Source organism: Moraxella cuniculi DSM 21768, assembly GCF_900156515.1.
GTDB classification, from domain to species: domain Bacteria; phylum Pseudomonadota; class Gammaproteobacteria; order Pseudomonadales; family Moraxellaceae; genus Moraxella; species Moraxella cuniculi.
On record NZ_FTNU01000001.1, the window covers coordinates 229,617 to 287,287 of the forward strand.

The following is a 57,671-nucleotide window of genomic DNA, read 5'->3' on the forward strand; positions in this document are numbered from 1 at the left end:
CTGAGCAAAAAAACAACTGGGCGGTACAAGTGCCTTATATGATGGGGTTGATCGGTACTCGCTCGGTGGATAAGCAGATTTTGGGCATTCATGATATCAAAAAACTCAATGCCAAACGCATAATCAATGGTGTAACAGCAGTCAGTGCGTTGGATTTGATGCGTGAAAATAAAGCTCGTGGCGTGGAGAATCCACAGGCATTGATTGATGTTTTTGAGAAGCACAAGCAAGACTTAGGCTTTGGTTTATTGCTCAAAAAATATACAGATGACATGAGCAAAATCACTCCAGAAATGCTCTCAAAAGCGGTTGATGACAGTGTGCCTCGTGTAACGCCGATGTTTTGGTCGTTCCGTATGATGGTCGGCATGGGTGTGCTGATGCTGATTTTGTACACTTTGTGCTTATTTTTCACCTTAAAGGGCAATTTTATGCAGAAAAAATGGCTCTTAAGATTTGCCCTGTTCATGATACCTGCACCATGGATCGCCATCGAGGCTGGCTGGTTTGTGGCTGAATATGGTCGCCAGCCATGGACGGTGTATGGTGTTTTGCCAACCTATCTATCCGTTTCTAATATTGATGTCAAAAATGTCTTGTGGTCTTTGGCTGGGTTTGTGATTTTTTATGTCATCTTGGCGATTGTCGAAATGTATCTGATGGTCAAGTATGTGCGTATCGGCCCTGCAAGTCTCGGCACGGGCAAGTATTTTGGCGAAAAAACCTCGCCGCATTTGATTAACCCAGCAAACAAAACAGAGGTATAGCCATGTTATTTGATTATGAAACACTTAAGCTGATTTGGTGGCTGTTGGTCGGTGTGTTGTTGATAGGCTTTGCCATCATGGACGGTCATGATATCGGCGTGTGTACACTGTTGCCCTTTGTTGGTCAGGACGATACCGAGCGGCGTGTGATTGTCAATACCATAGGCCCGCACTGGGAAGGTAATCAGGTGTGGTTTATTACCGCAGGTGGGGCGATTTTTGCGGCACTGCCTTTGGTGTATGCGACAGCGTTTAGCGGTTTTTATTGGGCGTTGATTGCAGCGTTATGGGCGTTATTTTTCCGCCCAGTTGGCTTTAAGTATCGCAGCATGATAAAAAATAAGGCATGGCGTCAGACTTGGGATTGGTTATTGTTGGCAGGGTCGGCAGTGCCAGCGGTGATTTTTGGTGTGGCGTTTGGCAATTTATTGCTTGGCGTGCCGTTTGCTTTTGATACGCATCTGGTTTCTACTTATACAGGCTCATTTTTTGAGTTATTGTCGCCATTTGCCTTGTTGTGTGGTTTGGTGAGTTTGAGTATGCTTATTATGCATGGCGGTGTGTATTTGGTACATCGTACGGTTGATGGCATTCATCAGCGTGCCAAGCGACTGGCTACATGGGCGGCAGTTTTGACCGTCGCATTATTCGTCTTGGCGGGATTTTGGGTGCAGGGCTTGGACGGCTATGTCATTGTTGGCAATGTTGATACCAATGCTGTGATTGACCCATTGGCAAAGCAGGTGCGTGTGCAAAAAGGTGCATGGCTGAATAATTATTACAATTATCCTGCACTATGGCTATTGCCTGCACTGGGTGTGTTTATGCCATTGTTTACGATGATGTGCTTAAAACTTAAGCGTAGTTTATTGGCATTTGTCAGCTCGGCTGTGGCATTGCTTGGTATTATTGCGACAGCAGGTGTGGCATTGTTCCCATTTTATATGCCATCATCATCAGACCCAAAATCTAGCCTGACGGTGTGGGACGCAACCTCAAGCCAGCTTACCTTGACCATCATGCTGTTTGTGGTGATTTTTTTGTTGCCAATCGTTGTGGCATATACCAGCTGGGGCTATGCCATCATGCGTGGCAAAGTTACCAAAGCCTATATCAAACAAAACGAAAAAACTCTGTACTAATGAACAACTGGAGGGGATTATGTGGTATTTTGCGTGGATTTTGGGGTTGGGCTTTGCAGTATTGCTTGCGATTTTGAGTGCGGTTTGGGTGGAGTTTGAGGACAGTCGTAATGATGCCTTTGCCAAAAAATCCACACAAGACGAGCCTTAAACACCAGCCATCTTGCATTTGTAAGGTGGCTTTGTTGTGCTTTGATTGTTAGCATAAACACAGCACCCAAGGCAAGTTTGCCAATCTTTGCGTGCAATGACTAATAGATGGATTGTTGATTGCAAAAATTGTGTAATATCTATGTGCTAAAATAAACCATTTTGGCAAAATTGGGCGATTGGTCGCGTGGCTTTTTGGCAGTGCAGTAGGTAAATTTGGGTTTGTTATGTCTGTATCAAAAAATTGGCTAAAATCATTCTTGCTTATCGGCGTGCTTGGTGGCGCGGTGGTTTATCCATCACCATCGCTGGCGACGGATTTGTCATCATTATTTGGCAAAATAAAAAATGAGCCAAAATTTCTGCCCGTTACCGAAGCCTTTAATGTGCAGGCTGTACAGCTTGATGATGAGCTGGTACTGACATTTCGCGTGCGTTCTGGTTATTATTTGTACAAACAGCGTTTATCGCTTGACTTGCCACCACAAATCACCGCTGGTGAATGGACTTTTGACAAAGAGCCAATCATCATTGACGACCCAAATTTTGGTACAGTGCCAGTTTTTGATGGCGATGTTGTAGCACGCATAAAATTAACCAGCACGGCAGCGGTGGATAATCAATCAATCGGTATCCGCTGGCAGGGTTGTGCCAAAGCAGGACTGTGTTATCCGCCAGAATTGATTGCCTTGCCTGTCAGTCTGCCAGCAAGTGATGCACCAACGCGAGCGAAGCAGCCCGCCTTGCCATCAAAGACACAAAGCCAATCAACCATCACCTCACCCAATCAGCCCACGCCACCTGTCGTGAGCATACCGCCAGCTGCCGACAATCTGGGCGATAATCAATCTGCAAATAATCAGCTTGACGACCAAACTGCTGTGCAGGACAGTCAGACGGCAAAATACCCGCTCAATCATCGCCTGCCTGATAACAGTAGTAGTGATGATAAGTCGCCCTTGCTGATGATTGCCTTGTTGTTTTTGGCAGGGCTGTTACTGGCATTTACGCCGTGTATTTATCCGATGTTGCCGATTGTCGCCAATATTGTTGCTAGGCAGCACGCCAAAGCCAATGCAAAATACGGCTTTATCTTGTCTTTATCCTACGCTTTTGGCGTGGCAAGTGCTTATGGCATTTTGGGGGTGTTAATTGCATGGTTTGGACAAGCCCTCGGTATTGGCTCTTGGCTACAACGCACCGAAGTGCTGATTGTTGCGGTGATGTTGTTTGTTATTTTTGCATTGATGATGTTTGGTTGGCTGCAATTTCGCCTGCCTGCCAGTATTGCCAATAAACTAACCAACAATGCTCGCTGGGCGGACAGATGGCTTGGCACAGTCGGCGGCAGTTATTTGTCAGGTTTGCTGTCGGCATTGGTGGTGTCGCCTTGTGTGTCGGCACCGATGGCAGGGGCATTGACGATGGTGGCTGCCAATGGCAATCTGCTTTTTGGTTTTGTGGCATTATTCGCCCTAGGTTTTGGGTTGTCGATACCGCTGATTATTGTTGGCTCGCTGCAGGGCAAATGGCTACCAAAGGCAGGTGCGTGGATGCAGCATATTCGCACGCTGGGTGGGTTTTTGTTGCTTGGCGTGGCGTTATTTTTGACCGAACGCTTGTTGGTATCGCCATCAATGTTGCTGCTATGGGCGATATGGTTTGTTGCCTTGGCGATTTGGCTTGCGATTGCTCTTGGTTCATGGCTGCGATTGTTGGCGGTTGTTCCTATGGCTTGGGCGGGATTGCTGATTTATGGTGCAACGCTGGGTGCGATAGATGCGTGGCGACCTTGGCAAAAGCCAGTGCAGACAGCGGTTGCCAATCAAGATATCAGGGTGTACGATTTGGCAGAGCTTGATAAAATTTTGGCAAGCCATGACAAAGTTCTGGTGGATGTTACCGCTGATTGGTGCGTGCAATGTCGCGTGATGGAGCGAACTTTGTTTACCAATCGTCCTGATGAGCTTGCCAGCTATCAAGTGGTCAAACTTGACATTACCAAAACCAATGAACAAAGCCAAGCGATTTTGGCACGCTATCAGTTGTTTGGCCCGCCTGCACTCATTATTTATAAGCAAGGCACCTTGCAAGAAATTTTACTTGGCACAACACAGTCAGAGGTCTTTAAAGCCACTTTGGCAAAATATTAAACTGCAACTGGTCGGTTTTGATAAGCATGGTACGCCAAGTGAAGTTGTTTGTAGTTTTGCTAATCACTTGGTGTATTTATGCTGTGCAACAGAACCTTGCAATATTTATCAAAGATGAGCATGAACAAAGACAAACTTGATGCCAAAGCGTGGCTTTTGGGGTTATTTACCACGACATTATGGGGCATGAATTTTTTGGTGATAGATTTGGGCTTGCGTCAGCTTGACCCATTTTTATTGACCTTTTTGCGTTTCTTTTTTTGTGCCGTGCCTTTGGTATTTTTTATCAAAAAGCCACAAGGCATCTCTTGGGCGGTGCTGTTTTTGTATGGCAGTTTATTTGCTTGTGGTCTGTGGTGGGTGGTGAATTTTGCTATTCATCAGGGCTTATCGGTGGGGCTGTCGGCGTTATTTTTACAGTTCAGTGCGTTTTTTACCATCATATTGGGCGTAATGTTGTTTAAAGAGCGTATCAATCGCATTCAAATTAGTGGCATGATGCTCGCCTTTTTTGGGCTTGTCTTTTTGATTTATCATAAAAATACCGCAAGTACGCTACAGGGCATTGGGCTAATTTTGTTGGCAGCGTTGGCGTGGGCGGTGTGTAATAGCATCATCAAACGCTACAAGCCAAGCGATATGATTGCTTTTATTGTGTGGTCAAGCCTTTGTTCCTTGCCTGCTTTGTTTGTGATGACGCTGTGGGTGAAGGGGGTGGATTTATTCATCAATCTGCCCAGCCAAATGAATGCCGAAGCATGGTTCTCGGTGTTGTTTCAGGCTTATATTACGACAATTGTCGGCTATATGATTTGGAATAATTTGATGCGACAATATCCTGTATCGCAGGTGGCACCGCTGTCTTTGATTGTGCCGATTGTCGGTGCGGTGTCATCATACTTACTGCTTAATGAGCCGATGGATATGATAAAAGTTACTGCAATCATCATCGTGCTTTTAGGCTTGGGTATTTTTATGAATGCTAATAAAATAAAACAAAAATCAGCTGGCTTATCTTAAAAATTACCAAAACAAAGCTGGGTCGGTACACGCAATTTGCATCTGTATAAAATCACACAATTGTATCTTAAAGGCAAGCGATTGCAAAATGGACTTGATTATTGAATAAAAAACAGGCATGATAATCTTACCGAGCAAATTTGTTCACTGAATCGCTCGGTGCTTTTCACTTAAAGACAAAGGAGTTGTTTATGCGTTATGCAAACCCAAATACCGAAGGCAGTAAAGTTTCATTCAAGCCTGCATACGATAATTTCATTGGTGGCGAGTGGGTTGCACCTGCTGATGGCGAGTATTTTGATGATATTTCGCCCGTTGATGGCAAGGCATTTGCCAAAGTCGCCAGATCAAACGACAAAGATCTCAAACTTGCCCTAGATGCAGCACACGCTGCCAAAGAATCATGGGGCAAAACCTCGCCCACAGAGCGATCTAATATTTTGTTAAAAATCGCCGACCGCCTAGAGGAGAATTTGGAGCTTTTGGCGGTGGCTGAAACATGGGAAAATGGCAAGCCTATCCGTGAAACACTGGCCGCTGATATTCCGCTTGCCATTGATCATTTCCGCTATTTTGCTGGCTGTATCCGAGCCCAAGAAGGCGGCATTTCACCAATTGACGAAGATACCGTTGCTTATCATTTTCATGAGCCAATTGGCGTGGTTGGGCAGATTATTCCGTGGAATTTCCCCATCTTGATGGCGGCATGGAAAATCGCACCAGCACTGGCAGCGGGCAACTGTATTGTGCTAAAACCTGCCGAGCAAACGCCTGTGAGTATCATGGTGCTTATTGAACTGATTGAGGATTTGTTGCCAAAAGGCGTGCTAAATGTCATCAATGGCTTTGGCGCAGAAGTAGGGCAGGCGTTGGCAACCAGTCCACGCATTGACAAGGTTGCATTCACAGGCTCAACCGAAGTTGGGCAAAAAATCATGCAATTTGCTTCCGAAAACATCATTCCTGTAACACTGGAATTGGGCGGCAAATCACCCAATATTTTCTTTGCTGATGTGATGGACAAAGATGATGAATTCTTGGATAAGGCATTGGAGGGTTTTACAATGTTTGCCCTAAACCAAGGCGAGGTCTGCACTTGTCCATCTCGTGCTTTGGTGCATGAGAGCATCGCCGAAGCCTTCTTGAAAAAGGCGGTTGAGCGTGTACGCACAATCAAAACAGGACACCCTTTAGATACCGAGACCATGATTGGAGCACAGGCATCAAAAGAGCAGCAAGATAAAATCTTGGGCTGTATTGCCAAGGGTAAATCCGAAGGAGCGGCCGTCTTGACAGGTGGTGAGGCACGCAGTGAGGTGGACGGTGGTTTTTATATTGAACCAACCATATTCAAGGGCGAAAATAGCATGGAAATTTTCCAAGAGGAAATTTTTGGCCCTGTGCTTGCTGTTACAACCTTCAAGGATTTTGACGAAGCCATCAGCATTGCCAACGATACCATGTATGGCTTGGGTGCAGGCGTGTGGAGCCGTGATGGCACAACCGCTTATCGTGCTGGACGAGCGATAAAGGCGGGCCGTGTCTGGACAAACTGCTACCACATTTATCCTGCCCATGCGGCATTTGGTGGCTACAAAAAATCAGGCATTGGGCGAGAAACGCACAAGATGATGCTCAACCATTATCAGCAAACCAAAAATCTGCTGGTAAGTTACTCGCCAAAAGCAATGGGCTTTTTCTAAGCTGTGATTGACTTATAATGATAAAAACTTGGCTTGTATTGAGCCAAGTTTTTTGTTTTGATATACAACCTGCTGTGATGTTTGATAAACAAATGGCTTGAGCGGTGTTTTGGGTTTTAATCTGTCGTGGATAAAGTGGGCTTATAAGAGCGGCTGCTCAAGGCTTAAAAATGGGATAAATATTTTTATTTTTCTTAATAATTCATATCAATAATTGTCATTATCCACTGGATTGGTGATTGGATTTTGGTGTGATAATTACCATAAAAAACCCTGCAAAAATGCAGGGTTTTGGCTGTGTGAGCTTAGTCTTTTTTGTTGATACGATTTTCCCAGAAAGTGGCATTTTTGATGCCAAGTTTGACAGGGTCAAAAGTATAATTGCTCACACCAGCTTTTTTCTGGGCTTCATAATCTTTCAGTGCCAAGATGGCAGGTTTTGCCATAAAGAAGATGAGCAAGATACCAATAATGTTCAGCCAAGCCGTCAGACCAACGCCAATATCGCCAATGTTCCAGATATAACCTGCTGAATTAACCGCACCATAGGCAACAGCAAACATCAGCACGATTTTGATGGCAAATAACGCACCTGTGGTTTTCATTGAGCGAGTCAAATACGCCACATTGGTTTCGGCAATGTAGTAATACGCCATGATGGTGGTAAATGAGAAGAAAAATACCGCAATCGCCACAAAAATACTACCAAAACTGCCAAACACGCTAGAAACGGCCATTTGGGTGAAAGCAGGTGTTGAAATCATCGCAGAGCTAACATCGATGTTTTGGACAATCCAAGAACCCTCAGGCAGTGTGCCTTGGATATTGTACATGCCAGTCATCAAAATCATAAAGGCGGTTGCCGAGCAGACGAACAAAGTGTCAATATATACAGAAAATGCTTGCACGATGCCTTGTTGGGCAGGGTGCTGTACTTCTGCGGCTGCGGCATGGTGAGGGCCTGTACCTTGACCTGCTTCGTTAGAATATACACCACGCTTGATACCCCAGCCGATGGCTGCACCAAAGCCTGCTTGAGCGGTGAAGGCATCACCAACAATTAGGCTGATGACCTCAGGTAATTTGTTGATATTAAACAAAATAATCAATACCGCCATGATGATATAGCCAAGTGCCATAAATGGTACGACAAATTCAGCCACGCGTGCGATGCGTTTGATACCGCCAAAGATAATCAGACCTAGAATTGATACAACCACAAGGGTAACAATCAGGGCATTCATGCCAACTTCGCCAAAGACGGTATTAACCATCTCACCTGGGCCTGTCAGACCAACGATGGCATTGACAACGCCATTGGCTTGTACGCCCGGCAAGAACAATCCGCAAGAAATGATGAACGATAGGGCGACCAAAATGCCATAGAATTTCCCAAAAGCACCACCAAAAAACTTATCAAAATAATAAGCAGGGCCACCACGATATTGTCCGCGGTCATTTTCTTTGTAGATTTGACCAAGTGTGGACTCAACATAGGCGGTTGAAGCACCCAAAAATGCCACAATCCACATCCAAAATACCGCACCGGGACCACCAAAACCAATCGCTGCTGCAACCCCTGCGATATTGCCCATACCGACACGCCCAGCAACCGCAACGGTCAGTGCCTGAAATGAGCTGATACCCTCTGGTGATTCATTGCGAGCAAACAGCAAGCGAATCATTTCTTTAAAATGACGCACCTGCATCAATCGTGTCAAAATACTATAAAATAAGCCTGCTGCCAAGCACAAATAAATCAGTGCAGGACTCCAAATAACGCCATTGATGGCATCAATCATTTGTTCCATAGTGTAAATTCCTTTACCATACCCCAAAGGGTTTACTGTATAAACATCATCGCCGCTCTTTTGGCGATGGCGATGAGTTGCTTTGCTCAAATCGGATACAAAATTGCTACAACCATTGGCATCCGAGCAATATATCCACTTGATAGTTGCAATTTGCCACAAAATTTCTCTAAAATCTAGCAAAAAATGCAATTTTTCGTAAAATTTTATGAATTTTGCCAGATTTTGTTGATTTTTTGATTTTCAGAAGCCAAATAAAGCCTAATTTTGGCTAATTTGACAAGCCCAAAGGTGATTTGCTTGTGAATTTTGTCTAAATTTGGTAAGTGTTGATTGAAAAATCCAAGCAAAGGCGGTATGTTATGGCATGATAAGCCAAGGCTTTGATTATTTATTGTTTTGTGATGTATTGGCAGGTTTTGCATTAACCGTTATTAACCTGCGTTTTGGGAGTGATTATGAAATTTGATAGCAAAAAGCATTTGATTTTGCCAGCTTTGTTGGCGACAACTTTGACAATGTCAGGCTGTGGGTACAACACTTTGCAAGCCCAAGATGAGCAGACGGCTGCCGCTTGGTCAGAGGTGGTGAACCAGTACCAACGCCGTGCTGATTTGGTGCCTAATTTGGTGCAAGTGGTTGAGCGTTATGCTTCGCATGAGCAGGCAGTGTTTGGTGAGGTTGCCGAAGCCAGAGCCAAAGTGGGCAGTGTGCAACTGACTCCAGAGCTGCTTAATGACCCACAAGCCATGCAGCAGTATCAGCAAGCACAAGGGCAGATGACCTCTGCATTGTCTCGCTTGATGATGGTCTCGGAGCGTTATCCAGAGCTAAAAGCAGATGCTTTGTTCCAAGATTTGCAAGCCCAATTAGAAGGAACAGAAAACCGCATCACTGTGGCACGCAATCGCTACATTGAGGAAGTTCGCAGTTATAACACAACCGTGCGACAATTTCCAACCAACTTGACCGCCAAAGTATTTGGTATGCAGCCTAAGCCGAACTTCACTGTTGATAATGAGGCGGCTATTGCAACCGCACCGCAGGTAAATTTTGGTGGCAACAATACAAGCAATGATGGTAAATAATCATATATGCTAAATTTGCTAACAAAAAATGCAACAGCCATGACAGATGATAATGTGGCTACCCATTGGCTTATCAAGGGGTGCTTGTGGCTGCTTATTATCTGGGTGCTGACGGTGCAGTTTGGGCTACAGGCTTTGGCAAATACCGAAAGCTCATACGCATCAGTCCAAGAAGATGAGCTTGCTGCCTTGGTGCTGGCCACCAAGCAAGGTGAACAAGATTCGGTGCTGGGTGAACTTGAGCAATCGGTCGGTGAGTTTGTTAATCAACAAGACAGTTCCGCCAATCCGCCAGAGCCTAAGCAGACAAAAACATCGCAGGCAGCTGCCGTTACGCATGATAAACTTATCCTAAACAGCCCTGTGGTTGATGCTGCTGGCATTTTAAGTGCTGACGAAAAGCAGCAACTTAGCTTGCAATTGCAAAAAATCTATCAAGATGGTTTGGCACAGGCGGCATTGGTAATTGTGCCAACGACCAATGGCATGAGTATTTTTGATTATGCAATGGCGGTGGCAAATCGCTGGCAACTGGGGCGTGCTGATACAGATGATGGCTTGCTGATTGCTGTAGCAATCAATGATAGAAATTTGTATATCTTAACAGGCTATGGACTGGAGGGTGTGCTGCCTGACGCTGCCGTCAAACGCATTATTCGTGAGCAAATTACCCCAAACTTTAAGCAATCGGCATATGCACAAGGTTTGTCAGCAGCCATCGCAAAGATTGACGAGCGTTTGCGTAGCGATCCTGAGACATTGGCACGAGCTGATGCTGCTGCAAGCAATGCAGCCGATGAGGCTGTCGGCATTGATATTATTGGCTTGTTTATCATTGCCTTGGTGCTTGGGTCATTTTTGCGAGTGATATTGGGACGACTCATTGGGTCGTTATTGGGTGCTGTTGGTTTTGCTACTGTTGCTGTCATTGGTGGTGCTAATTTAATCATCGCTGTTGCTGCTGCTTTTGTGCTGCTGATATTATTGTTATTACAAGGCGTCATACCGCTTGGCATGGGCAATCATCGCTCGGGTGGCTTTGGCGGTGGTTTTGGTGGCGGCGGATTTGGCAGTGGTGGCAGTTTCGGCGGTTTCGGCGGAGGCGGTGGTAGCTTTGGCGGTGGCGGTGCAGGAGGGTCTTGGTAATGCAGCTTATTCAATCAACAAAAAGTGTGGCACGGCTGTGTCGTCAGTTAATCCATGTGCCACCACTGCACAATCGCTGGCTAACTGCCGAAACCAAACAACAACTCAGCCAAAGCATTGCAACAGCCGAGCTTGGGCATCGTGGCGAGATTTATTTGATTGTTGAAAATCATCTGCCCATTGCCACCGCCTATCATCAGGATTGTCGCGAGCGTGCCTTGCACTTATTTGCCACGCATAGGGTTTGGGATACCGAGCAAAACACGGGCGTGCTGATTTATTTGAATTTATGTGAGCATGATCTTGAGATTATTGCTGATCGTGGCATTGACCAAAAGGCACATGATGACTGCTGGCAGCAACTATGCCAGCAGACGCTTGATTTGTTCAAACAGGGGCAAATGCAAGCAGGGTTGGCTCGGCTGATTGAGCAAATTGGTAATTTGTTGCGAAAGCATTATCCAGACGATGATACAGCTGGCAATGAATTGCCCAATCAAGTGGTGTATTTGCGTTAGATCCAAGGGTTAAAAACAGGCTAAAAGCCACACGGCTTGTCTGAACTGGCTTGCTGTTTGGTTTGGTAGGATAGATAAGGTCAGTGTTGGCATTGGCTGGCGGTATGATCAATTGACTTAAGCAAACCACTGTTTTGCCAAAAAATTATAAATTTCTCTTGTTTTTTTGCACAAAATTTTGTATAATTTCGGCTCATTTTATATCCTTGTCGTGTTCGTCATCAAGTGCTGTCAAAGGGATAGCCACGACACACAGGTTTTTGTGGAGAACTAAGATGTACGCAGTAATCAAAAGTGGCGGTAAGCAACACCGTGTCAGCGTTGGCGAGACTTTGAAAGTTGAGCTACTAAAAGCCAATGTCGGCGATACGCTAAAAATCGAAGATGTGCTGATGGTGGTTAATGGTGCTGATATTAAAATCGGTGAGCCACTCGTTGCTGGTGCCAGTGTAGAAGCTGAAGTGGTTAGCCATGGTCGTGGCAAAAAGGTGCGTATCGTTAAGCATCGTCGCCGCAAGCACTATCACAAAGAGCAAGGCCATCGCCAATGGTTCACTGAACTAAATATCAAAGCCATTAACGCTTAATTCACTTTTATATTTTGATACCATTGTGGTATTCTTACAGGAGATATTCTCATGGCACATAAAAAAGCCGCAGGTTCTACTCGTAACGGTCGTGATTCTAACCCAAAAATGCTTGGCGTAAAAGTATTTGGCGGTCAAGATGTTGTTGCTGGTAATATCATCGTGCGTCAGCGTGGCACCGAATTCCATGCAGGCGAGGGTGTTGGCATGGGTCGTGATCACACGCTATTTGCCTTGACCGAAGGTGTGGTGAAGTTTGAAACCAAAGGTCAGTTTAACCGTCGCTATGTTTCTGTTTTGGCAAAATAATTTTTGCTGACAGTCTTACAGCCAAAGACTCATCGTGTATTCATGATGGGTCTTTTTGAGTTTAATAAATCTTAAGAATATTATGATTGATAATGTTTTGCTGGCTTTTTTGATTACTTGTGCTGCAGGCTTGGCAACTGTGCTGGGCAGCGTGCTGGTATTTTTCCAAAAAAGCCCAAGCCCTAGGGTATTGGCTTTTGGACTTGCCTTTGCTGCAGGTGCGATGGTATTTGTCTCTTTGACAGAGATTTTTTCTAAGGCGGTGCAGAGCTTTACCACAGGTGGGCATTTGGGCTTTGTGTGGGCGACGGCGGCATTTTTGGCAGGTTTGCTCGCGATTTTGGCACTGGATCATCTGATTCCCAATCCGCACGAAACGCTTGATGTTAACGACCCAAGATTTCAGGATCAAAATCAAAGCTACCTAAAACGCATTGGCTTGATGTCAGCTTTTGCCATCACTGCACACAATTTCCCCGAGGGCTTGGCAACTTTTTTTGCAACGCTAGACAGTCCTACCATCGGGGCACCGCTGGCATTTGCCATCGCTGTGCATAACATTCCTGAGGGTATATCAATCGCCGCACCGATTTATTTTGCCACACAAAACAAACGGCTGACAGTGGTCGCCTGCTTGATTTCGGGTTTGGCAGAGCCACTGGGTGCGGTGATGGGATATTTTATTTTGCGTCCATTTTTATCGCCAGATATTTTTGGTTGGGTGTTTGGCATGATTGCAGGCACGATGGTATTTTTGGCGATGGACGAACTATTGCCTGCAGCCAAGCGGTATTCTGCTGGGCATGAGACAGTCTATGGCTTGGTGGGTGGCATGGCGGTGATTTCCATCAGCTTAGCACTGTTTAGTATGCAGCAATGAACCAAAAAAAGCTCCATCATACATGGAGCTTTTGTTGATTTATTTTTGAATCCATTGGCGGATTTTTTCGCGTTCTTCTTCGCTGGCATTTAGCCACAGTTGCATAAAGCCATCAAGATTGTCTTTGTTTGCTGTATTGGTTGTTTTTGGTGGTTGATTGATGGCAGCAATGGCTTGTTGGTTGCTATTTACTGCTTGATTATCACGACCAAACATATTGCCAATAGCACCTGTGATGCCTGAAAGCAGTCCTGTGCGGCTCTGAGTAGTGCTTTCTTGGGCGATGATGCTGCCATTATGAGCGATTGCCAAGGTTGGGGCTTTGGCATATTCTTTGGCAGCGTTATAATTATTTGGCTGATTTGGCATAATGAGCTGATATTGTTGATTGTCCGCCAAATCTGCCGAAATGGTGATGTTGTCAGATTTTAGGTAGTCGTGGTCGCTGTTGCTGATGTCAAACAGTCTGTCATAGCGTGCGGTGATGACATGACGACCAGCTTCTAGGCTAAAAGTTTTTTGCAAAGGTTGCAAAAGTCCGTGTCGGATTTCTTGTCCATTAATGGCGGTAACTTTGATATTATCATCAACCTGAAGTTCTACTTTGGCGATGGCGATATTGCTGGCTAGGGCGATGCCCAATGCACTGGCGATGGTGATTTTTTTCATAATAATCCTTGTTGTGGTTGGTAAATAAAATATCGATTGTCAATATTCTGTAGTAACTACATTGTCGGCAATCTCAAGCATAAAAGTCTCACGCAGGATAATTTCTTTGGCCTCGTTGATGGTTTTTTTGGGGATTTGTACGCGTGATAATTTGGTAAATAAAGGCTTGATAAATTCCAAAACGCTGATGATGCCACCTGCATTATGAGGGCCTTCGATAACCAAATATTCAAAAATTTCTGCTGGCAGTCTCCAGTTTTTCTTTTTTAAGATGGTATTTATCAAGATGCGACGATCTTCGACATCGTTGTTATCAGGCAAGGTAAGCATGGGTGCCAGCGATAGGCGAGTCTGCAGGTCTAACAAGCTGATTTGTAATTCACGAGCTGGCATGGTGGCAAAATACAGAATCTGCTTGCGGTGTTCACGAATGCGGTTGATGAGATGAAACAAGCCCTCTTGCCACTCTTGCTTGTGGCGTACCAATTGCAAATCATCAATAATAATCAAATCAAACAGCTCAAGACCAACAAGAGATTCGGCATGGGGATCTTGTTCTATGATTTCGCTTAAGTTTAGGTTGATGACCATCTTACCTGTATGTCGTGTGTATTCATTGTAGATGGCGTTTGCCAAATGCGTTTTGCCAAAACCGCGATCGCCAACAATAAATAATTCGTGCAGTTTGCCATCGCGTAGTTTGGTGATGGCCTCCAAAATTGGACGAAAACTTGCGGACCGAAAATCGTCCAAAGTGATCTCTGGGCGAAGATCAAGGTTGATAAGGTCAAAATTACTTGCAGAATCTTGTAGCGTTTTGCTCACGATTATTGCCCCAATTGTACGATAAATTATTCAAACATCACTGTTTGTGCCGTTGTTATTGTTGATTGAATTTTGTCTGTGCTGACAGTTTCTTGGGTATTGTGTTGCTTATATATAGCACATATTGTATATTCCAATCAATAACTTTGTCAAATTTTATCGGTTTGTTGTGTTTTTGGGTGAAATATCATTCATCTTCCCACAGTGGTAACTGCCTTTGACCCTTGTGCCATTCACTGCCCAAATAAGCCTCATAGGCATAGTGAAATAGCACATTAATCACTGCCGAAACAGGCAGGGCGATAAGCATACCAACAAAGCCGAACAATGAAGCACCTGCCAGCACCGCAAAAATCACCCACAAAGGCGACAGACCGATTTTATCCCCCAAAAGCAGTGGTTGTAAAATATAACCCTCAACCGCTTGCCCAACCATAAATGCAGCAAAAATCAACCCCAAATAAACCCAGTCAAGCCCAAACTGGAATACCCCAGCAATCAACGCTGCAATGATGCCGATACCAAAGCCCAAATACGGCACAAAACTGGCAATACCTGCCATAATGCCGATAATCAGCCCCAGCTGCAGGCCAATCAATTGTAGTTGAATGGCATAAATCGCCCCCAGTAGCAACATGACCAGCAACTGACCTTTGGCGAAATTCATCAAAGCACGGTCGCAATCTTTGGCGATGCTAACAACTTTTTTGGTATAAGGTTTGGGTATGGCAATCCGCCAAGTTTCCAACCGTTTATCCCAGCCGAGCAAAAAATAAAAGGTCAAAATCGGCACCATAACCGCCAAGCCAATGTTATTAGCAGCAGACATACCAGAGGTGAAAATTTGTTTGATGATGCCTTGTGCGTCCGAAACTTGATAATTGTTTTGCAAATAGGCAATCGCCGAATTGGAAATCAAGTCAATATCCAGCGGCAGAAGTTGGTTGTCGGTATGCTGAGCAATCCACGCACGACCAGTGTCATTATACCAGCTGATAATCTGCGGCAGGGATTCCCACAGAAGCTGCAACTGAGCCCACAGCATTGGCACAAGCCAAATAATCAACGCCGCCGCGACAACGATACAGCTGATATACACCACCGAAATTGCCAAAATTCTCGGCATGACAATTGATAATTTGCTGACCGTGGGATTTAAAAAATAAGCCAAAATAAATGCAGCAACAAAGGGGGCGATGACACCCTTCATTAAAAACAACGCATAAACAAATATGCACAGTGCCACCAAAATAAATAAGCGGCGAAAAAATGGGTCAATTTTGTGTGGATACATGGCAGTGGCTAAAAATGGCAAATAAATATCTATTGTAGGCGATTTTTGTTGAATTTGCACCTGATTTTGTGTATTTTTTCTGTGCATTTGCTGACATGGGAAATTCGGGCAGCTTTGGTGAAATAATTTAGCCAATGATGATTTTTTCGCTGAAAATTTGGTATAATTAAGCAATTGATTGTGTATTTATGATTGATGATTTGACGATTAAATACTTTTTATTTTTCAAGATTGATAAGGGCAAAGCATGACCGAACAAACTTCATTAAGCTATAAAGATGCAGGTGTGGATATCGATGCAGGTGAAGCATTGGTTACACGCATTAAGTCAGTTGCCAAGGCAACCAGTCGTCCAGAGGTACTGGGCGGATTGGGTGGTTTTGGGGCATTGTGCCGCATTCCAACAGGATATAAATCACCGCTTTTGGTGTCGGGTACAGATGGGGTTGGTACAAAATTAAAATTGGCATTGCAGCTAAATCGCCATGAGACCATTGGACAAGATTTGGTGGCAATGTGTGTCAATGATTTACTGGTCTGTGGTGCCGAGCCGTTGTTTTTCTTGGATTATTATGCTACAGGCAAACTTGATGTTGATACGGCAGCAACGGTCATTGCAGGCATTGGCGATGGCTGTAAATTGGCAAATTGTGCCTTGATTGGTGGCGAAACTGCCGAAATGCCAGGCATGTATCAAGACGAAGATTATGATTTGGCAGGTTTTTGTGTTGGTGTTGTTGAAGAATCTGAAGTCATCACAGGCGAACATGTGCAAAAGGGCGATGTGCTGCTTGCTTTGGCATCAAGCGGTGCCCATTCCAACGGCTATTCACTGATTCGTAAAGTACTTGAGCATACTGGGGTTGATGTGGCAACTTATCAGCTTGACGGTAAGTCGTTGGCAGATGTGCTGATGGCACCAACTCGCATTTATGTCAAATCGGTCAATGCCTTACAAAAAACCTTGGGCAATGCCAACATTCATGCGATGGCACATATCACAGGTGGTGGCTTGACGGAGAATTTGCCACGAGTATTGCCTGAGCAATTGGCAGCTCAAATTGACACAAAGAGCTGGCAGTTGCTAAGTGTATTCCAGTGGCTACAACAAGGCGGCAATATTGAGACTGCCGAGATGTATCGCACCTTCAACTGTGGCGTGGGTTTTGTTTTGGTTGTGCCTGCCGACAAAGCACAATTGGCACAGCAGGAACTTGCCAAGCACGGAGAGCAGGTCTGGCAGATTGGAGAGATTGTTGAGAGAGATAGCCAAGCTGTGGTGTATGTCTAATGCCAAATCAATCTCGCTTAAAAATTGCCGTTTTGGTTTCTGGCAGTGGCTCAAATTTGCAGGTAATGATTGATGCCATGCAAAATGGTTCGTTGCCCATTGAAATTGTCGGTGTCATCAGCAATCGTGAAGATGCTTATGCCGTCGTGCGTGCCAAGACGGCTGGCATCCATGTCAGTGTGTTATCGCACACCACAAGCGGTAAACGCATGAGTATCGCCACTTTTGAAAAACATGCCTTGGAGCAGCTAAACACATGGCAACCTGATTTGGTGGTACTTGCAGGGTTTATGCGTGTGCTGTCGGCTGAATTTATCCATGCAGTACCATGTCCGATGATTAACCTGCACCCATCGCTCCTGCCAGATTATAAGGGATTAGATACGCATCATCGTGTGCTCCGAGCAGGTGAGGCTTATCATGGTTGTAGCGTGCATTTGGTTGTCCCTGAGCTAGATGCAGGGCAGGTGCTGACACAGGCTTGGTTGGCAATTTGCAGTGATGAAACAGCGGAGAGCTTGGCGTTGCGTGTTCAGAAGCTAGAGCATCAACTTGTACCGTTTACGCTGGAGCTAATCATCAAAGGCGTGCTAAATCTAGCCACAATCCAAGCAGGGCAGACAGAGGGCTTTGTGCCATTGCCGTATCGTTTATGGTTGGATTGATAATCTTTGGCTTTGCTAATAAAACACCATCAAGCTTCAGGTCTGATGGTGTTTTAATTTGTTGATAATTTGCACGCCTTGATTGGGTTTGGCATAGGCTGGGGGTTTGTGTGGTTGAAAAATTGTTCCGCGATAAATGAGCATTTGGCAAATACAGCAGCAAGCATGGCGATAAAATCGTACTTAATTTGGTCGATTATGTGAATCTTTGATGACTTGGCTGCTTTGCCCATTGTGTCAAGTTTCAAAGATGGTGCATTATCCGCACCAAATTAGGCTGATAAACTTCCGTGAGTAATGCGTTTTATAGATAAGCAAAAGCCCTTAGTTATAACTAAGGGCTTCTTAATATGGCTCCCCAACCTGGGCTCGAACCAGGGACACACGGATTAACAGTCCGATGCTCTACCGACTGAGCTATTGGGGAATGTCGGTATCTTTCGGCTTATTGCCTCAAGATGTGGCATATTATAGCAGGTTATTTTTGCTTGTCAAGCATTTTTTATAAAAAAATCTAAATTTTTATAAAAATACCAAAGTACCGCTACAAAGGGGAACCATGAACCGTGAAGTTCAGGGCGGATAAGAGTCATACTTATTACGGCTTCCTGATTCATCGGACGATGCAGGCCTGCTCAACAAAGTATGTAACCCAAATCCTAAGATAAGATTATCGGCTCAGGAAATACGCTTTGCTGGCGAGTACTCCAGTGTTGTGTAGTATAGCAAATTTGGGAAAATTTTCAATAGAAAAAATGCCAAAAAATTCAGTAACTGATTGAATTTTCGGCAAAAATATTTTATTTTCTATAATAGGAATGGATTAAGAGCAGGCATAAAAATACCCATCATAATGCTGATGGGTATTAAGTAAAATTGCAAAATTATTTGATTTTTGCTTCTTTAAATAGCACATGCTGGCGAATTTTTGGGTCAAATTTTTTGATTTCCATTTTGCCAGGCATGGTGCGTTTGTTTTTGGTGGTGGTGTAAAAATAACCAGTACCAGCGGTAGAAACGAGTTTAATTTTATCTCTCATGATTGTATCCTTCTAAAACGATGTAATGTGTCAAATCTTAGATTTTTTGACCTTGTGCGCGTAGATCAGCAAGCACTTTGTCAATGCCATGCTTGTCAATGATACGCATACCTTTAGAAGAAACACGAAGACGCACAAAACGGTTTTCAGATTCTACCCAAAAACGATGGTTGTGTAGGTTTGGCAGAAAACGACGACGAGTTTTGTTGTTTGCGTGTGATACATTATTACCCACTTGTGGGCGTTTTCCAGTCACTTGACAGACTCGAGACATGGTGAACTCCTAATCTTGGTGGCACGGATATTGAGCGGTATCGGGTGTGCCAGTTGCTGCTAGGTGCTATTAATGCGGTATGGACACAGCACAGATAAGCAGAACTTATTCATGGTTAGGCCACTTATTTCTTACCGTTAAAGGCGACGACAATCAAGAAGTAGCAAAAAATTAAAGCCAAAATTATACATGAAAGAATTAAATTTGGCAAGAATTTTATCAGATGAACTGCATTTGGCGGTGCATCTGATGATGTATTACGCTTTTGGTGTCAGGGCATTTTTGGGCATGCCAATTCCTTGCCAACCGTAGTGTAGAAAATTGCGGATATTGGCATGATCACTGCCTTCAGGATTTGCCAAGACGGCACGATAATGCTCGGCAAAAAGCGATAGGGTATCAAGCTGATTTAGCCCATGTAATTTGGCAAGGCTAAAGACTTTGGCACTGCCTTCATTGGTGCCAGCGGCGTTATTTAACTCGCCATTGCTAAAGCTGATTGGCGTGTAGTGATAATTTGTTTCAATAAAAGTTATCACATCGGCAAAGTTGAGGCGTTGATCGGCAACACCTGCCAAAATGCGTGAAATATCAGTCATTTGCATGAACCATCTAGTTTTTGATTATCGGTTGAAATAGTCATCATCATCAAAAGAAGGGGGTGCAAAATTACCACCTTGCTCCAAATGACTCATGTGCATTTGCATAGAGCGTTCGTGTTGAATGCGTTGATAGATTTCTTCGCGATGTACAGCGATATCTTTTGGGGCATTCACACCCAAACGAACTTGATTGCCCTTGACGCCCAAAACGGTAACGCTGACCTCATCGCCAATCATCAAGGTTTCGCCGACACGACGGGTTAAAATTAGCATAAGTTACTCCTTATTATGTGCCAATATGCGTTGTTGTTAGCCCGATGAGTCCATCTATTATGAGAGCATACTGGCGAGGTGATTGGGCAATGCCCAAAAAAAATCTGCTCAATACAATATTATAAATCGCATTGAGCAGATTGTCAGCTGATTTTGCACAGACTTTGTTATTTTTTGTTTAACAAAATATATCAAGTGGCACCATCATCAGCTGATTGTGTAATTTATCTTAAAATTATTAAGGATAAAATTACAAGCCAGCCACTTTGCTTTCGCCATCTTGGCGATCCAGTCCAAAGGCAGTGTGTAGCTCTTTGACAGCTTTTTCAAGATGCTGCTCTTGGATTAATACCGATACTTTGATTTCGCTGGTTGAAATCATTTGCAGGTTGATGTTGTTGCTTGCCAAGGTATCAAACATTTTACTGGCAACCCCTGCGTGCGAACGCATACCCACGCCAACGATGGAGACCTTCACCACATCATCAGCACCCGAGATTTCGCTGGCACCGATATCATCTTTGACACGCTCGTTGAGAATTTTTAGGGCTTTTTCATAATCGCCACGCTGAACGGTGAAACTAAAGTCAGTCAAGCCATCAACAGAGGCATTTTGGATAATCATATCAATGTCAATGTTGGCAGAGCTGACAGGGCTTAAGATGGCTGAGGCAATACCAGGGCGATCGGGTACGCCACGCACGACAATTTTTGCTTCATCACGGTTGAATGCGATACCAGAAATTACCGCTCTTTCCATATCATCTCCTTCGTCAATTGTAATCAAAGTGCCAACATTTTGTTTAAAATTATCATCAAAAACGCCATCTGCATTGTCATCAAAACTTGACAAAACTCGCAGTGGCACTTGGTATTTGCCTGCAAATTCAACCGAGCGAATTTGTAGGACTTTTGAGCCAAGACTTGCCATCTCAATCATCTCCTCAAAGGTGATTTTGTCAAGTTTTTTGGCTTTTGAGGTAACGCGTGGGTCAGTGGTATAGACGCCATCAACATCGGTGTAGATTTGGCATTCATCAGCTTTTAGGGCGGCTGCCAAAGCAACGCCTGTGGTATCAGAGCCACCACGACCTAAGGTGGTTACATCACCATGCTCGTCAATGCCCTGAAATCCTGCAACAACAACAACACGACCAGCATTTAGCTCATGAAAGATGGCATCGGTATCGATGCTTTGAATGCGTGCTTTGGTATGCGTATCATCGGTACGAATGGCAACCTGACCGCCTGTCATCGATTTGGCTTGTATGCCGATGGCTTGTAATGCCATTGACAATAGCGAGATAGAAACCTGCTCACCTGTGCAGACCATTTGATCGTATTCACGAGGGTCTGGGTCATTGGTGATTTCACGAGCGAGGCCAATCAAGCGGTTGGTCTCACCGCTCATTGCCGAAACAACGACCACAACTTGATGACCGTTGTCATGCCAACGCTTGACACGAGCGGCGACATTTTTGATGCGGGTGATGTTACCCATCGAAGTCCCGCCGTATTTTTGAACAATTAATGCCATTTTGTTTCCTTAAATGAACCAATCACCCAAGATGATAAAAACCCCAACGATGAAGTTTGTAAAATAGATTGTCTAATTTTGCTGTTATGCTACAAAATTTAACTCTTGCGTATTGTAGCCCATGCGTTTGATAAGGGCAAGCGTTTTTGTGGTCAAGGGTGTATCCATTGGCTGAAAAATCATAAAACAAATCAGCCAAGCGTCAATTATATCTTGTTATAATAGCTTGTCATGAAAGCCTTGTGCAAATTCGCTGTGTTTTTTAGTATCGCTATTAAAAAATTCAAAGCCCAAGCATTTAATTTCTTGATATTCGCCAAAATGATTACAATCAAATTTAATTTGGCTAAGATTTTCCAAATTTATCAAGGCTTGCTCTTTCCAGTCGTCTTTTTGTAATAAATGTCCGCCTTTGGGTTCAAACAGGCATTGATAATACATTTGTTTATTTTGTACATCATTGATTATCATCATATAATCAGGGCTAAATCGCCGACCATCTTCTATATTAAATAGATAATAATCCAATTCATTACGAATTAAATAAATCTCGGCATTTTTATAAGTTTGCTTTAATTTATCAATTTGACTGGCGATAAATTTTACAAAGCGTTTTTCTTCACTTGTGCCATAATTTTCGCTATAAGCATACCAATCAGCGGTATTAACAGCGTATTGCAATTCTTCTTTGTCGTGGCTGGATTGAGCTTTTGCTCGTTCATCGGGTGCAATGAATGTTTTTTCGCCTTGTTCATTGATGGTTGGATACGCTACAAGATAAATGTTCTTTTGTTTTTGAAAAATGGCAGACAAAGGTTTTGGGGTAAATAAACTGCTACCTTTGACAATGGGCAGATATTTATCAATGGCTTTTCGCACCTCTGGCAAAATACTGCCAATCAGCATTTGTAGCTTTTCATGAGCGGACAAATCATCAATGTCTTTGCCTTGAACATGGCCATATTTGATATCATATTTAGGCAAATAAATATCAATCATCTCATCAATACTGCTTATACCCATGATATGTTTTTTTAGATTATTTAATCTAAAAAAACCGTTTTCTGCCAAAATCAATGCCTTATACAACAAATGCCTTGAAAAATATTTTGCACTGATTTTGATGGTTTTGTAGCTTAGGGTAGACAAGGCGGTGTTTTGCTCTTTGTCCGTCAATGTATGCGTATGCAATTTATAACTGCTGGCAATGATTTGTCTGTTAAAAGTCAAATCAATGTCGCTTTGTGTGTTTTTTGAGCGGAATTCTTGGCGATTGACCAGTACAAAGCCTTTTTGATAAGTTTGGCTTTCTAAAAATTTGGGTTTTAAATGAATGGTGCGTTTTTCTACGCCTTCACTGATAATTCCCTCGCCAAGCAAATCTTTTTGTAAATTTTCCAAAAATGTCCCTGTTTTGACAAAATGATAATAAAAGGTTTCTAGCATTCGCCCATTATCATTTGGGTTTTGGTCAAATTTACGCTTAAATGGGTCGGTGCCATACGCATTATCACCGCTAAATAAATCATCGCGGTGATAACTTTTTGGCAATTGATAAGGGTAAAGTCTGGCTCCACGCCCAATCAGCTGAATGTCTTGCAAAGAGACTTTTTTACTTTCTGAAATGTCAAAATGGACAATGTCATATAGGCTCAACACATCCCAACCTTCGTTTAGGGCATTAACCGAAAATATCGCCCGAATGGTGTTTTTAGGGCTGTCAAGCAAGGGCAAAAGCTCGGCTTTTTCTTTGGTTTTGCTGTTATAAATCATGGTGTTGTTTTCAGAAAATCGCTCTTTGATATGAGCAATAAAAGCACCGAGTCCTGTGGTGTCTTGGGTGGTAGCAAGGTTGGCTTTGGCGGATTTTAACCAATAAAACATTTGGGCAATCATCAAGGATTGGGTGTCAAACAAATCCTTTTTTTCTTCTGCCATGCGTTCTAAGTGCTTTAAATCTTCTGCCCTAAGCGAGCTGATGACTTTGTGAAAAAACGCTCTGTCCTCCTCGCTTTGGGCGATTTTGACAGATTTAATCAATACAACAGGATTGATAGCCACGCCCATTTCCCGCTCAGCAAGCAGACGGCGGTATTCGCTCAATACCACTGCATTGACAATCAGTAGGCGTTTTTGGTCGGCAATTTGGGTTTCGTTATTGTATAAAAACGCCACTTGCTTGCTATAGCCATCTTTGTTAAATGCCAAAAAGTCGTATTTATAGACCAGTTTATCTTTATATTTTTTATGAATGTTTTCATTTTTTAAATCCACTGTGGCGGTAAATTCCAGCAGTAAATTTTTAGGATTGGCGTGCAACACCGATTGCACGGCTGTTTCCCAGTTGTTTTCGTCCGCCACTTCGGTTTTTTTCTTGGTATTGACATTGAGCCTGTGAGCCTCATCAGCAATAATAATGGTATCGTTTTTGACAAAATCCTCAGTGCTAATGCTGTTTTCTTTGGGGTGATTGATACGCTCATACAACATTTGCGTACTAAAAAACATAAAGTTAATGCCTGATCGCTTACTGTCCTCAAAGCGTTCTATGGCTTTTGTTGGTGTGGTTTTGCCATTAAATTTAATTTGTTTTTTAAACAAATATTTATCAAAATTTGGGTCGGTAAAATTTGCCAACGCCTGCTGTTTGATTTGTACTTGATGCACCAAAAACACAAAATTACGATAACCCCATTCGTATAAATACAGCACAATCGCCGCCATTGTCAGCGTTTTGCCAGTGCCTGTTGCCATATTAAATAAAATGTGTTTGGCTTTTTGCATTTCGCCACTTTCAAACAAATAAATAAAATGCTTAACCGCCTCTATTTGATAATCACGCAAGGTGCGTGATAGATTGTCTGTAATAAATGCAGGCATTTCAAAGTCAAGCGACCACTGTTGATAATCAGGGTCGTTTTTGATTTGATTAAACAAAAATTCGTTTAGCGTGTCTTTTAATTTTATCTTTTTTGTCATGATTATGCTCCATAAAACGCTTTTGATAAGGCTTTTTCGTCATCGCTTACTTTAAAGCGTGTATCATCCATATCGGCATAATTAAGATAAAGTTGATTTTCATCTAAGACATTGATTAAAATTTCTTTTCGCTCGTCTAGGCTGATTTGATTGTCATCGGCATCTTTTTTGTAGGCTTTTTGAAAATCATCTTTATCAAACCAAAATTTAAAAAACGCATTTTTTGCCATCTCGTTATAGACAGTATCTAGCTCGCCCATGGTTTTGGCATTTTGGATTTTTTCCATAAAATACAGATTGTATTTTTTAAGTTCAAAATACACAAATTCACCACCGCCTTGCCAATCTACCGCCTTTGAAATACCGCCTTGTTCGCCATTTAAGACATGAATCAGACGAGTAAGGGTAATATCCTCAATATAATCCATCTGTTCAATACCAATCCAACGCCGTCCCATTTTATGAGCCACCGCACAAGTGGTTCCAGAGCCTAAGCAAAAATCCAAAACTATATCATTTTTATTGGTTGCAATATGAATAATTCTTTGTAATAATTTTTCAGGTTTTGGTGTATCAAAAACCGTTTTGCTATCAAATTCTTTTACTTCTTTTTTGGCGTCTTGGTTATGTCCAACTTCGGTATATTTCCAAATAGTTAGTGGCGTAACTCCATCTTTAACTTCCGATAAAAATCTTTTTATGGCTGGAACATTATTGCCATCTTTTCCAAACCAAATACGGTTGTCAGCAACTAATTCTTCATAACCCTGTTTTGTTGTTCGCCAACTTGTGCCTTTTGGTGGATTGCAAATCCTACCATTTGGCGTAACTATGGTAAATAATCCAGATGTCTGCTCATCTTTTCTTAATAAATCACCCGCTTTCCACAATCCCCTTGGATCATTATCAGGATTTTTGTAGCGTGCATTCATTTCATCAGTTCTTGGCAACAAATTTGGTCGCCAGTTTTCTTTATTTTTGGCAAAACAAATAATATGGTCATGATTATCACTAAACCATTTTGCGTCATTTTGTGGTGCGTACTTTTTCTCCCAAATTAAATTATTAACAAAATTCTCACGCCCAAAAATCTCATCCATCAAAACCTTTAAATAAGCCTGTTCATTATCATCAATAGAGACAAAAATCACTCCATCATCACGCAAAAGTTCTTTGGCGATTTCTAGGCGGTTTTTCATAAACACAAGCCACGATGAATGATTGAAATTATCGTTGTATTTAAAGCTGTCCGAACCTGTATTATAAGGCGGATCAATATAGATAAGTTTGACTTGACCTACTAGGCGGTCTTTTAGAGAGTGTAGGGCAAGTAGATTATTGCCTTTGATAAGGAGGTTTTGGGTAAGGTTACCACTTTCATCAAAAAACGCTTGACTATTTAATGGGTTAGGCGAACAATGGTTGGTTGGTTGGTTGGTTGGTTGGTTGGTTGGTTGGTTGGTTGGTTGGTTGGTTGGTTGGTTGGTTGGTTGGTTGGTTGGTTGGTTGGTTGGTTGGTTGGTTGGTTGGTTGCCATCGTTGCGTGCAAAATGACGGTAATTTGTCAATACCTTTGGTTCAAAAAGCGTATCAATATCTTGTCCGTCCATTTTTAGATGCAAAAAGCGTTCACTGCGTGCTGTATCCTCTTTATTCATGCCCGCCTCTAACACGGCATCTTTAAAAGGAAAATTTAACACCACATTGTCTTGATGGGCGATAAAGCCATCTTTGTTAGTCAGTCCGATTTTGTTGCTGTGGGTGGTATAGCGACCCTTTTCAAAAGTGTTGTTTGCCATAATTTTACTCGCTGGATAAATAAAACTGATATAAATAAGGACGCATGACACGCCCTTATTGTTTTTTGATTAGTTAAGCTTTGATTGTAAAGTCTCTTGCAGCATGGCAAGGGCAGTCTCAAGCTGTGTGATGTTGCTTGCACCACCTTGGGCAAAATCAGGCTTGCCGCCACCTTTGCCATCAAGTTGCTCGCACAATTGCTTGATGATGTCGCCTGCTTTAACTTTGTTTATAAGCTCTTTACCAACGCTTGCGGTTAGGGCAATTTTGTCGTCATGAACGCTTGCCAATACTGCCACGCCGTTGTGCAGTTTGGATTTTATATCATCTGCCAATGAGCGTAGGGCTTTGGCATCTAATCCATTTATGGTGGTAATAAGCACTGGCACATCGCCAATGTGAACAACCTTATCCATCAAGGATTTAGCCTCTAGGCTGGCGAGTTTTTGGGTGAGTTGTTCTAGCTGCTTTTCAAGCTCTCGCTGCTTGTCGCTTAAGCCTGTAATGCGTGGCAGGATTTCATCTCGTTTTGCTTTTAGGTTGTTGGCAAGGCTACCAAGTACAGCATCGCCAGCTTGAACATGACGAATTGCACCCATGCCTGTCAGAGCCTCAATGCGGCGAATGCCAGCAGCGATTCCGCTTTCGCTGGTGATTTTAAACAGTCCGATATCACCTGTGCGATTGACATGCAAGCCACCACACAGCTCAATAGAAAACGGTGATTTGTCTTGCTTTTCGCCCATGGTCAGCACACGCACGGTGTTGCCGTATTTTTCGCCAAACAGTGCCATAGCACCTTGGCTGGTGGCGGTTTTGATGTCCATATATTCACTGTGGACAGGGGTGTTTTTTTGGATTTGCTCATTGACCAAGCGTTCGATTTGAATCAACTGATTGGTATCAATCGCACCATCATAAGAAAAGTCAAACCGCAACACTTCGCTGGATACCAAAGAGCCTTTTTGGCTAACCCCATCGCCCAGTACCGCTCGCAATGCAGCGTGCAATAAGTGCGTGGCAGAGTGGTTTTTGGCAGAGGCACGGCGAACATCATCAATCACCTGAGCGGCAACTGGCTGCTGATTGCTTAGCTCGCCCATTTTTACTGTGCCGTAATGAATAATGGCTTGACCTGATTTTTTGGTGTCTTCAACGGCAAATACCCCGCTTTGGCTACTAATTTCACCAGTTTCGCCAACTTGACCACCGCCTTCGGCATAAAATGGCGTTGCTGCCAGCACAATCACCCCTTGTTCGCCTTCGCTTAGTGTTTGTTGTGGCTGACCGTCTTTATAAAGACCGACGATGGTGGTTTCGCTTGCCAGTGAGTCATAGCCCAAAAATTGTGTGGCGGCATCAATCTTGATGATTGAGGTATAATCAAGGTCAAATTTGCCAGCATCACGAGCTCTTTCTCGCTGAATTTGCATTTGTGCCTCAAAGCCAGCCTCGTCCAGACTGATGTCTCGTTCACGAGCAATATCAGCGGTGAGATCAACAGGGAATCCGTAGGTGTCGTATAGTTTAAAAACAGTTTCGCCATCTAGCACAGCACCATCGGCAAGTTTGTCCAGCTCGCCTGACAGTAGGCGTAATCCTTGAGCCAGCGTTTTGGCAAACTGTTCTTCTTCTTTTTTGATGACAGCTTCGATATGGCTTTGTTGCTCAACCAGCTGGGGGTATGCCTGACCCATTTCTTGTGCCAAGGCTGCCACCATTTGATAAAAGAAAGCAGAGTCCGCTCCCAGTTTGTTGCCATGACGCACGGCACGGCGAATGATACGGCGTAGCACATAACCACGACCTTCGTTACTTGGGTGCACGCCATCAGCGATCAAAAAACCCACCGCACGGATATGATCGGCGATGACTTTTAAGGAGGCTTGTTGTTCATTATTAATGCCTAGAATTTTGGCGGCAGCGTTCATCAAATTGACAAAAATATCAATCTCATAGTTACCATGCACCCCTTGCATGATACTGCTGATACGCTCAAGCCCCATGCCAGTATCTACCGATGGTTTTGGTAGCAAATCCATACTGCCATCTTTTTGGCGGTTAAATTGCATAAAGACACAGTTCCAGATTTCAATGTAGCGATCGCCATCTTCTTCGGGCGTGCCGGGCAAACCACCCCAAATATGATCGCCATGATCATAAAAAATCTCAGTACAAGGGCCACAAGGACCTGTATCGCCCATCATCCAAAAGTTATCCGACTGATACAAGCCGCCTTTATTATCGCCAATGCGAATGATGCGATCGGCAGTTAGCCCAATGTCATTTTGCCAAATTTGATAGGCTTCGTCATCGGTATGATATACAGTAACATAAAGGCGTTCTTTGGGTAGGGCAAGCCAGTTGGGGCTGGTCAAAAATTCCCAAGCAAAATTGATGGCATCTTTTTTGAAATAATCACCAAAGCTAAAATTGCCCAGCATCTCAAAAAAAGTATGATGGCGAGCGGTATAGCCAACATTATCAAGGTCATTGTGTTTGCCACCTGCACGGACGCATTTTTGGGCACTGACCGCACGGCTGTAGTCTCGTTTTTCCAGTCCCAAAAAAGTATCCTTAAACTGGTTCATGCCTGCGTTGGTGAATAATAAAGTCGGATCGTTGTGTGGCACCAATGATGATGATGGCACAGGCGTGTGTTGCTTGCTGGCAAAAAAATCAATAAAGGCTTGACGCACTTCGTTTAGTTTCATGTTTTTCATAAAAAATCCTTGACCAGAATTGGCAAAAAGCTGGCAGATTGTTCGCTTGGCATATGCCAAAATAAAATTGATAAACGCATAATTTTAGCACAAATGACGGTAAATGTAAGCGATTTGTGGCTGATTGGTGTAAATTTTCCCAAAACAATACTAAACCATAAAAAAATTACGGATTTTTTTGAAAAAATACTTAACTTTTTGCCAAAAAAGGTGTATAACTATTATTATTCCACAAAAAATATGGGGTTTGTATGAATATGCCTTTGTTAAGTGCGATTTTTACCATTGCTTTTACGGTTAGCATTGGTATTTTATTGATTATTGCTTTTGTAACAGGTTTTGACAAAGCAAGTCATATCATCGGTTGCATCGTTATCGGTGCTGTGATAAGTTTGCCACTTGCCATTCTTGTTACCAAAAAGATAAATCGCTTAACTGGCGAACCAACCCATGCACCCAAACGATAATTGTTGGTTGTTAATCACATTTTGTCTGTAAAAAATTGCAGCTATTGATAATTTTTACTTAACAATAACTTTTTCATGGGTTATTTGACAAAAATTTAAGCTGTCATTGTCTCACTGCATGGCAAATGTTGGTTGCTGTGAAGTGATGACAGTTCAAATTGTAGCAATCTGGAGAATATGCCAAAAAAAATGGCGGCTGTTTAACCGCCATTTATGACAGGACTATTTTAGATAATCTTGCAGGGCATTTGCTTGTATGTCGGCATTGCCAATATAGCGATCAGGGGTTAATTCTCTTAGGCGAGCTTTGTCAGCATCAGGCACGGCATTTAGTTCATCGCCATCAATAAAACCAACCATCATCTCACGAGTCATCGCCTGACCGCGTGTCAGTGCTTTGAGTTTTTCGTAGGGTTTTTCAACATTGTAGCGACGCATGACGGTCTGAATGGGTTCGGCAAGCACCTCTTGTGCATTCTGCAAATCCTCTGCCAGTCGCTGTTTATTTAATTCAAGCTTAGCAATGCCTTTTAGACAGGCTTCAAAAGCAATCAAACTTTGGGCAAAGCCTACGCCCATATTGCGTAGCACTGTTGAATCGGTCAAATCACGCTGCCAGCGAGAGATGGGCAGTTTTTCGCCCAAATGTGCCAATACGGCATTGGCGATGCCAAGATTGCCCTCGGAATTCTCAAAGTCAATTGGATTGACTTTATGAGGCATGGTTGATGAACCAACTTCACCTTCTTTAAGTTTTTGTTTAAAGTATCCTAAAGAAATATAACCCCAAACATCACGGTTAAAGTCAATCAAAATCGTATTAAAACGGCGTAGGGCGTCAAACAGCTCTGCCATGTAGTCGTGCGGTTCGATTTGGGTGGTGTATGGATTAAAACTCAGCCCAAGGCTGGTTACAAACTGTTCAGCATTTGTTTGCCAATCAATCTCTGGATAGGCTGACAAATGGGCGTTGTAGTTACCAACTGCACCGTTGATTTTGCCAAGCAGTTCCACCGCCTGAAATTGACGAAGCTGGCGATGCAGGCGATAGGCGACATTTGCCATTTCTTTGCCGAGCGTGGTTGGACTTGCGGTTTGACCGTGTGTGCGAGACAGCATGGGTTCGGCGGCGTGCAGTTTTGCCAAGTTTGCAATCTCATCAATGATTGCTTGCATTTGGCTGCTAAGCACATCGCGACCTGCTTTTAGCATCAATGCGTGCGACAGATTGTTAATATCCTCTGAAGTGCAGGCAAAATGAATAAATTCACCCGCTTCACGAATCTCGGCAATGTCGGCAATTTTTTCTTTTAAGAAATATTCAACCGCTTTGACATCGTGATTGGTGGTGCGTTCAATTTCTTTGATACGCAGAGCGTCTTGTTCGCTAAATTGAGCAATAATTTCATCTAGGCGAGCATTGGTTTCGTCAGAAAATGGTGCAAGTTCGGTGATTTGTGGGTGGCGAGCCAATGTCTGCAACCAGCGAACCTCAACCGTAACACGAGCATGAATCAGACCAAATTCTGACAAATAAGGACGCAAAGCATCGCATTTGCTGGCATAGCGACCATCAAGTGGGGATAGGGCGGTCAGTGTTGATAATGACATGAGTTTTCCTAATGTGGGTTAAAACGGTAATAATACACAAAATAATCACGCTTAAGTATAGCAAATTTACTCATTTTTTAAAACCTTTCTGTTTGTTAAATATGTGTTAATTTATTTTGCTTTTATGCTGTATTATGTGTTATATTTGTTGTTGAATGTCATTTTTGTATTTAGGGAGAAAATCATGCAAAAATTTATCATTGCTACAGTGGCGGGTGCTTTGTTGCTGTCAGGGTGTGCAAGCACCAAGGCAATTAGCCCAGAGGCACAGGAAAAGATTCGCAAAGAACAGGCCACATATGAACAAAATGTCTATCGCGTCAAGCAGCAAAGTCAGGTTGATGTCGGCAATGCTAAGGTTAACTTGATTTTTCGTGAAAGAACGCTCGCTATCGAGCCTGATCTGACCATTGTTCAGCGAAAAAAAACAGCGGCAGTGGCGGTGTTAATCACTGTGGGCATAGTGGCAGCAAAGGGAGCGTACGGAGGTGATGGTTTTAGCAAAGATGACTTAAAAGGCAAAAAGCTAGAGCCTGCTTTGGCAAATCCAATCTTGGACTATGCCAAGCCTGATTTTGAGCAATGGCTACTGTCAAACCATGACAAGCTGACACCGCAAGACAAGCCACTTGAAAAAGTAACGGTAACGCCCAGACGCTTTGCACTGATTTATACCAAACTTGTGGGCAAAGAAAGTTATGAGCTAAATAACGAGCTTATTATTACGCTACAAAACAGCTGGGATAATCGCAAGGCGTATGAATATTTGTGCGATGTAAAATCGGCAGCCAAAACTTTGCCTGAATGGCAGGCGAATAATTACCAAGCGGTGCATGAAGCGGTAAAACAAAACATTCAAAGCTGCCTGAATAATCTGGACAATCAACAAGCACAGATTTATAAGAGTTTGTCATAATAAAAAGCACGGGTTGATGATTGGTCATTGACCCGTGCGATAGGCTTGGCAGACTTAGTCGGTTTTGGCATCGCACCAATCAATCACACCGCCACCTAGGCAAATATCGCCGTCATACAACACCACCGACTGACCTAGGGTAACAGCTCGTTGTGGCTCATCAAAAACCACACGCAGTTTATCACCCTCTACCAACACAGTACAGCTTTGGTCGCTTTGCCGATAGCGTGTTTTGGCAAATAGTTTGCTGCCGTGCTTGGGTGCATCATCAACCCAGTCAAGTTTATAAGCGGTCAGCTGCGTGCTTTGTAACCATGGATGGTCATGCCCCTGACCGATAATTAGGCGGTTGTTTTCAAGGTTTTTGTGCAGAACAAACCACGGCTCTTCGGGTCTGCCTGATACGCCACCGACACCAATGCCACCACGCTGACCGATGGTATAGTACATCAGACCATCGTGCGTGCCGATTTTTTGATTGTCATCGGTGTAGATATCGCCTTGTTTGGCAGGCAGATAGGTCTGCAAGAAGTCTTTGAATTTGCGTTCGCCAATAAAACAAATGCCCGTTGAGTCTTTTTTCTTGGCAGTGGCAAGATTGTATTGTTCGGCAATGGCACGCACGGCAGATTTTTCAAGCTCGCCTACAGGGAATAAAGTCTTGGCAAGTTTATCACCGCCCACTGCGTGCAAAAAATAACTCTGGTCTTTATTATTATCAAGCCCTCGCAACAATTTCGCCTTGCTATCGCTGGCAAAACTGCGGCGTGCATAATGCCCTGTGGCAATAAAATCTGCCCCCAGTGTCAGGGCATAGTCCAAAAATGCCTTAAATTTTACTTCTTTGTTGCACAAAATATCAGGATTGGGCGTGCGTCCTGCACGATATTCTGCCAAAAAATGCTCAAAAACCCTATCCCAGTATTCGGCAGAAAAATTGGCGGTATGCAAGTGAATGCCAATACTGTCTGCCACTGCCTGTGCGTCTGCCAAGTCCTCTAAGGCGGTACAATATTCAGTGCCGTCATCTTCTTCCCAGTTTTTCATGAACAAGCCCTCAACCGTGAAGCCTGCTTGTTTTAACAAAACAGCACTGACCGAGCTGTCCACACCGCCAGACATACCAACGATAACTTTGATGTCTTTTGGGGATTTATTCACGCTGGTTGCCACATCGGCAAGGGTAAAGGCAGTTGTACTCATGGTGTCTACTACAGATTGTGTGTATCTTGACTATATGGGGGCAGGGGGAATGCTTTCAAGTGGGCTGGACTTATTGTGGTTTATCTACTTGTGATGGCTGCTGTCTTGCTTATTCATTGCCAAAAAAATCAGCTTATGCTACATTATTATACTGGCTTGTGGTTTGTAAACGCCCTGTGGCTTTGGGGTGAAGATGACAGGTGTTGCCTTGATAAGGGCAAAAACTGGTCATCAGCAAAGTGGCTGCCACACCAGACAATAATTGCAAGAAGACTATAAATTATAAATAAGGCGATGATATGCTAAGAATTGGTCAGGGGCTTGATGTCCATGCTTTTACCGAAGGCAGTTTTGTAACGCTTGGCGGTATCCAAATTGCTCATACACAGGGCATTTTGGCACATTCAGATGGCGATGTGCTATTGCACGCTTTGTGCGATGCCTTGCTCGGTGCGTTGGCACTTGGTGATATTGGTCAGCATTTCCCTGATACAGATGAACGATTTGCAGGTGTTGATAGTAAGATTTTATTAAAAAATGTTTATGAATTAATTAAAAAAAATGGATACCAATTGCTCAATGCAGACATGACGGTGATTTGTGAAGCTCCCAAAATTGCACCGCATAATGCCGCCATGCGTGAGTGTATCGCTGATGTCTTGGGTGTGGAAATTAACCAAATTAGCATCAAGGCAACCACCAACGAAAAAATGGGCTATCTGGGGCGTGGCGAAGGAATTTTTGCCAGTGCAGTGGTATTACTTCAGGCGGTTTGATTAAAAATACGATTTTGAAATATTTTGTTACATTTTGAGTGAAAAATGAGTATTTTTTTTTCTTGACCGAGTTAAAAATTTTTGCTTTAATGAAATTGCACCAGTTGCTAGACTAAATGATTTGGTATTGGTAATGGGTGTATTTTCCATTAACTTTTAGCAAACAAGGAGTTAGCTATGAAAGAAGTTCAAAAATCAACCGTTCAACAATCAGTCGCATATACACAAGCTGTTGTAAGCTTAGAGCGTAAAAAGGCTAAAGCTGCACGGTGTATGTTTGAGTAAGTAATCGTTGTTGATTTACTGGAAAATTGTAAGGGCAATAGGGCTTTTTGCTCTATTGTCTTTGTCGTTAAAAGGAGTTTGATGAATGAATAGTGTGGATAATGCAATCAGAGCGTATGTTCAAGAGATGGATTTTTATTGGATTGAGAAAAAATTAACAACAAGCTATGATGGACAGGAAGTAACATGGACAGAGCAAGGAGTAAAAGACGCCATTCGCCAATATAAAAACTTTATGCTATTAATGAAAATCTACGATGGTACACCAGAGATTATCGTTCCTTCTATTGAAGTTGATGAAATTTGGCATAACCATATCTTAGATACTAAGGCTTATTTTAGAGATTGTGATGTCATCTACGGTAGGTATATGCACCACTTCCCTTATTTTGGAATGCGTGGCAAGGAAGATTTTGATAACCTAAATCGCTGTTTTGATAGGACGCAAGAGTTGTATTTTAAGCATTTTGGCGAGTATATGTATGAAGTGGATTTCTGATAATTTTCATTGGCGAGCTGAGCTAAAATTATCGGCGTCATTTTCATTAAACCGCTTTATGCCCATCTTTTTATATTTTGCCACATTGTTTTTGGTCATGCAGCTGGCAAGCCCTGAGGAAGCGGACGCTTATGTTTTGTATGCGTCATTGTATAATGTTGCTTTGGCACTGGGCTTGGGCATGGGTTCTGGTTTGCGGTTTTATGCGGCACGCTTGCCACATCGGCAGATTTTTGTCCCCATGTTGGTTTTGGCGACTGTGGCAGCTGTTTTGATTTCATTGGGATTTTTGTTATACACCAGCTATGCCTTGGTTGGTGATTTGGCAAACAGCAGTATCGCCATCGCCTTTGCTATCTCTATCATTATTGCTTTTTATTATGATTTTTTGGTGATATATGGCGAGAGCAAAAAGGTGGTGCAGGGCAGTAACTACAGCAATGCCTTGGCATTGCTGATTTTTTTTGTGATTTTTATTGCAGTGTATCAGTTTGGGGCGATATCAGAGTCGGTGGCGGCACAGATAGCGATTTGTTATATGCTGGCGGAGACTGCCATGCTGGGTGTACTTTCGTATTTTGCTTATCGCAACCGTGCCTTATTTAGCCAAGATGATACCGATGAAGCACAGCAGATGACGGCAGGGCGTTTGGTTGGCATGTATGGAGCGTTTATCCAGCGTGCCATGGCGGTGATTATTCCGATTATTAGCTTTAGCGTGCCGATTGTGCTGCTGCAGTTTTTTAAGCGATTATCCATGAGTCAGGCACTACTGTGGCTAAAAGACACTGTCGGTGCTGCCAGCATCCTGCAGACGCTGTTTATGGTGTCGCTGTTGATCTCGGTATTTGCGGTGGCGGTGAGTAATAATGGTTTTGTATTTTTGGCGAAATTTTTGACAAGATACGATGGTAGGGCGTCTGTATGGCGGTCGCTTGGCGATTATGCTTATTATACAGCATCAGGTTTGGCTTTTTTAATGGCGTTATCGGCAGTGGCTGTTTGGCTGATTTGTATTGGACTGCTTGATTTTCAGCAACCATTTTTGGCGTTTGTCCGCGAGTATCCGATTGCTGTTTTGTTGTTTTTATGTTCTGAGATGCTGCTTTGGGCATTGATGACCTATGGCAGGGCTCTGGGCGAAACTTGGCGAATACAAAGCCTGTGGCTTATGGTGCTGATGTTTGCAGGTTTGGTATTGTCAATGACGACAGTTGATTTGCCATCTTTGGTATGGGGATTTGTGGTGGCAAATATGGCAGCTTGTGTTTATGCGGCATTTTGGTTGTTTGACAATGTCAGGCAGCCAAAAGTAAACAAGGCATGACGGGCAGATTGGCTTTGGTGTTTTATACCATTTGGAAGTTGCCAAGCGATTATTGGGATTGATTGGCATTTGGCTTATGTGATTTCTTTATTGTATTATTAATAATTTTAAAATAGGAGAAGCGATGATTGATAATCAGACCGCATTGCTATTGATTGATTTGCAACTGGGCTTTGATGAAACGGCACACTGGGGTGGCAATCGCAACAATCCAGACTGTGAGGCGGTGTGTTTTGATTTGCTGACAGCGTGGCGTAAAAGACAGATGCCGATTTTTCACATTCGCCATGCTTCCACCGAGCCAAATTCGCCATTGGCACCACATCGATCAGGATTTGCGTTTAAGCCGCTAACCGCACCGCAGGCAGGCGAGCGGATAATCCAAAAACAGGTCAATTCTTCTTTTATCGGCACGGGTTTGCAGCAGCAACTTGATGAGGTGGGGATTAAAAAACTGGTGCTGGCAGGGCTTACAACCAATCACTGCGTATCCACCACCGCACGCATGGCGGGCAATTTGGGCTATCAGGCGTGGGTGGTGCATGATGCAACGGCAACTTTTGACCGCAAGGGTCATGATGGCACGGTATATCCAAGCGAGCTGATTCATCGGACGGCGTTGGCAAGTTTGCATGGTGAATTTGCTACCGTGCTTGGCAGTTGTGATGTGCTGTCCATGCTAAAAAATCCACAAAACCCTTTAAAAAATCAGCAACCACCTTTATAATAAGCTAATTCATACCAATCTTAGTTTATCATTATTTAGGAAAAGTTATGACTGATATTAATCCAGAAATCAAAAGCCTAATTGAAAATCAAATCAAAGATCATGCTGTACTTTTGTACATGAAAGGCACGCCGCAATTTCCACAATGTGGCTTTTCGGCAAGAGCGGTGGAGGTTTTGACTCAGATTGGCAGACCATTTGCCTTTGTCAATATCCTAGAAAATCCCGAAATTCGCAGCACGCTGCCATTGATTGCTAACTGGCCGACTTTTCCGCAGTTGTGGGTGAATGGCGAGTTGATCGGTGGCAGTGATATTATCCTACAGATGTATCAGGCAGGCGAGCTTAAGCCGTTGATTGAAGAACATAGCCCAGAAGTGTGATTTATGTGCTTGTATATCAGCTTGGTAAGTGCCAAGCTGTTTTTGTATGTCTTAAAGCTGGCTTGCTGGATTTGAACCAAATATCATAAACGGGCGATGGCTTGACTTTGGTTGGCATTGCCAAATCTCAATCCGATTAATCTGGGCGAATGAAAAACCTCCGCCAACCTACACCAAATCCTCAAAGCCCAACCGCCCATGGACTAAAGTCAAATTTACTGTACTCTTCACCCACTTGAGAAAAGACATGTAGAAAATATTCATCAAGCATGGCTTTGGGGTTGGTGATTTCATAAAGACCATGAATAAAATCCCCTCCTTTTGCCCAAAATACTCGATGATCATAATAAAGGCAGGAGTATTTAATTTATCTTTTATAGTTTCATCAAAAATACCATACCAGCATTAATTGATATCTTAATTCTTTGCTCGATAAATAAGTATAAGTTTTTGGAAAGTGGTTTTTAATGATCGTATGGTTTCATTAAAACACAAGTCTAATTTTCCCATATGAAAATCATTGATATTTGTAAATTCTTTACTAGATATAAAGTCACGCTCTTTTGCCTTGATGTCCAAATAAGTATCTGCAATATATGCAATTTTTTCATTATCAAGATCAGAATTTAATTTTCCTACTGTGTAAATAGCCATATATCAACCAATCCCTTTTATTTAATCTTATATTGTATATAAAGCTTTTTAGCCTTTCATCAATCTCACTCTGAGTTTTTCTCAAATAACCCTTATAACCAGCATCCACCTTTTTACCCTCCAAGTCTCCCAACCTGTACTGTTTAATTCAATTTTTGAGCCTTTGGAAGAGTTGGCAGATTGTAGCATGGGCTGTGGGTTTTCGGGATTGTTTATGATAGAATCCTGTACTTCTTTGGGCAGCTTACTAAAGGAGGGTCTTTGGTAAAATAGCTCTGTGGTAGGATGTGGTCTACACCTACTGTATATTTAGTCGCATCTTCTAGATTGCCAGTCAGAGGATCTTTAACATATTGCTTGCCATTGATGGTGGTAATCTTGTTGATTGGTTCATTTTTATTGATTAATGGATTTCGCCAATAAATTTCACCATCAGCACCAAAATGCCTATCATCTAATTTGCCATATCGATCTTCTAGGCTGGCTCTGATAACATCACAACAATTCGCATTATGCACCCACACACCGCATTTGCCAATGTGGTAGGTGTGAAAATCCTGCACCTCAAAGTTATAAACTGTTTCGGTATTGGCAAGCTTTCTTTGACTGATGATTATAACATTGGCAAGCCCATGTTTGTCAAGCAGTATCATGCCTTTTTCTAATAAAGAGGCTTTAAGATAACCAATGCCTTCCACCCAAAATGGGTGTTCTGCGGTGGTTTTGAATACTTCTGTTGTGTTGTCATTGTCATGTTTTACAACAACTTCATAGATTTCTTGATTAGGCGTTACTTTGGTGGCAATAACAGGACGATAGCCATAAAGAGTACCAAATTCTTGACGAGACCAAATTAAATCACCATGATTAATGGTTTCAATGGGTTTTAGCCTATGAATGGTATGAATAAGCGTCCCTGCAACAAAGCAGACATTACCAGCATCTTGGGCTAAGTCTTTGGCATCGCCTTGTAGGGTTTTTAGTAAAACATAATTATTTTGCTCGTTCAGATTATATTCTATTTTTTTCAAAGATGATTGTCTATAATCTTCATCTGTAACAAACCGTCCAACATCATCAACGGTAGATTTATAGCAGAGTAAGTTTCATCAAGACTCATGTTTTGTATTAAATCTGCCAGTTTAGAAGTACTCAAAACACTGTCTTGCACTCCCTGAATCAAACCATTGATAAACTGATATTTGGCTTCTGTGAGAGCAATGACTGCTTCTGAAGTATTGATATTGTTTAACAAATTGGCATAATTTGCATAACTGTTAGTATCAAATGCACTATTTAAAAACAACCTTTGATTATTAAAATCATCATCTGTGGCTGTAAAGCTTCGTCCAGCCTGACTTAAATATTCATTTGCTTTTGATGCATAAGGGTTAATTGATGTTTTTCATCATGTACCACCTTTTACAGGATATGCGGTGATAAAGTTTCCCTTTGTGTCAGTTAAAAGCTTGGCTTGACAGCGAGAGAGGTGGCATCTACAGGATTTAAATGCTACCATTTTATCATCTCTCCAGTACTGATAAGTTCAGGTTTATCAGGGTCTATGGCATAAAGATGATACCAAGCCTTTATTGATGTATGGGTTGATAAATTGTAAAATTACGGTTCTAAGATGTGGATATTTGGTTGAACATCCTGCTTCTGTAAAAATAAAATTACCATCGGCACCTCTAGGTATGGTGATTTGATGCTTTAAAGTACCATCTGAATAATAAATAGCAGCATGGGCAGGCGGTGAGAAGTACCAAGGGGGTTCTTTGATTTGACTAAAAGAACTGGGTTCTTCTCTGAATATGACTAGAAACTCGGTTTTATCTTCATTGATGATGTGTATACCTTCTGAAAAAGGTGGTATCCATTCGGATCCGTCTTCATAAATTATTTTTTCCCAAAAATATAGGCTCAATATTTCGTTTTCTTTTATCAAAAATAACTTCGGAATACTCGTCCCGCTTTTTGTATGGGAATTCCAACACAGTACCATCTTCATATTTATATACATTATAAATATCTAATGCACATTCCACTCCAAATGACCACCCATTCCACTCTTCACGTGACCACTTATTCCACTCTGATTTAACCACCCCATAAAAAACCACCAGCCAAGCCAATCTGCTCAACTGATGGTTTTGATATCAACTTGCTTTTAAAACCCCACCCCCAAACTCACCCCACTCACCCAATCTTTATTTGAAAAACCTGTGGGCTCGCTGATTGCTTTTGAGGTGAAAATGTCATAGTTAAAGCTTAAGTAAGGATTCTTGGTATTTGGCATGTATTGCCCTTTAATGCCAATGGCGGCACCTGCTAGATGCTGTCCAAGCAATAGCTCATTTTGGCTTTTGTTGTGGTTGGTGATGTATCCTGTATCCAACCCTAAATAGATGGCATGGCTTGATTGACTGTTTCGTGTGCTGTTTTGTGGGTTGTTTTGGTTGATTGTGATGCCTTGATTATTTGCCCGTTGTTTATTTAAAAAACTTGGATAAAAACTGATGTCTTGTCTTACCAAGATGCCATTATCAGCAGACAATGAACGCTCACCATCAAAGCCTCTAACAGTGTACCTACCACCAATTGCCATCTTTAAATCTGGAGTTAAGCTGTCTGTGGCGTATTGGGCTTTGAGTGTGGTACTGTGGATGATGGGTAGTGGTTTGTTGTTAATGCTTGGGTTGTATTTACTTGTTAGATTGGCGTTTAATTGATAAATACCGACACGGGCAGAACCCTCATCAAACAGCTCTTCTGGTGAGGGCAAGGCATTAAAAGCTGCACTGCCGCGTTTATAAGAAATATCTGTCGTAAGCTGATGCTTGCCTTGTTTTAGGTAGGTTTCATGAGTAATGCCCATTTGATAACCAGCAATCTTACGAGTTTGTACATCGATGATTGTACCATCAATATCACTTTCTTGAGATTTGATAAACCCACCGACATACACATGGCTTTTGCTATGAGCATCTCTGTGTATTAAGTGTGATAATTTGGCGTTATACCCACGAGAAGTACCACCATAAACATAATCTTGGGTGCTGCCTGCTACGGTTTGATGATAGGTGTAGCGATTGGCATTTAGTTGTAATAAACTATTTTTAATTGGCAATACATAACCAATACCATAATTCTTAGAGCCTTTGCTTTTATTAGACGGATAATCTTTATCGTCATTAAGCTGATTACCCAAATCCCGCCCAAAGCTTAAATAGAGTAAATCATTAAAATTTGCCAAATTATCCACACTCAAGGTTGCCATGCCTTGATATTTACCTGTGGATTTAGAGCCTGAATCATCAATGCTTAAGCTACCACGAAGACGACGGTTTTGACTATAGTCAATTAAAATATCGCTAAAGCCAATACGCTTATCACCAGACGGCACAATCTTAAAATTAGCATCACTACTTGGCACGCGTTTAAAGTTCTCAAGCATGGTTTCTAAATCACGGATGTTTAATAGCTTGCCTGTTTGTGTAGTGAGTGCTGTGTCTAAGATGGCAGGCTGAGTGATAGCAGGATAAGACTGGTTGGCTGTGTTTTTAACATAGACAGGTACTTTGCTATCCGCTGTATTCACCAGCACCTGACCAATCTTACCAGGAATTACGGTTAATCTTAATTCACCTCCAGATAAATTCTGATCAGCCACCATAATACGACTGGTAACATAGCCTTGCTCAATTAAGCGGTTTTGCACACGAGTCAAGACAGCATTGATATCAGTGACTGTCATACACTTACCTAATACGCTGCTACTGCCCATGATTTCAGGCATGAGTGCAAAGCCAAGCTTGTCTGCAAAGGCAATATCATCTTGTGATAATACCGAATAGCCAATCCGATAAATATCAAAGCAAATATTGCTATCATCTGCCAAAGCTTGCTCATCGTTGATGGCAGACGGGATGGAATCAATACCTGTTAATACCGTTGGATTGGGCACCAATTGGTTAAGCAGAGCTTGATTGCGAGCATCTTGGGTTTGGATTAGGGTTTGGCTTTTGGTGTTGGCAAGGGCGATGCCGTGAGTAAAAATTGCTGTCATGCAAATAAAAAGAACGGAGTATCTAGCCATCACCAAATTTCCCAAAAATATCAAAAAGAATATATCAAGCGGTGTTAATCTGCACAAATTGTTAATTATTGCTATCATTATACTAAAATGTTACAATCATATCACCATTGTTTTTATCTGTCAGAGATTTGAACCGTGAACCATATTTATAAAATCGTCTTTAATAAATCCACACAGACTTGGATGGCGGTTTGTGAATATGCTCGTGGTGTGTCTTGTAACAGTGTCAGTGCTGGCAACAAGCCGTCAATAAAAGGCATGATGGGCAAAGTAACCGCTTTATCCTTTGTGCTATTATGCTTATTACAATCAGCCCACGCCAACACCCCAACAACCATCTTAGCTGACAAATCTGCCAATAAAGCCTTACAGCCAATCATTCTACCCACAGCCAGTGGCATCACTTCAGTCAATATCACAACACCCAATGCTCGTGGTTTATCCAATAACCATTATAGCCAATTTGATGTCGGCAACTCTGGTGTTATTTTAAATAACAACCGCCAAGCAACAAATACCCAAATTGCAGGCTTTGTGGCAGCCAACCCCTTTATGGCTCGTGGTGAAGCTTCTACCATCTTAAACCAAATCAATTCAAGCAAGCCAAGTCATTTGAACGGCTTTATTGAAGTGGCAGGTAAAAAGGCGGATGTGATCATTGCTAATCCATCAGGCTTAGTGGTCAATGGCGCTGGGCTTATCAATGCAGGCAATGTCCATCTGGCAGCAGCAGGCAGCCAAGTCAATCAAGGGCAGGTATCTGGTTATCAAGTAAGTGGCAATCATGCTGGCAATATGAGTATTACTGGCAAACTAAACCTACAAAACACCGATTATGCCGCTTTAATTGCCAAAACTGCCCAAATCAATGATGAGATTTATGCAGGCAAACAACTTGATGTTATCTTGGGTGAAAATCAAATCAATCTTCAAGATGGTGATTTTACCAAGCTTAATGCCACTAATAAACAAACCGATGTATCATCTGCTGGACAAACTGCCAATAATAAAGAACAGCAAGGCGTTGCTCTAGACATCTCAACGCTTGGCGGCATGTACGCAGGTAAAATCCATCTGATTGGCACGGACAAAGGCTTTGGGGTTAATAACGCTGGTGTCATCACCGCAACTGGCAAAGGCGTACAGGCAGGCGGTACACTCACCCTAGATGCTCAGGGCAATCTTATTAATACTGGCATACTGTCTGCCAAAGACAAACTTGCCATCAATACCCATAATCATTCTGTTCTAAACGATGGCACACTGCTTAGCGAACAAGCCAATCTCACCATCAATACAAAAGACCTTGAGAGTGCAGGCACCATCCATAGCACTCAGACCACCCAAATTGATGCCACTGATACTTTAAACAATCAAGACAGTATTTATGGTGGTGTTTTACAACTTACCACCAATCAGCTTGACAATACAGGCAAACTCATCCAAACAGGCACAGGCCGTCTTAATATCAGCACAGACACACTCACCAACAGCAATAAAGCCGTCATCGGTCAAAGTCTGTATGAGCAAACCACCCTCGATACACCAAGCACGCCAAGCAGTGCTCAAAGTGCTGGTAGTATTGGTAGTGATTCTAAAGACAATACAACAGCCAACACTGCCAACTCATCAAACCCATCACTACCTGCAACCACAGACACAACTCAGTCCATCCCAGTACCAAGTGCTGATGGTTTTATCACGACCAAATCTTTAACCAATACAAACGAACAAGCACTCATCACCGCCACAGGTGATATCAACATCACCGCCAAGCAGACAAAGAACACCAATCAAGCATCGATTGATGCACAAACCTTAAACACCAAGACCCTTGCCAACACCGACAGTAAAATCGCCCTAGACGACATCCACTGGCAATTAACGAGCTTTGACAACAGTAAAGGCAGCATCACTGCTAGAAATGGCATGGTGATTGATAGTGGTTCTGGGATTGATAATACCCAAGGCAGTCTGCTAAGCGGTGGTGATATGATACTTATCGCCAAGGACAACATCAGCAATCAAGGTGGTAGTATTACTGCAGCAAAGCAAGCAGACATCACTGCAAAAGAGCTACAAAACGGTGGCAGTATCGCAGCTGATGCACTTACCATCACCCAAGAAGTGGACTACACCCACACAGATCAAGATAAGCTTGTTGCCAATCGCTTGGCGTTTACAACAAGTGGCAAGCTGATTAACCAAAGCCAATTTACCGCCGATCATGATTTGACGCTTAATGCCAATGACATCACAAACCGTGGTCTGATCAACAGTGAAAACACATTCATCAAAGCTGTAGGCACCATTGATAACTTGGCTGGTGGTCGTATCTATGGCACACATCTTGCCATCCAGGCTGACACGCTGAATAATACGCCAGCAAAAGCTGCCAACCAACAAACCAACCAAAAAAACGACCAGCACACCGCCCCAGTCATCGCTGCTAGGCAGCGTCTGGATATTGGTGTTAAAACGCTTAATAATAATCCCAACCCTGACAGAGCAGGTAAGTTTAACGAAAACTTCGACAGTCAAGCTTTAATCACAAGTCTTGACAGTCTTAACATTGGCGGCACTCTCGATGACAATCATCATGCCACAGGCAAAGCCGAAGCCATCATCAATAACGGTGCAACCATTGAATCTGGTGGGCAGATGCAGGTTGGCACCAAAACCTTGTTAAACACCAATGCCGACTTTAACAAGCATACAGTCAAGGTAGAGGAAGGATCTGTCTATGGACAAACACTCTATCGCAATCGTGAGCAGTCAGGGGCAGCTCCTGTCATTCAAAAAAGCACCAATACCGCCGATTTGGGCAATAAACCAATGGCAGGATTGTTTGACTGTACAGAGGGTAGCGACTGCATCATCAACTACGGCAATGATTCTGCCATCTGGTCGTACTTTAAAATTGAGCCGCCCAAAGAGCCTATCCCAAGCATTAAAGCTCAGGATCTGTTAGATGAGCCTGATCTGCCAGAAAATGAAACCACCCAAAGCTGTGCCTTGGCACCTAAAAGCAACCAAGCCTGCACACAATACAATGAAGATTTGGCAAATTACACCAAAGCCATGGCTCCTTTATTAACATGGGAACAGAACAATGCTGCTGCCATCGAAGCATTAGAACTTGCCATCAGAGCATACAACCGCCAATTTAACAAAACCAAAAGTGATGTTGATTTGGCTCTCAATATCTACACCACCGATGAAGCCTACCTAGGTCCAACCAGCCGTAAAGGTGCACCAACTGGAGCTTTATATGTCAAACAAGCAAATGGCAGCCACCAGCGTGTTGGTGAAGAGATTGATGAAATCACTGTAGACTTTGTTGTTTATGAGGATAAAACTTTAACCTCTGACCCTGCTCGCATGGTGGCAGGAGGCAACCTTATCATTCAGGGCAATACACTGATTAATGATAAAAGCCAGATAAATGCAGGCGCAGGCTTTGCAGTGCTTGGCGATAGCATCATCCAAAACCCTGACAACGGTCTGTATGGTGAAAAAACCAAAGTAACCGAAAATGGCCGCTTTATCAGCCGCACAGTTGTCTCCTCTGGTGCAGGTCGTAGGCATAAGCGTATTGATATCGGCAGTGGTGCCTTTGTACAATCCTTTGCTCCGCTGGCAACGTATGAGCTGCCTATCCTAAACGCCACCATCAACACCACAGCAAGCAGCACAAGGATTGATAAGCCAGCCACAACCAATAACAACTCTGTCATTATTGATATTAATAACAATGACAATAACATCATCATCCCAGCATCAGCCCTATACACCATCAATGCCGATGACCCAAATCAACCACTGATTCAGACCGATGCCGCCTTTACCGATTACAAACAGTGGTTATCGTCCGATTATATGCTAAAAGCACTACAATCAGACCCAAATCACATCCACAAACGCCTATCTGATGGCTATAAAGAACAGCAATACCTCAAAGAACAATATCAGCTATTAACAGGCAGACACATCAGCACCGATTATACCAATCAAGAACAAGCCTTTAAACAGCTGATGAATCAAGGCATCACGGCAGCCAAACAGTTCGGCTACACGCTTGGCACGGCACTTACGCCTGATCAGATGGCAAACTTAACCACCGACATCGTCTGGCTGGTGAAACAGCCCATCACCTACACCACCAAAGACAAAGATGGCAATACCATCACCAAAACCCAAGATGCCTTAGTACCCAAGCTATATCTAAGATCTGCCAATATCACGACAGGCACACTTAGCCCTGATGGTAGGTATGCTGCCATGTCTGGCAAAAACATCAACATAGAGCTGACGGGCAATCTAGATAACAACGGTAATGTCATTGCCAAAGACAGCATAAACATCACCGCAAATAACGCCACCAATAAAGGTGCTGTGCAAGGCAACTTTATTGCCATCACAGCAAACAATGACATCACCAACCATGGCACCATATACGCAGACAGTGCCATGAGCCTTGATGCCAAAAACCAAATCATCAACGAAAGTCTAACAGCTACCCAAACAAACACACAAGGACAAAGCTCTTCATCCAACACCACCATCACACACATCGCCACCATCAGTGTTGGTGAGGGCTTAAAAGACCAAACAGATGAACAAGGCAAACCATTAACCACCCTAAGTCTGCGTGGCAATCAGATCATCTATCAAGGTGCCACATCAGACAACACTGGCGGCAGCACCCAAATGACCGCCGAAAACGGCATCGACATTGGCACTGTTACCGTGAGCAACCATATTAGTGCGGTGGCAGATGACAATAATTACTTTAACTACAACCAAACAGAAGATGTGGGTTCAAATATTAGCAGTTATGGTGATACCATCATCAGAACAATCGGTGAGTATGCGGACATTAACATCCAAGGCTCAAGTGTGCAGTCAGGCGGCACAACTGCTGTTATGGCGACCGGTGATGTACGCATGACTGAGGGGCGGCAAACACAGAGTGTAGAGAGTGCAAGTTTACACACCAATCGCCGCTTAACAGGCAGTAAGACCGAGCAGTCCAGCTTTGAGCAGCACAGCAGCACCAGCATAAAAAATCAGGTGAGTGGCAATCAAGTTGTTATCAGTGGTGTCAATACTACTTTGATGGCAACTGAAGTATTGGCGGATGGCGATATTCTTGTTAAAGCCGACAAACAGCTTAGCATTGGCTCTGCTGAAGACAGCCTAAGTAGCCACAGTAGCGAGCAAATCACCAAAAAAGGCATATTTACCACCGCACCCGCCTCAGTGACCCTAGGCAAACAGCACACTCGCCAAGAAAACAGCCATGAGCAAACCACCCATACAGGCTCACTGATTGCCACCACAGGGGGTAACATCCGCCTTGAATCAGGCGATAAGATAGATGTCATCAACAGCGACATCATCGCCCAAAAAGATGAGACAGATGCCAATACAGGCAATATCTTATTTAAAGCACAAACTGTCAATATCACAAGCCAAAATGCCACTACTGCCAATACATACAGCTTTAGCCAGAAAACCACAGGGGTAACTGCCAGTGTTTCTAGCAGCCTTGTTGGTGATGTTCAAAGCATTATAGCACTCAAAGATGCCACCAAAGACACCAATTCTCGCAGAATGCAACTGATGGGAGGTCTTGCAGCTGCCTCCAAAAGCTACACACTCGCCAAAAACCTAAAAAACAAAAACTTCGGCAGCATCAGAGCCCAAGCTACCATCGGCTCACAAAGCATAAAAAGCCAAACCACAAGCCACCAGCAAATCAACGACGCTGCCAACATTCATGCAGATGGCAATCTGATCTTTGATGTCAAAGGCAAAGGCGATGACAGCACACTCACCGTCACAGGCTCAAACATCAGTGTTGGACAAAACCTATACAACCATGTTGAGGGCGATGTCATCTACCAAGCCTCAACCCAGACCAGCACCCAAGACAGCCAAAACAGCAGTAAAGGCGTAGGCTTTGGTGTTTATGCCTCTGCCAATCTTAGCACCGATGGACTAAGCTCAAACTCTGCTGGCTTTACCATCAATGCCAACAAAGCAAAAGGCAACAGCACAGAGCAAACCACAACACATACAAACACCCAAATCAAAGTAGGTGGCACCACTTATAATGACATCAAAGGCAATCTTATCCTAGATGGTGCCAACCTTAGCACTCAGCACTTAACAGGCACTGTTGCCAAAGACTTAATCATTAATAGCCGTCAAGTAACACCCACCACAATAAACCAACCATACACTCTGCAATAAATGGGATAATTTGAAACGATGTGGGATAAGATAAGATAGACCATTTTGCAAGGGCGTTGCACTGGGTGCAACAAGTTGGATAGGGTTTGATTTGTAGGTCTGTGGGAAAAGATGGGTAAAAATGCCTGTCTTTTTTTATTTTTCTATTTTTTACACATAAGCTTGTGGTGATGAGTGGATTTTGGGTGAAGTTTTTAGCTGTCTGATATTTGGTTAAGTGTCAGTTGTCAGGGCGGATAAGGCAACTTCTATTAACCGTCTATCACCATCGCTTTGTAATTGTCCAGCAGGCGATACAGGTAAAAATGGGCGAGATGGCAGTGTAACTGATTTCACTTTGGCAAAGCCGTTTGGCGTGGCAAAAGCAAGATGGGGTTTTTTCTTTGGTGTGATTGTGCCACCAAAATGATGAATACGAGCATATGCCACATTGGTGCCAACGGTGGCGGTGTGGCTGGTGGCACTGCTGGTGATACTGTCTTTTAGCTCGCCTGTATCGGTTAGGGTTTTGCCACCGCCAAAGGCTTTACGCACCCACGCTTGTCCGCCAAAACTCTCACTGTCAAAGTTGTCAGCAGTCATGGTTTCTAATTCTGTTGCAAAAGACCGCATAATGACACGGCTATTCGTGGCATTTTTTAATAATTGAGCCAAAGTATCTTGGGCTTGGCTGTCGTCTAGGTTGATAATGAGCATTGGCAAAGTTTCCTGAGTTTGGTATAATAAAACCATTCCGCTACGGGGTCAGGCACGGGGTCTGGACACAAGTGATTGTGTTTTTAATCTGTTCGATTCAGACGAAGTAGCGGATTTTTATTTCTTAATTTGAATATATTCACCACCCACAATTCCCGCCTTGATTGTCTCTATACTTACATAAAATCCAGAAATTGCTTCAATGTTGCCCTTATTTGCCTTTAGGGTTAATTTAGCAACTTTATTGTCTGTAACTTGATATGCTAAAAGTATCGTTTTATTTTGGTTATCCCATAGTTCCCAATCTGGCTTACCAAAGTCTCTGATAATTTTTTCCAAGGCTCTGAGGTCTAGTGCATCATTATTGGCAGCATGACGAGTGGCTTTATGACCTACAATAATTGTATCACGAAAGCCTACCACAGGGCTTAATTCGTCCATCTTGTGTTCAGTAATCTTGGCAAGCACAGGTTCAGATACCAAGCCAATCCCATAGGTTCGTCTTTGAGAATTGCTATTAATCTGACTTTGCCGAACCCATGCCAAAAACCCCGCTATCCTGACATCACTTGCCATATCTTTGGCAATTTGTCTAAGAGCCTGTTTTTGCCCAAGGGCTTGTTTGGCTTTGTCATACCAAAGTTTATCAAACAAATGACTGGCAACAGGACTACCGCCAAAACCATTTTCGCCCAAAATACGCTCATCATCACTTTTGTCAATCCCTGCTTTTTGGGCTTGATTTTTGGTGATTGCCTTGACGGTGCAACGACAACCAAAGCCGTTTGGTGGGTAAGAATGCAACCAAAAGGGGTCATCGTGGGCATAGATGGCTCCGTGTTTTGCTGAGTGGTTTGGGCGAGTACGGCGGTCTAGGACAGCTGAGTATTGCCAATAAGGGTGGGTGTCTGTCGCCTGTTTCATTCGCTCGTATTTGGCGGTCATGATGGCGGTTCGGCGATTGGCGTGATAAATGGTTTTTAGACGACGATTTGAGCCTAATTTGACTGGTTCCGTCTGACCTGTTTTGGGGTTTTTTGCCAGAATTTCACCCCACCAGCCTTGCTGTACCAAATAAGGCTTGATGGTATTTTCAAAGCCCTTGTAACCTGTGCCGTCTGTCATCGCCTGTTCAATGGCTTTTTTGGTGGCAGAAAGCATATCAAGGGCGGTCATCTTGGCAATGGTAAAGCTGCGAGCATGGGCAAGGGCGTGCGTGTCTTGCCAATCCCAAGAGATGTGCAAGCCTTTAGATTTTAAATGTTCAATGGCTTGCTTTGGTGGCATATCAAATAAGGCTTTTAGCTCTTTATTTGTGAGTTTATCAATACTACTCATCTTAATTTAACCCCATTTCTTCTTGGGTGTGTAGGCGTGATAGCGTGTCGGCAATAAACAACATTTGGGTCAGCTTGTCTTGCAGCTTGTCAATGTGCATTGTGGGGTAAAGACTGGCTAATTTTTCCAAAAGAGCCGTTTCATTATCCAAGTTACTGCTGTCTAAGGTGGTAAAATCACTTAGCATTTGCCCAATTTGAGCGGTCAAATCATCATCACTTGGCACGCCTATCACCAATTTATCAGACAAATCGCCCTGTGGTGTGAAGGATTTTTCACTAAAATTGGGGGTGGTTTGTGTGGTGTTTTGGGCATTTAGGGTAAATTCATCTGCTGACAGATTATACGCTCGCTCATAATAGCTTTGGTTAAATACCACGCCAAGGCTTGCCAAAATCTGGTCTCGCTCTGCCAATGTTTTGTCGCCCACTTCGTCTTCATATAGCACAAATTTGGGCGGACTCACATTGTGAAAATTAAGCTTGCAAATCCAAGTAAGCAAAGTATTAAAACAACTCTCTACCACACGGCAATCATTATCACGAATGTCTTTTGTTACGGTAAGTCCTGCCATTGCCGAAGCGTGGCTTGTGTCTTTTTCGGTGGTTTGGTCTTGACCCAGTAAGGCGATGTTAATCTCACTGCGGCAATAGCGAATAAAATCATCAAACACCTGCGATGAGCCTGTTTTGCCTGTGGCTTCTTTGATTTCTACGCTGCTGTCATTGGGGATTGTTGCTACTGCATTGCCCATCAGCTCTTCTAGGGCATCAAGGAGCTTGCTCGTATCATCATCGGTGTTGGAGCGAGGTTCGTGTCCGATAATCCAAGGCGAGCCAAACTTTTCGGCAAATTCCGCCCAAAACTTTAAACCACCCCGTTTAAAGACGCACGCCCAATACACGCAAGACAATTCTGCCGTACCATAAGGATTGGTAAAGTTGGCATTATTGGTTGGGCAAAGGATTTTAAAGGGTGGCGGTGCGGTCTTGGCAATGCCATCAATCAGCACAAGCTCGCCGTCAGTGTCAAAGCCTGTCCATTCTTGGGGTATGGCAATGAACCTGTCAGGCATCCAAATACCGTCCTTAAACTGCCAGATGACTTCAATGGGCTGATAACCGTACAATATCGCCTCCAAAATCTGCCCAATCAGCCCATAAATGTCCAGATTGTCAAAAATCTGGTTAATGATGGCTTGCTCTTTATCCGACAGCTCACTGTCAAGGCGATAATTAAGCCCTGAGACGCTTGCCTTACGACGGCGTACCGCCCCTGCCACAATGGGGTCAATCAAAAGCTCACGATAAGCCGACAGGCTGGATTTGCCAAGCCGTCTTAGGACAATATCAGGATTTGGGAGAATTTGGCTAAATTTATACACCCCAAAATAACGATGGGCGGTGGCGATTTGGCTTGTAAGTTCGTCTTTATCCAGCTTTGGGGCATGGGTTTGGTTTGGTGTGGTCATTTAAAATCCTTGGGTGAGTTTACTTTTTCTTTTGACTTTGCGAGTGGCAACCTTAATTTGCCCAACATTGAGTTCGCGGCTGGCATAATGAGCCAGCAACAAGGCAATGCCTGCATCGCCGTGGCGTTTTTTGCCATCTGTACCCTGCGTGCGAGTGGTGGGAATGCGTGGTACGCCGTTCACAAGTTCAAAGGCTCGCAAATCGTTTAAAATATCTTCATCTTTGGGTAAGTCGGTAAGTGTGCCATCTTCTAGGGCAGACTTAAAAGGGGCGGTGTGGGTGCGATACCAGCTTTCTGACAGCATAATAGCCTCTATAATGTCCGCCCCAAAGGTGTCCTGCATTTTTTCAGCAAGTGATTGACCATTACCCCTTGCGTCAAACGCACCACCACGCAAATTGGGCAAGCCTTTTAATAAGGTGGTCATAATCTGCTCTTGCTGGGCAAAGGGCATATTGCCAAGCTCTAAGATAAAGGGCGGTTTTAGGATTAAATTTGGGTATTGCAAAAGCGGCACAATCACAGTTTTGTCGCCACTTCTGGCAAAATCTTCGCCCACAAAGCTGATACGGCTTTTATCCAAGCCATCAAGGAGTGGCTCTAAGGTGTCTGTTATCCAATCGTTAATTTCTTTGGCACGGTTATATTCAGGCAATAAAGCAAATTCATCACTTTTATCAAGGCGAATGACGGGTGTATAAGGGCTCATGCGACTTTCAATCAACGCACGGTTTAGCCATTTGCCACCGCCATTTTTGGGAATACAGTCCAGCTCTTCTTTGGCGTCCTCGCCATAACTTGCCCTAATGTCCGCTATCCATTCTATTTCGCCATCGGCTGTCCACTCTATGCCACGCCTTAGGCAAATGCGTTGGTACAAACCATCAGCAATGGCATCATCAAAGCTAATGCGGTGCAAAGAATAAGGCTTTTTGCCTGCTCTGATGTCATTGACAAGTTCATTAAAGGCATTGTCCACCCCATCGTGGGTAGAAATGATATGCACCTGACCTCCCCACATCAACAGAGCCATCGCTGACTTTAATAGCTCTGACAGGCTTTCGTGGAAAGCTGCTTCATCCAAAATGACCCGCCCTTGCTTACCACGCAAGTTGTTGGGGCGAGATGACAAGGCGGTAATGCGGTGTCCTGACGCAAAACGAATGACAAACGCCAAAATCGCCTGTCTATCATCGCCATCCACAAAGACTTCTTCGGTCTCTTCTATTTCGCCTGCCACCAAACCATAAAACTTCGCCCAGTTGCCACAGTCGTGGATAAATTCAAGTGCCATATCTTTGTTATAGCCGACATACCAAACATTCATTCCGTTTGTCTTGGCTGCCAAAAGAGCCGAATCAGCCGCTTCACCCCAAGTTAAACCAATACGCCGTGATTTTTCACACACTTTAACCGCCGATGTGTCAGCACACCAGCGTTGTTGGTAGGGCAATAGCACCATTGGACTGCGAGATAAGGTATTGTCTGTGATGGGCTGCTTGGTTGTCATGCTCCAATCCCCAAAATCTTACGGCGGATTTCGTCAGCCGTTTCGTCAGACAGTCCGCCTTTTTTGACTGCTTTGGCGACATCGCTGGCAGTTTGTTCAATTTTGACCTGCAATTTGGCTTGATATTCTTTTAAATTGGTACTTGCTGAAGTCAAAGCAGCGATATTTTTGGAGGCTTTGGCAACCATATTAAACCGCTCAACCGCTCCCAAATTGTCCATATCGCCAATCTCCACCAATGCGTCAAACAATTCGGTCTGCACCATTGCCATCAGTGCCTCTGAACGAGTATCGCCCTCATCACTTGCCCCTTCGGCAATCAGCCGTGCCGCCTCCGTGCTTGCTTTGATACTGGCAAAGCGTTTTTGTACCTTTGAGCCGTAGCGATGAACAGCACTTCGGCTGATTTCATAACCTTGAGATTTTAGCCAGTCGGCAAGTTCGGTATAGTTGCCAAAGCCATTGTCAGCAAGCCTGCGTTCTAATTCATGGCGAATATTACTGGGAAGTTTTTCAACACTGCTTCTTTGTGCCATAACACCCCCTAATCCTGCCAGTATTTGTCAGGTCGCCCAATACCAAGTGGACAATCAGTGGTATATTCGGCAATGTCCACCCCTTGATAAGTTAAGTCGGCATACCACACGCCATTGGGCTGTTTGGTGAGTTGGATAAAGCTGGCATTGGATAAGTATTCAAGTTGCTGACGAAGTTCTAAGGCGGTAATGTCGGCATAAATCCCCCGCATCACATCCAGTAAAAAAATCTCGCTGGTGGTGTATGGGCGAGCCTTGTGCAGGGTGTTGATGATATGCCAACGCATACCCTCGCGGCGTGCTTTTTCGTTCATTGTCTTTGGCTCTCCATTTTGTACAGGTCGGTCAAGGTCTTTTGAATGCTGTCCATTTTGGCTTCTAGGACGGCTTGGTTGCGGATATAATCTTCTCGTAGGACAAATTTTTCGGGCAAGACGGCTTTTTGTTCGGCAAATAGGGTTTCTAAATGCTCAACTTTGTCGGATAGTTTGTCTTGGGCTTTTTGGCGTTCGTCTTGCTGGGCTTGAAACTGAGCAAGTAGCATTTTGCCAAAGCCCCAACATACGCCCAAAAACGACAACAAAAAGCCAACAAGTTGCCAAAAATCAATGCTGATAAAAGTATTATCCATCTACACGCCCCTTAGGTTTTGCTTCTCAAAATCGGTTTGGCATGCCACACACCTTTGACACCCTGTAACTTTTTGCTGTCTTAAAAGCGGAATGGGTTCATCACAGTCAATACAATGGGTGCGGGTGGGCAGGCTTGTCTTTTGGGTCGCTTGTCTGATTTGATGCTCCAAAATCAGCTCGCTTTGGGTTTGGGCTGTGTCTATCACATCACTCACGCTCACCTCCTGTGTATTCGTAACTTTGGTTTGTATTATCACGACTTGCCAAAAATTTTCTTGCCACTGCATAACCACCGACTGAACCCAGATATACCAGCCAAAGCTGCCAGTCATCGGTATTTAGGCGGATAAATTGAACAGTTGCAACAAGGCTTGCGACATTTGCCCAAAGACGGGTGTGGGAAAGTTTGCCTGTTTGTGGGTTTGTGATAAGGTCAAGAATTTTCATTGTCAAACTTGTGCTAAAATTTGAGGGTATTATGCCAAGATGAGTACAACAAGTCCTTTAAAGCGTTTTAAAAATTGCTTGGGTGAGTGGCTTGATGACAATAAAAAAGACTTGCCAAAAACAAGTCTTATTGGTATGAGGTGGGCAGAGCTACTTTGATAACCAGAGCCCTCAAGTTTACGCTTGGGGGCTTGTTTTTTGAAAGAGGAAAATTACTTGGCAACCCGATGAATGATAACTTTGGTAACCACATATTTATTCTGAGACTTTTGATAACGCTTAATGACTGTAATGTCTGCCTTAATTTTGCGTTGCCCGTGTAATTCGTGAGGATTAATGTCTTCTGCCAATTCAAACTTTACTCGTTGTTCAAATAAATCTGGCACAATGCCAGCCCATCCTTGAGTGTTCTTATCTTGGTCACTGGTATAGACATAAACATCTATATTACTGTAATCCTGCTCTTGCTCTTCTTGTTGTGGTATTTCTACCTGTTCTGGGACAGCCTGCACAATTTCATTTGGAATTATTTGAGGGGTATCGGTTTTGCCACCAATCTCAATGCTGCCCTTTGGGTCTTGCTTGGCTGGGCGAATAAAATCAGCTGTTTTTTGAACTGTCTTTTTGTCCATCACAGACTGCACAACCGCCACAACTTCATCGCCTGATAGACCGCTATGCTCTGACAAGATGGCAATATTGGTGCTATTATCATAAAAATTATTAACAACAGCCTGTTCTTTTTTGCTACACGACTGCACAGCAGTCATTGTGCCATAAGCAATAACCGCTCCAAATCCTGCGTATAGCAATTTATTTAACATATGATGATTCTTAATACTGTCATCTAAAATTTCTTGTAATTTTTTGGCATTCTCTTCGCCAACCAAGCCGACAGTGAGCTTTACTTTAAGGTCTTCCCATAAGCTACCTGCTCGAACATCTTCTACAAGTAATTCTGTAGTATGAATAGTAAGTTCAGGATAGAGCCTATCTAATACTGTCACGCTTTTGGGAATGAGATGTTGTAGGGCAGTCAAGCTGGTAATTACATCGTCTACGCTTGGCGTGGTATCCATATTATACTTAATACGAAAATCTATATCTATGGTTTGGGTCATTTGTTTTTCCTGCAAGATTTTAAAATCTACACAAAATCTCAAGGGGTGATATCAGATGGATAAGTTTCATTAGGCATTCTTAAAATCTGGTTGATTTATTCGCCCATTGGTACAATATGTCCGCCTTCTGCTTGAATGTTGAAATCAAACTGTTTTTTAAGCTGGTCAAATACAATGTTGTATTCTATTTCTGTTCCCTTATCAAGATATTGGGCATTGCCATTTTCCAGTGCCAACTCAAAAGTTTCCTGCATTGTTTCTGCATCAATTTCCATATCGGTTGCATAAGCAGCAACCAACATCGCTGTCATACATTTATTAAGCATTGGCTCTGTGTTAATATTCGTGCATTTGACATCCACCTTGCCTAGCCAACCATCTAGACTGGCTTTGGTGATTTTTATTGTGATACCTTTTGCAATTTGTTTGGTCTCCGCATTTTTGGTGCTATTTAGAGAGATTTTTGGTAGTTTCGGTATGGATTTTTGAGCAATCATATTATACTGAAATACAAACTGATTTTGCTCAATGAGTGCCTGCTCCATATGTCCTGCTGTGTTGCCCTGAATGGGTAGAGCAAGAACAAATGGCAGCAGAAGTGTGAATTTTTTCATAAAAGCCTTCCTAAAAGACTAAAACAGAACCAACAATTTACACATGATAATTCTCCATTTGATGTTAGAAGAAATCTTTTGATACATTCACTACCTGACCTACAATCTCAACATCGCTCTCTGTTTTTAAATCTAGGGTCATTGGTGGATAAAAGCTATTATCACTAATTAAAACCAACTTGCCATTGGGCTGTATTTGCAGTCGCTTAACCCAGTAAGTATCCCCGTTACGCAGGACATAGATATGCCCATCTCTAGGCTGGTGGCGAGTTTTGTCAATCAAAATAGTGCTGTTGTCAGGAATGGTTGGCTCCATACTGTCGCCACTGATGCGTGTGGATATCAGACTGTCGATATGAAGTCGCTGTCTTTTGAGCCAGTCTCTGCGATAGGCAAGATGGCTGGTTGGTTCATGAACATCACTATTATCTCGCCCAAATCCTGCTGAAATCTCCACATCGTAGAATGGCACAAGAGAGAATTCATCGTCAAAGAAGTTTTGTTCAATATTTTGAGCATTCTCCTTTGTTGAGCCAGTGATAATGTACTCTATGTCCAAGCCATGTTCAGCCAATTCCATTAGCTTATCCAATGGTGTATTGGATTTTTCAGCCCAATTATATAAGGTATTTCTAGCTATACCCATTTTCTTTGATAGCTCTTGAACGCCAATTCTATCAATCTCTGAACGCAGTCTTTCTTGGTATTTGTTCATTTTTTTGACCAAAAATTAAAAAAATTACTTGAAATGCTCAAAATTTTGAGCAATAATATACACACACCACACAAACTTACCTTAAATCACACATTTATCCACAGGAGTTGTTATGACTACCAAAACCGTCCAGCAAGT

Annotated in this window: 52 protein-coding genes, 1 tRNA gene, 1 other RNA gene and 1 pseudogene (2 of these 55 cut by a window edge); 23 read left to right on the top strand and 32 right to left on the bottom strand. The window is 43.1% G+C overall.

Features of this window, described 5'->3' with window-relative positions:
• The 6 genes from BW928_RS01085 to exaC form a co-directional block, all read left to right on the top strand.
• Positions 1 to 767, top strand: partial view of a cytochrome ubiquinol oxidase subunit I gene (locus tag BW928_RS01085; protein ID WP_076554390.1) — the end only. Its footprint begins 838 nt before the window's first position; only the last 767 of its 1,605 coding nucleotides appear in the window; its start codon lies off the left edge, out of view; the stop codon is at positions 765 to 767.
• A gap of 2 nt (positions 768 to 769) precedes the next feature.
• Complete coding sequence (gene cydB, locus BW928_RS01090) at positions 770 to 1,909, top strand: cytochrome d ubiquinol oxidase subunit II (RefSeq protein ID WP_076554391.1); 1,140 nt, start codon at positions 770 to 772, stop codon at positions 1,907 to 1,909.
• Positions 1,910 to 1,928: 19 nt separating this feature from the next.
• Positions 1,929 to 2,060: a cytochrome bd-I oxidase subunit CydX gene (gene cydX, locus BW928_RS01095; RefSeq protein ID WP_076554392.1), complete on the top strand. Its 132-nt coding sequence runs from the start codon at positions 1,929 to 1,931 to the stop codon at positions 2,058 to 2,060.
• A 226-nt stretch (positions 2,061 to 2,286) separates the two neighbouring features.
• Positions 2,287 to 4,212 carry a protein-disulfide reductase DsbD gene (gene dsbD / locus BW928_RS01100; protein WP_076554495.1) on the top strand — a complete coding sequence of 642 codons (1,926 nt, stop codon included), beginning with the start codon at positions 2,287 to 2,289 and terminating at the stop codon, positions 4,210 to 4,212.
• A gap of 78 nt (positions 4,213 to 4,290) precedes the next feature.
• On the top strand, positions 4,291 to 5,232 hold the full coding sequence (locus tag BW928_RS01105; protein WP_078309874.1) for an EamA family transporter: 942 nt from the start codon (positions 4,291 to 4,293) through the stop codon (positions 5,230 to 5,232).
• Positions 5,233 to 5,423: 191 nt separating this feature from the next.
• Positions 5,424 to 6,935 carry an acetaldehyde dehydrogenase ExaC gene (gene exaC, locus BW928_RS01110; RefSeq protein ID WP_076554393.1) on the top strand — a complete coding sequence of 504 codons (1,512 nt, stop codon included), beginning with the start codon at positions 5,424 to 5,426 and terminating at the stop codon, positions 6,933 to 6,935.
• A 305-nt stretch (positions 6,936 to 7,240) separates the two neighbouring features.
• Here exaC and BW928_RS01115 read toward each other — a convergent pair whose 3' ends face one another.
• Positions 7,241 to 8,746, bottom strand: coding sequence for an alanine/glycine:cation symporter family protein (locus BW928_RS01115; RefSeq protein WP_076554497.1), 1,506 nt, complete (start codon positions 8,744 to 8,746; stop codon positions 7,241 to 7,243).
• A 458-nt stretch (positions 8,747 to 9,204) separates the two neighbouring features.
• On the opposite strand from BW928_RS01115, the gene BW928_RS01120 reads away from it, so the two are divergent.
• The 6 genes from BW928_RS01120 to zupT all read left to right on the top strand — a co-directional run bounded on the left by BW928_RS01120 (position 9,205) and on the right by zupT (position 13,274).
• Positions 9,205 to 9,834, top strand: coding sequence for a LemA family protein (locus BW928_RS01120; protein ID WP_076554394.1), 630 nt, complete (start codon positions 9,205 to 9,207; stop codon positions 9,832 to 9,834).
• Positions 9,835 to 9,873: 39 nt separating this feature from the next.
• On the top strand, positions 9,874 to 10,980 hold the full coding sequence (locus BW928_RS01125) for a TPM domain-containing protein (protein WP_076554498.1): 1,107 nt from the start codon (positions 9,874 to 9,876) through the stop codon (positions 10,978 to 10,980).
• On the top strand, positions 10,980 to 11,498 hold the full coding sequence (locus tag BW928_RS01130; RefSeq protein WP_076554395.1) for a TPM domain-containing protein: 519 nt from the start codon (positions 10,980 to 10,982) through the stop codon (positions 11,496 to 11,498). Before BW928_RS01125 ends, BW928_RS01130 begins: the two co-directional genes overlap by 1 nt.
• Positions 11,499 to 11,773: 275 nt before the next feature.
• Positions 11,774 to 12,085 (top strand): 50S ribosomal protein L21, encoded by a 312-nt coding sequence (gene rplU / locus BW928_RS01135; RefSeq protein ID WP_076554396.1) that lies wholly within the window; start codon positions 11,774 to 11,776, stop codon positions 12,083 to 12,085.
• Between the two features lie 51 nt (positions 12,086 to 12,136).
• Positions 12,137 to 12,394: a 50S ribosomal protein L27 gene (gene rpmA, locus BW928_RS01140; RefSeq protein WP_003659274.1), complete on the top strand. Its 258-nt coding sequence runs from the start codon at positions 12,137 to 12,139 to the stop codon at positions 12,392 to 12,394.
• A gap of 82 nt (positions 12,395 to 12,476) precedes the next feature.
• Positions 12,477 to 13,274 (top strand): zinc transporter ZupT, encoded by a 798-nt coding sequence (gene zupT, locus BW928_RS01145; protein ID WP_076554397.1) that lies wholly within the window; start codon positions 12,477 to 12,479, stop codon positions 13,272 to 13,274.
• A gap of 39 nt (positions 13,275 to 13,313) precedes the next feature.
• Here zupT and BW928_RS01150 read toward each other — a convergent pair whose 3' ends face one another.
• The 3 genes from BW928_RS01150 to BW928_RS01160 form a co-directional block, all read right to left on the bottom strand.
• Positions 13,314 to 13,943, bottom strand: coding sequence for a DUF2057 family protein (locus tag BW928_RS01150; RefSeq protein WP_076554398.1), 630 nt, complete (start codon positions 13,941 to 13,943; stop codon positions 13,314 to 13,316).
• 39 nt (positions 13,944 to 13,982) lie between these two features.
• Positions 13,983 to 14,768, bottom strand: coding sequence for a DnaA ATPase domain-containing protein (locus tag BW928_RS01155; protein ID WP_076554399.1), 786 nt, complete (start codon positions 14,766 to 14,768; stop codon positions 13,983 to 13,985).
• 187 nt (positions 14,769 to 14,955) lie between these two features.
• The gene (locus BW928_RS01160) at positions 14,956 to 16,062 is read right to left on the bottom strand and encodes an AI-2E family transporter (RefSeq protein ID WP_076554499.1); all 1,107 of its coding nucleotides are present in this window, start codon (positions 16,060 to 16,062) and stop codon (positions 14,956 to 14,958) included.
• A 247-nt stretch (positions 16,063 to 16,309) separates the two neighbouring features.
• Here BW928_RS01160 and purM point away from each other — a divergent pair, with 247 nt between their 5' ends.
• Both purM and purN read left to right on the top strand, forming a co-directional pair.
• Positions 16,310 to 17,353 (top strand): phosphoribosylformylglycinamidine cyclo-ligase, encoded by a 1,044-nt coding sequence (purM, locus tag BW928_RS01165; RefSeq protein ID WP_076554400.1) that lies wholly within the window; start codon positions 16,310 to 16,312, stop codon positions 17,351 to 17,353.
• A complete protein-coding gene (gene purN / locus BW928_RS01170) occupies positions 17,353 to 18,018 on the top strand; it encodes a phosphoribosylglycinamide formyltransferase (protein ID WP_076554401.1) in 666 nt (221 codons plus the stop codon). Before purM ends, purN begins: the two co-directional genes overlap by 1 nt.
• 351 nt (positions 18,019 to 18,369) lie before the next feature.
• Here purN and BW928_RS01180 read toward each other — a convergent pair.
• The 10 genes and pseudogenes from BW928_RS01180 to alaS all read right to left on the bottom strand — a co-directional run bounded on the left by BW928_RS01180 (position 18,370) and on the right by alaS (position 29,246).
• A tRNA-Asn gene (locus BW928_RS01180) sits at positions 18,370 to 18,445 on the bottom strand.
• Between the two features lie 99 nt (positions 18,446 to 18,544).
• Positions 18,545 to 18,735: non-coding RNA, 6S RNA (ssrS, locus tag BW928_RS01185), on the bottom strand.
• Positions 18,736 to 18,902: 167 nt separating this feature from the next.
• Positions 18,903 to 19,058 (bottom strand): 50S ribosomal protein L33, encoded by a 156-nt coding sequence (gene rpmG / locus BW928_RS01190; RefSeq protein WP_003659281.1) that lies wholly within the window; start codon positions 19,056 to 19,058, stop codon positions 18,903 to 18,905.
• 37 nt (positions 19,059 to 19,095) lie between these two features.
• Positions 19,096 to 19,332 carry a 50S ribosomal protein L28 gene (rpmB, locus tag BW928_RS01195; RefSeq protein WP_076554403.1) on the bottom strand — a complete coding sequence of 79 codons (237 nt, stop codon included), beginning with the start codon at positions 19,330 to 19,332 and terminating at the stop codon, positions 19,096 to 19,098.
• Between the two features lie 257 nt (positions 19,333 to 19,589).
• Positions 19,590 to 19,937 carry a HopJ type III effector protein gene (locus BW928_RS01200; RefSeq protein WP_076554404.1) on the bottom strand — a complete coding sequence of 116 codons (348 nt, stop codon included), beginning with the start codon at positions 19,935 to 19,937 and terminating at the stop codon, positions 19,590 to 19,592.
• A 102-nt stretch (positions 19,938 to 20,039) separates the two neighbouring features.
• Positions 20,040 to 20,207 (bottom strand): annotated as a pseudogene (csrA, locus tag BW928_RS01205) (carbon storage regulator CsrA); the annotation flags it as partial.
• Positions 20,208 to 20,457: 250 nt separating this feature from the next.
• Positions 20,458 to 21,744: an aspartate kinase gene (locus tag BW928_RS01210; RefSeq protein ID WP_076554405.1), complete on the bottom strand. Its 1,287-nt coding sequence runs from the start codon at positions 21,742 to 21,744 to the stop codon at positions 20,458 to 20,460.
• A gap of 216 nt (positions 21,745 to 21,960) precedes the next feature.
• Positions 21,961 to 24,723: a DEAD/DEAH box helicase family protein gene (locus BW928_RS01215; RefSeq protein ID WP_076554406.1), complete on the bottom strand. Its 2,763-nt coding sequence runs from the start codon at positions 24,721 to 24,723 to the stop codon at positions 21,961 to 21,963.
• A 2-nt stretch (positions 24,724 to 24,725) separates the two neighbouring features.
• Positions 24,726 to 26,522, bottom strand: coding sequence for a DNA methyltransferase (locus BW928_RS01220; RefSeq protein ID WP_076554407.1), 1,797 nt, complete (start codon positions 26,520 to 26,522; stop codon positions 24,726 to 24,728).
• A 69-nt stretch (positions 26,523 to 26,591) separates the two neighbouring features.
• On the bottom strand, positions 26,592 to 29,246 hold the full coding sequence (alaS, locus tag BW928_RS01225; protein ID WP_076554408.1) for an alanine--tRNA ligase: 2,655 nt from the start codon (positions 29,244 to 29,246) through the stop codon (positions 26,592 to 26,594).
• Between the two features lie 251 nt (positions 29,247 to 29,497).
• On the opposite strand from alaS, the gene BW928_RS01230 reads away from it, so the two are divergent.
• On the top strand, positions 29,498 to 29,713 hold the full coding sequence (locus BW928_RS01230; protein WP_076554409.1) for a hypothetical protein: 216 nt from the start codon (positions 29,498 to 29,500) through the stop codon (positions 29,711 to 29,713).
• Between the two features lie 222 nt (positions 29,714 to 29,935).
• On the opposite strand, the gene purB is transcribed toward BW928_RS01230, so the two are convergent.
• Positions 29,936 to 31,324, bottom strand: a complete 1,389-nt coding sequence (gene purB / locus BW928_RS01235) for an adenylosuccinate lyase (RefSeq protein WP_076554410.1) — start codon at positions 31,322 to 31,324, stop codon at positions 29,936 to 29,938.
• Positions 31,325 to 31,508: 184 nt separating this feature from the next.
• On the opposite strand from purB, the gene BW928_RS01240 reads away from it, so the two are divergent.
• The gene (locus tag BW928_RS01240) at positions 31,509 to 32,240 is read left to right on the top strand and encodes a hypothetical protein (protein WP_076554411.1); all 732 of its coding nucleotides are present in this window, start codon (positions 31,509 to 31,511) and stop codon (positions 32,238 to 32,240) included.
• Positions 32,241 to 32,294: 54 nt separating this feature from the next.
• Here the strand turns inward: BW928_RS01240 and mnmA are convergent, their stop codons facing one another.
• Positions 32,295 to 33,443 carry a tRNA 2-thiouridine(34) synthase MnmA gene (gene mnmA, locus BW928_RS01245; protein ID WP_076554412.1) on the bottom strand — a complete coding sequence of 383 codons (1,149 nt, stop codon included), beginning with the start codon at positions 33,441 to 33,443 and terminating at the stop codon, positions 32,295 to 32,297.
• Positions 33,444 to 33,742: 299 nt separating this feature from the next.
• On the opposite strand from mnmA, the gene ispF reads away from it, so the two are divergent.
• The 5 genes from ispF (at position 33,743) to grxD (ending at position 37,440) form a co-directional block, all read left to right on the top strand.
• Positions 33,743 to 34,219 (top strand): 2-C-methyl-D-erythritol 2,4-cyclodiphosphate synthase, encoded by a 477-nt coding sequence (gene ispF / locus BW928_RS01255; protein WP_076554414.1) that lies wholly within the window; start codon positions 33,743 to 33,745, stop codon positions 34,217 to 34,219.
• A 370-nt stretch (positions 34,220 to 34,589) separates the two neighbouring features.
• Positions 34,590 to 35,003, top strand: a complete 414-nt coding sequence (locus BW928_RS01260) for a glycine-rich domain-containing protein (RefSeq protein ID WP_076554415.1) — start codon at positions 34,590 to 34,592, stop codon at positions 35,001 to 35,003.
• Positions 34,987 to 36,330, top strand: coding sequence for a hypothetical protein (locus BW928_RS01265; RefSeq protein ID WP_076554416.1), 1,344 nt, complete (start codon positions 34,987 to 34,989; stop codon positions 36,328 to 36,330). The genes BW928_RS01260 and BW928_RS01265 overlap by 17 nt, the downstream gene beginning before the upstream one ends.
• Before the next feature lie 124 nt (positions 36,331 to 36,454).
• The gene (locus BW928_RS01270; RefSeq protein WP_076554417.1) at positions 36,455 to 37,057 is read left to right on the top strand and encodes a cysteine hydrolase family protein; all 603 of its coding nucleotides are present in this window, start codon (positions 36,455 to 36,457) and stop codon (positions 37,055 to 37,057) included.
• A gap of 47 nt (positions 37,058 to 37,104) precedes the next feature.
• On the top strand, positions 37,105 to 37,440 hold the full coding sequence (gene grxD, locus BW928_RS01275) for a Grx4 family monothiol glutaredoxin (RefSeq protein ID WP_076554418.1): 336 nt from the start codon (positions 37,105 to 37,107) through the stop codon (positions 37,438 to 37,440).
• A 417-nt stretch (positions 37,441 to 37,857) separates the two neighbouring features.
• On the opposite strand, the gene BW928_RS11905 is transcribed toward grxD, so the two are convergent.
• The 4 genes from BW928_RS11905 to BW928_RS01305 form a co-directional block, all read right to left on the bottom strand.
• Positions 37,858 to 38,094 (bottom strand): hypothetical protein, encoded by a 237-nt coding sequence (locus tag BW928_RS11905; RefSeq protein WP_076554419.1) that lies wholly within the window; start codon positions 38,092 to 38,094, stop codon positions 37,858 to 37,860.
• A gap of 212 nt (positions 38,095 to 38,306) precedes the next feature.
• The gene (locus BW928_RS11910) at positions 38,307 to 39,125 is read right to left on the bottom strand and encodes a polymorphic toxin-type HINT domain-containing protein (protein ID WP_227516522.1); all 819 of its coding nucleotides are present in this window, start codon (positions 39,123 to 39,125) and stop codon (positions 38,307 to 38,309) included.
• Positions 39,126 to 39,649: 524 nt separating this feature from the next.
• A complete protein-coding gene (locus tag BW928_RS01300; RefSeq protein ID WP_143821440.1) occupies positions 39,650 to 40,105 on the bottom strand; it encodes a hypothetical protein in 456 nt (151 codons plus the stop codon).
• A gap of 159 nt (positions 40,106 to 40,264) precedes the next feature.
• Complete coding sequence (locus tag BW928_RS01305) at positions 40,265 to 42,163, bottom strand: ShlB/FhaC/HecB family hemolysin secretion/activation protein (RefSeq protein ID WP_076554422.1); 1,899 nt, start codon at positions 42,161 to 42,163, stop codon at positions 40,265 to 40,267.
• 165 nt (positions 42,164 to 42,328) lie between these two features.
• Between BW928_RS01305 and BW928_RS01310 the strand changes: the two genes are divergently transcribed.
• Positions 42,329 to 48,451: a two-partner secretion domain-containing protein gene (locus BW928_RS01310; protein WP_076554423.1), complete on the top strand. Its 6,123-nt coding sequence runs from the start codon at positions 42,329 to 42,331 to the stop codon at positions 48,449 to 48,451.
• 213 nt (positions 48,452 to 48,664) lie between these two features.
• Here the strand turns inward: BW928_RS01310 and BW928_RS01315 are convergent, their stop codons facing one another.
• The 12 genes from BW928_RS01315 to BW928_RS01370 form a co-directional block, all read right to left on the bottom strand.
• A complete protein-coding gene (locus tag BW928_RS01315; RefSeq protein WP_076554424.1) occupies positions 48,665 to 49,147 on the bottom strand; it encodes a phage virion morphogenesis protein in 483 nt (160 codons plus the stop codon).
• Between the two features lie 117 nt (positions 49,148 to 49,264).
• Complete coding sequence (locus BW928_RS01320; protein ID WP_076554425.1) at positions 49,265 to 50,485, bottom strand: phage head morphogenesis protein; 1,221 nt, start codon at positions 50,483 to 50,485, stop codon at positions 49,265 to 49,267.
• A gap of 1 nt (position 50,486) precedes the next feature.
• Positions 50,487 to 51,956, bottom strand: coding sequence for a DUF935 domain-containing protein (locus BW928_RS01325; RefSeq protein ID WP_076554426.1), 1,470 nt, complete (start codon positions 51,954 to 51,956; stop codon positions 50,487 to 50,489).
• The gene (locus BW928_RS01330; RefSeq protein ID WP_076554427.1) at positions 51,957 to 53,468 is read right to left on the bottom strand and encodes a terminase large subunit domain-containing protein; all 1,512 of its coding nucleotides are present in this window, start codon (positions 53,466 to 53,468) and stop codon (positions 51,957 to 51,959) included.
• On the bottom strand, positions 53,465 to 54,004 hold the full coding sequence (locus BW928_RS01335; protein ID WP_076554428.1) for a DUF3486 family protein: 540 nt from the start codon (positions 54,002 to 54,004) through the stop codon (positions 53,465 to 53,467). The genes BW928_RS01330 and BW928_RS01335 overlap by 4 nt, the downstream gene beginning before the upstream one ends.
• Positions 54,005 to 54,012: 8 nt before the next feature.
• The gene (locus BW928_RS01340; RefSeq protein ID WP_076554429.1) at positions 54,013 to 54,318 is read right to left on the bottom strand and encodes a hypothetical protein; all 306 of its coding nucleotides are present in this window, start codon (positions 54,316 to 54,318) and stop codon (positions 54,013 to 54,015) included.
• Positions 54,315 to 54,635: a hypothetical protein gene (locus BW928_RS01345; protein WP_076554430.1), complete on the bottom strand. Its 321-nt coding sequence runs from the start codon at positions 54,633 to 54,635 to the stop codon at positions 54,315 to 54,317. Before BW928_RS01345 ends, BW928_RS01340 begins: the two co-directional genes overlap by 4 nt.
• A complete protein-coding gene (locus BW928_RS11570) occupies positions 54,636 to 54,851 on the bottom strand; it encodes a TraR/DksA C4-type zinc finger protein (protein ID WP_076554431.1) in 216 nt (71 codons plus the stop codon).
• Positions 54,844 to 55,083 carry a DUF2644 domain-containing protein gene (locus BW928_RS01355; protein ID WP_076554432.1) on the bottom strand — a complete coding sequence of 80 codons (240 nt, stop codon included), beginning with the start codon at positions 55,081 to 55,083 and terminating at the stop codon, positions 54,844 to 54,846. The genes BW928_RS11570 and BW928_RS01355 overlap by 8 nt, the downstream gene beginning before the upstream one ends.
• A gap of 212 nt (positions 55,084 to 55,295) precedes the next feature.
• A complete protein-coding gene (locus BW928_RS01360; protein WP_076554433.1) occupies positions 55,296 to 56,204 on the bottom strand; it encodes a hypothetical protein in 909 nt (302 codons plus the stop codon).
• A 95-nt stretch (positions 56,205 to 56,299) separates the two neighbouring features.
• Positions 56,300 to 56,818: a hypothetical protein gene (locus BW928_RS01365; protein WP_076554434.1), complete on the bottom strand. Its 519-nt coding sequence runs from the start codon at positions 56,816 to 56,818 to the stop codon at positions 56,300 to 56,302.
• A gap of 64 nt (positions 56,819 to 56,882) precedes the next feature.
• Positions 56,883 to 57,533 carry a LexA family transcriptional regulator gene (locus BW928_RS01370; RefSeq protein WP_076554435.1) on the bottom strand — a complete coding sequence of 217 codons (651 nt, stop codon included), beginning with the start codon at positions 57,531 to 57,533 and terminating at the stop codon, positions 56,883 to 56,885.
• Positions 57,534 to 57,645: 112 nt separating this feature from the next.
• On the opposite strand from BW928_RS01370, the gene BW928_RS01375 reads away from it, so the two are divergent.
• Positions 57,646 to 57,671 carry the 5' end (the start) of a BcepMu_gp16 family phage-derived protein gene (locus BW928_RS01375; protein ID WP_076554436.1) on the top strand. Its footprint extends 172 nt past the window's final position, so 26 of the gene's 198 nt are visible here — the first part of the coding sequence; its start codon is at positions 57,646 to 57,648; its stop codon lies off the right edge, out of view.

Excerpts from the sequence above, each read along its gene's own strand:
- BW928_RS01210 (WP_076554405.1), bottom strand. The coding sequence starts at position 21,744 with ATGGCATTAATTGTTCAAAAATACGGCGGGACTTCGATGGGTAACATC.
- BW928_RS01270 (WP_076554417.1), top strand. The coding sequence starts at position 36,455 with ATGATTGATAATCAGACCGCATTGCTATTGATTGATTTGCAACTGGGC.
- BW928_RS01230 (WP_076554409.1), top strand. The coding sequence starts at position 29,498 with ATGAATATGCCTTTGTTAAGTGCGATTTTTACCATTGCTTTTACGGTT.
- purM (WP_076554400.1), top strand. The coding sequence starts at position 16,310 with ATGACCGAACAAACTTCATTAAGCTATAAAGATGCAGGTGTGGATATC.
- BW928_RS01300 (WP_143821440.1), bottom strand. The coding sequence starts at position 40,105 with ATGAAGATGGTACTGTGTTGGAATTCCCATACAAAAAGCGGGACGAGT.
- zupT (WP_076554397.1), top strand. The coding sequence starts at position 12,477 with ATGATTGATAATGTTTTGCTGGCTTTTTTGATTACTTGTGCTGCAGGC.
- BW928_RS01105 (WP_078309874.1), top strand. The coding sequence starts at position 4,291 with ATGCTGTGCAACAGAACCTTGCAATATTTATCAAAGATGAGCATGAAC.
- mnmA (WP_076554412.1), bottom strand. The coding sequence starts at position 33,443 with ATGAGTACAACTGCCTTTACCCTTGCCGATGTGGCAACCAGCGTGAAT.
- BW928_RS01360 (WP_076554433.1), bottom strand. The coding sequence starts at position 56,204 with ATGACCCAAACCATAGATATAGATTTTCGTATTAAGTATAATATGGAT.
- BW928_RS01130 (WP_076554395.1), top strand. The coding sequence starts at position 10,980 with ATGCAGCTTATTCAATCAACAAAAAGTGTGGCACGGCTGTGTCGTCAG.
- BW928_RS01340 (WP_076554429.1), bottom strand. The coding sequence starts at position 54,318 with ATGAACGAAAAAGCACGCCGCGAGGGTATGCGTTGGCATATCATCAAC.
- BW928_RS01150 (WP_076554398.1), bottom strand. The coding sequence starts at position 13,943 with ATGAAAAAAATCACCATCGCCAGTGCATTGGGCATCGCCCTAGCCAGC.
- rpmB (WP_076554403.1), bottom strand. The coding sequence starts at position 19,332 with ATGTCTCGAGTCTGTCAAGTGACTGGAAAACGCCCACAAGTGGGTAAT.
- cydB (WP_076554391.1), top strand. The coding sequence starts at position 770 with ATGTTATTTGATTATGAAACACTTAAGCTGATTTGGTGGCTGTTGGTC.
- ispF (WP_076554414.1), top strand. The coding sequence starts at position 33,743 with ATGCTAAGAATTGGTCAGGGGCTTGATGTCCATGCTTTTACCGAAGGC.
- BW928_RS01260 (WP_076554415.1), top strand. The coding sequence starts at position 34,590 with ATGAATAGTGTGGATAATGCAATCAGAGCGTATGTTCAAGAGATGGAT.
- BW928_RS01370 (WP_076554435.1), bottom strand. The coding sequence starts at position 57,533 with ATGAACAAATACCAAGAAAGACTGCGTTCAGAGATTGATAGAATTGGC.
- BW928_RS01220 (WP_076554407.1), bottom strand. The coding sequence starts at position 26,522 with ATGGCAAACAACACTTTTGAAAAGGGTCGCTATACCACCCACAGCAAC.
- BW928_RS01365 (WP_076554434.1), bottom strand. The coding sequence starts at position 56,818 with ATGAAAAAATTCACACTTCTGCTGCCATTTGTTCTTGCTCTACCCATT.
- BW928_RS01120 (WP_076554394.1), top strand. The coding sequence starts at position 9,205 with ATGAAATTTGATAGCAAAAAGCATTTGATTTTGCCAGCTTTGTTGGCG.
- BW928_RS01265 (WP_076554416.1), top strand. The coding sequence starts at position 34,987 with ATGAAGTGGATTTCTGATAATTTTCATTGGCGAGCTGAGCTAAAATTA.
- BW928_RS01355 (WP_076554432.1), bottom strand. The coding sequence starts at position 55,083 with ATGAAAATTCTTGACCTTATCACAAACCCACAAACAGGCAAACTTTCC.
- BW928_RS01335 (WP_076554428.1), bottom strand. The coding sequence starts at position 54,004 with ATGGCACAAAGAAGCAGTGTTGAAAAACTTCCCAGTAATATTCGCCAT.
- exaC (WP_076554393.1), top strand. The coding sequence starts at position 5,424 with ATGCGTTATGCAAACCCAAATACCGAAGGCAGTAAAGTTTCATTCAAG.
- BW928_RS01160 (WP_076554499.1), bottom strand. The coding sequence starts at position 16,062 with ATGTATCCACACAAAATTGACCCATTTTTTCGCCGCTTATTTATTTTG.
- BW928_RS01115 (WP_076554497.1), bottom strand. The coding sequence starts at position 8,746 with ATGGAACAAATGATTGATGCCATCAATGGCGTTATTTGGAGTCCTGCA.
- rpmG (WP_003659281.1), bottom strand. The coding sequence starts at position 19,058 with ATGAGAGATAAAATTAAACTCGTTTCTACCGCTGGTACTGGTTATTTT.
- BW928_RS01345 (WP_076554430.1), bottom strand. The coding sequence starts at position 54,635 with ATGGATAATACTTTTATCAGCATTGATTTTTGGCAACTTGTTGGCTTT.
- grxD (WP_076554418.1), top strand. The coding sequence starts at position 37,105 with ATGACTGATATTAATCCAGAAATCAAAAGCCTAATTGAAAATCAAATC.
- BW928_RS01315 (WP_076554424.1), bottom strand. The coding sequence starts at position 49,147 with ATGCTCATTATCAACCTAGACGACAGCCAAGCCCAAGATACTTTGGCT.
- purB (WP_076554410.1), bottom strand. The coding sequence starts at position 31,324 with ATGTCATTATCAACACTGACCGCCCTATCCCCACTTGATGGTCGCTAT.
- BW928_RS01125 (WP_076554498.1), top strand. The coding sequence starts at position 9,874 with ATGACAGATGATAATGTGGCTACCCATTGGCTTATCAAGGGGTGCTTG.
- BW928_RS01330 (WP_076554427.1), bottom strand. The coding sequence starts at position 53,468 with ATGACAACCAAGCAGCCCATCACAGACAATACCTTATCTCGCAGTCCA.
- BW928_RS01200 (WP_076554404.1), bottom strand. The coding sequence starts at position 19,937 with ATGCAAATGACTGATATTTCACGCATTTTGGCAGGTGTTGCCGATCAA.
- BW928_RS01320 (WP_076554425.1), bottom strand. The coding sequence starts at position 50,485 with ATGAGTAGTATTGATAAACTCACAAATAAAGAGCTAAAAGCCTTATTT.
- cydX (WP_076554392.1), top strand. The coding sequence starts at position 1,929 with ATGTGGTATTTTGCGTGGATTTTGGGGTTGGGCTTTGCAGTATTGCTT.
- rplU (WP_076554396.1), top strand. The coding sequence starts at position 11,774 with ATGTACGCAGTAATCAAAAGTGGCGGTAAGCAACACCGTGTCAGCGTT.
- BW928_RS11905 (WP_076554419.1), bottom strand. The coding sequence starts at position 38,094 with ATGGCTATTTACACAGTAGGAAAATTAAATTCTGATCTTGATAATGAA.
- BW928_RS01305 (WP_076554422.1), bottom strand. The coding sequence starts at position 42,163 with ATGACAGCAATTTTTACTCACGGCATCGCCCTTGCCAACACCAAAAGC.
- BW928_RS01240 (WP_076554411.1), top strand. The coding sequence starts at position 31,509 with ATGCAAAAATTTATCATTGCTACAGTGGCGGGTGCTTTGTTGCTGTCA.
- alaS (WP_076554408.1), bottom strand. The coding sequence starts at position 29,246 with ATGAAAAACATGAAACTAAACGAAGTGCGTCAAGCCTTTATTGATTTT.
- purN (WP_076554401.1), top strand. The coding sequence starts at position 17,353 with ATGCCAAATCAATCTCGCTTAAAAATTGCCGTTTTGGTTTCTGGCAGT.
- dsbD (WP_076554495.1), top strand. The coding sequence starts at position 2,287 with ATGTCTGTATCAAAAAATTGGCTAAAATCATTCTTGCTTATCGGCGTG.
- rpmA (WP_003659274.1), top strand. The coding sequence starts at position 12,137 with ATGGCACATAAAAAAGCCGCAGGTTCTACTCGTAACGGTCGTGATTCT.
- BW928_RS01215 (WP_076554406.1), bottom strand. The coding sequence starts at position 24,723 with ATGACAAAAAAGATAAAATTAAAAGACACGCTAAACGAATTTTTGTTT.
- BW928_RS01325 (WP_076554426.1), bottom strand. The coding sequence starts at position 51,956 with ATGACCACACCAAACCAAACCCATGCCCCAAAGCTGGATAAAGACGAA.